This window comes from Loigolactobacillus iwatensis (assembly GCF_003950295.1).
In the GTDB taxonomy this organism is placed as follows: Bacteria; Bacillota; Bacilli; order Lactobacillales; family Lactobacillaceae; genus Loigolactobacillus; species Loigolactobacillus iwatensis.
On the sequence record NZ_RHNP01000021.1, the window covers coordinates 1 to 47827 of the forward strand.

Genomic DNA, 47827 nt, shown 5'->3' on the forward strand with positions numbered 1-47827 from the left:
AATTACTCGCATGACTAACACCTAGACCACTTATAAGTGAAAGCTGGCCGGTGTTGCACTTAGTTTGACAATTTAGGCAAAAAATTATTTTAAAGGTCATTTAAGCAGTTAATAGAGTTAAGGACGGATTATATATGAAAGCCAAAACATTCACGAAAGATTCCACTACGCAAACGACCGCCGAATCAGTTTCTTCGGCGGATGATTTCAGCACTAAAGACACTTCATTTTCTACACTATTCCTAACCAACAAGGATTTACGCATGTTACGGGTGTTTCACTATCTTAAAAGCAGCAAGGACGGTAGCACGGTAAATATTAGTAAGAAATGTGCCGATCTTTCCTACCAAACCGTGTACCAAGAAATTCGAAAAATCCATAAGAAGGCAAAGGCCGAATTTCCTAAAGAAGTCAGTGATAACGCCGAAAAGCGCTTAACAACTGGTGCGTTGAAGGCCAATTTAGTGCGCAATAGTTTAGTTTACCGGTGTTTGGAATATATTTTTTACGCGCCGGAAACACCAATTGAGTTACTGGAAAAAGTTATGGACGCCAGTATGTCAACCATTGTCCGCCACTTTCATTTAATTAGGCACGTTTTACGCGATTTTGGCATCTATATAAATATTAGCGATTTCAAAATCACAGGTGATGAACGGCAGCTGAGGATATTCTTTTATTTAATGTTTCAACTGGCCGAGGAGGACATTTTAGTTCCAATTTCACAGAAGAATGTTTTTAAAAAATTAATTGGTAAACTGCCCCACGGCGCGTTGTTTTTAGATAATAAAAAGCAAACTGATTTTCTAAAAATTTGTGCCATTAGAAATAAACAGGGTTTTCGTTTGCAGGATGATAATTTTGAGAATTATTCGAATATCGTTAGCAAAAAGCCAATATCGTTGACTAAGTATCCAGAGATAATGTGGGCGGAATATTTCTGTACGCAAAGCCCGTATTTTGCAACGCAAGACCATCATGTTAAGGATTATGCCTACTATTCGGAAATCATTTACCTAACCGATTTGATAATTGACCAATTAAAATTAACCCGTTCTTCGGCCTACGTTTTAGAACTAAAACCGTATTTAAGGTTGGTTATTGAATTTGTGCAAAAAATATCGTTACCATTTTTATCCCTAAATTACGTAGAAAGCTCAACTAATTATTACGTTATCGACCATGAATTGCAGCAATTATTTGCAAAACACGGTTCAAATTTTACTCACTTAAAAACTAATCAGGACGCAATCATCAAAAGTGTCATTCCAATTATTCAACCCTACTTTTCAACCAATCAGCAGCTGATTTTTGTTGACATCAGCACCAACTATCTAACCAAAAGTCGTTTGTTAAACACATTAAACATGCATTTACCCTTAAACTACACGGCGATTGTGACCAAATCTAATTCCAATATCAAAAAATATTTTTTGATTACCGATCAAAAGGTGCACCAAACCGATAATAACTACGTTTGGCACAGCAACCTTAGTTTTCATGAAAATGTGTTTGAGCTCTCGAATATGCTGGGAGTTAACTTGGGCCACGTTTGAAAATTGGTTTGTGTTTTCCTGCCTAATTTGTTCTGGGTATGCTTGGTTAATTTAGTCTAAATGGGCGTGGAAGGCTGATCTGCTGAGCTTGCTACGTTTTGGTTTGGTATATTTTCTAATCGTAAAAAGTCAGTCAATTTAATTACTATTTTTTGGAGTCAGGGATTAGTTTTCTGTTTAACAAAAAAAGGGGGCCTTTATTTTGGCCAATAGTGAAGGAAAAGGGTGGCTTAATGGTTCTTACCCAATTGGACAAGAGCTTGGTAGTCCAATGCATCAATTATTAGCAGAGAAATTAATTTCAGAAAACACGTTTAACGGTTATTTTAATAAGGACAACAAGTTGGCGCCAGCTACACGCAGGGCGCTATCAGTGCTAGAGGTGGCCAACGTTGCCGATGAACGTCTTTTATGTTCTTATGTAAAAGAATTCAAACTTAAGTTTAAAAATCGGCCACTACTTGCAATGACTCCGGAAAGTATCGCCCGGATTTATTGCGCTGAAAAATCTACTGACGCACACAATACTTATGAAACTACGAATTTCTTACTGATAATTAACTTGGATAAACTTAAATTATTAGAAGAAAATAGTGATGAGAATGAGAAGGGACAACAACGATTGCAGGATAATCAGGATATTACAGCGATTGAACTCGATCTAGCGCTTAAAAAGTTAACCATTAACGTTGCCTGGTCATCGGCCTCAATTGCTAAAGGCGTTAATTTAAGGCAACACTCTGCCATTATTGACCGAGCATTATTTGTTTACGCGCGGTAAATGGTTAACAGTTGATGGTCGTCCAGCCATAGCGGGTATAAAACATTAGGAGAATGGTAGGAGTGGGATTATTGCTTTACTCTAGGTCAATATTTCCAGTATCAGAGGTTGTGACAAAATTCAATTTTGTCACAACTTTTTTAATGTCTTGAATGGTGCAAAAGAGATTAATTAGTTAGGGAGCAATTTATTTACGAATTAATCGTTGCATTTTTTACGAGTGTTAAATATCATTTCTAGACGTTTTATTGGTAATTGAAAAAATAGGGTCGTTCCTTTATGCTAATTAGTATCGAAACCAAGATCCAAATGAATCGCGGCCAACTGTAAACAACTTTGTGCTTTAACCTGATGATCGTCTAAATTAATGGAGGCCCAAGATGAGTCTATTTGACGTTTTTAAGAAAAAGAAAACTAACCAGCAAGGAATCACCAAACCAATCACCAATTCACAACTAGAGCAGTATTTTCAATTATTAAGAAATAAACCACAAGACGAAGCTGAGCTGATCGAACAAATTTTTCGTTACATTGCGTTGAACGGACGTTTTTTATTGGTTATCGAGACGGAAGCCGAGATCAATGAACAAACAACGATGCTAACTATGAAAAAAGGTGGAAAATTTAGTTTCCCCATACTGACCAATACTGCTAATGAAACGATGTTACCGGTATTTTCGAATTGGGATGAATTGAGAAAGTGGCAAAAACGTCCTAGTGATAAAGCATTGGTCGTTGATTTTGAAGATATCGCCACTATGGTGCTTGAAAGCGCCGATGCTGGCTTCAGTCTTGATCCATTTTCGGAGAATTTTGTGGTTTATCGGCAACAGGTCAAGCACATGCATGATCAAAAAAACATTGAACAACATGGGCATATTACCGAGGTCATCAAAAAAGATGTAGCGGTCGAAATTGGCGAGCCGGCCGATTATCCAACTGAAATGGTGGCGGAACTTGCCGCTCAATTACCGGCAATAAAGGAAGTAAAGGCAGTTTGGCTGCGGTGGTGGGTACGCGATGATGAAGGCAGCTACCTATTATTGATCGATTATACGGGTAACCGCGCCCAGCTTTATCCAAAAATAGGTAGAACTGTCACACCTTATTTGCGCGGGCACTACATAGATATTATGGAAAGTCAGTCGTTCTCTGATGTAATCGAGAAAGTGGAACCGATTTATACGCGTGGCTAATTTTAGTGAATTGGAATTCATTGAATGGCAGCTTGTAATAATTAAGTGAACGTTGCTAAAGTTTCACATTAGGCCGTTAAAGGTATGTGCAGGCCGTGGCATTATGTTCATTAGCTTGGGTAAATAATAAACAATCCTTCTAGGGCTACTGGCGGTCCGATAATAAAGCCTTGGAGTGAGTGCTCATGAAAGTAATTTATGAAAATATTCAAGATCAGATCAAAATACTTAAGGCTGACGAGGCTTACTCTGTCCGTTTTATCGTTTGGCGAACGCCTGTTCATGAGGAGACTGTCCCGGTAGAAAAGCAGGCCGTGGATGCCTATCTACAAGGAAAACATACGGCGAATGAATTATTATATTATGCGGATTTTGGCATCTGGAAACCGGCTAAGAGTCCAAGACAGGCTAATCGTGATTTTCTTGAAAAATTTCCAGAATTTGTGTTAATTGCTCCGGAAAATGCGCAGAAGATCTTTTCCAAAGTAGAATACAAAAAACTGGTAAAAAGGGCACACAGAGAAAAAAGAAAAGAAAATTGGTTAAAAGTATTTCACTTACTGAAAAGAATAGTTGGGAAATAAAAATTGGGGAATTGAAGCAAGGGGACTCGTAGCAAATGAAGGAACAAATAAAATATAATAATAATGAATTAACGGTAAATGAACATAAATTGATTTTTGACTACGATGTTGCCCAATACCGATACGATGGCGAACAAGTCTATGTGCGCCTGGAAATTCCTACCGGGATAAAACTCACCAGCAGTGCTGTTCGAAATGTATTTGCTATTTCAAAGACTGGCCAAATAATTTGGCGACTTCCGATTCCAGTTTTGAAGGAGTTTCCCAAATTTAGTCCGTTACCCATAACCAGTATTTTTCTTAGGGATGGAGTACTTTTGGCAACCGATTTTATGGGCAGAATCTTTAAGCTTAATAAAAATACCGGTGAGGGGAAAATTGTGGGTGCCACAAAATAAGGTCCGCTTAATTTCATAAAATTAATGTAATTGGAGAGCAATATGACTAATATTGGGAAATTTAGAGCGATTTATGGGCTAACAATAATTTGTGCAGGATTAGCAGTAGCGCTGGGATTGCAAACTGAAGTTTCAAAAATATATCTGCCGCTGTGTGTGTTCTTTGCTAGTTGCACATTAGGGTTCGGCGGCCTCAGTTTTTATTTGCGACCGCGCCAGGGGACAAAGGAAACTCAAAGTCTACTAAAATGGTATTTGATTATCATTAATTGTGTCTTGCCCTGGCTTTTAGTTGCGCTAGTTCAAGTCCGGGCCTTAATGTTAAGTTTGCCCGCCGAAAATAGTACTACTTTGGGCATCGTTATGTGGTTGTTACAACCTTTCGATCCTATTGGCAGCACCTTTTTTTGTATTAGTGTTCAGGGTTTTACGTTTACGTTACTTTATCATATTATTTGGGCGACGAAAATTAGAAGAACGTGGTTGATTTTATTTAGTGGAATTGGAATTTTATTGCTTAGTATGGGCCTAATTTCGATAGTTGGATCGCCGAATGGGGCGCTAGAAATTTCAGTGTTGATGACCTTTATTAGTCTAATAGTGTCGTGCTTCATCATGCCAATTATGTCGGTTGTTCTACTAATTAAGGGGCCTGCACCTGCTATCAAGCAAGCCAATCGAAATAAATTAAAGCAACTAATTAGGATTTGTCGGCGTGCATTAGCTGGTATTCAGAAGGCCTATCCAGAAGGCTCTTCAGCCAGAGCGGATAATTTAGTGGCCGCCATAACAGCAACGATGAAGGCTGCACAGAGGGGATCGGTGGCCAATATTGATTTTGATTGGTTTGGTCTAGTTAGAATGTTCGTTGATGAAACCACGATTTCAAGTGCTGCTTATTTGACCGACATTGATGAAATGATTGACCAGATAAAAAGGTTACAAGACGACGATTACAAGATTACAATACCGCACTTTTACTGTCTTCAATACACTGAGGGCAATCGGGTGATGACCATCGACATTGATTTCAGAGACCCACAACTCAGTTTTGACAGTAGTATGATTACCCATTGGCAGCCGCCGTACGATCACGCAGTGTTAAGTCAGCGTGATAAAAATAGAATCTACAAAAATATTCGCCGGGAATTAATCTTAATGGCTCCAGAAAAGACTAAAAGGCTGGCGAAGGCTGATCAAACAATGTCAATTAAGGAAGCAAAGCAGATTATTAAAAAGGAAAAGCTTGATGCCACTGGATTCTTTCAAAGTACTGGTGTAATGCGTACTCCTGCAATTAAAAAGGAACCTGCCGGCTACGCTGTTTTTACAGTTGGTGATAGTAGTGTCTGTCATTATCTATCTAAAAGTAAGGCGCTGAAAGCCTATATCAACCGCTTGCGGATTTATAAGCAAGCAGAATATGGGCAGATAGTTGGCCTGAATGTCAGACTGATTAAAGAGCTTGGGCGGATTAAAACGGCATTGAAATTAGCAAAGTACAGAAAAGATGCCGAACAAATTTCAAAAATCCTAGCAGTACTGAGTGACGCTACTACCAGTAGAGATGAAAATATCGCTGCGCTGGAAGGCTTCATTATGATGGCAAATGTACGCTACTTAGGGGACATGCAGATTCCTGATTATGACGAGCCATATTCGTGGATGAACAGAGTGACAGGGGCAAGGCACTTTGCCGAAGAACTTGTGTTATTGATAAAAAAATAAGCCACGCCAAAACTTCTATTTGGTTGGCTTAATAAAGCGCATTGTTTAATTGAATAGAGAAAACTAACACGAGTACAATTACTTAACGATCAGGCAAAGCAGAACGGTTTACGCCGCAATGATTTTTGCTATTTCAAGGGCAGCAATTAATTTTGCCAAAGCCTACGAGATAATAAAAAAGGCTAACCGCAAAGGCTAGCCTACCCTAAACGCGTGCTATACTCACGCTTGGCGTCTGCTATCTGACTAGCAGGCGCTTTTATGTCTCTAATAATAGCAGAAATGGGTTAAAATACAACTAACGAGGCGGCCAGCTAAACGAACAGATACTACCACTTAAATTTTAAACGGTCGACTCAATGGTCAGAATAGTGATTGACGCTTAATGGCCTTAACCCATATACTGAATTTATGGCCGAGTTTAAGGATTGATCCCCTTTAATGAGGCCTAGTGAGCAGCACGAAAGGTCACATCATCCCACTAATACTATACAATCGGTGGTGATGGCTTGTGTGCTATTTAGTCACCGTGTTAGGAGGATCGGAACGGTTTACGCCGCAATGATTTTTGTTATTTCAAGGGCGGCAATTAATTTTGCCAAAGCCTACGAGATAATAAAAAAGGCTAACCGCAAAGGCTAGCCTACCCTAAACACGTGCTATACTCACGCTTGGCGTCTGCTATCTGACTAGCAGGCGCTTTTATGTCTCTAATAATAGCAGAGATAGGTTAAAATGCAACAAAAGAGGCGGCCAGCTAAACAAATAAATCACAGCGATTAAACTTAGTATTCAATTTGTTCGGTTGAAAAATAATTGAAGAAAAAACCCGCTATTATTTAATTATTGAGGTGACAGCACTATATGACTATTAAAAATAATGCCACTTGGCCGCTAAATTACATGTGAACAGATTTAGTTAGTTTCCATTCCAGCGCTGGCGGATGGAATGCGTGGCGGGTTGGCATATGATTTTTTTGACGTGCTTTTGACTCGTTTTTAGTGTGAATCAATATATTTGGATAAAAAAATAACCCTGCTAATTACTAATTTAGCAAGGTTATTTAACGCTATGAAAGCTATTAAACTTTAATTATGGAGACGGCGGGAGTCGAACCCGCGTCCAGGCGTACCGCCACTTAGAACTCTACGCTCATAGTCATCTCATTTAGAAGTTCACTAGTCAAAAACGCCAGATGACAAGGCAACCATTAACTAGCTAACCTGATAATCTCTTTACAATCTTTCAGGTGGGAAGATTGCACGTAGCCCACTTAATTTAAGACCCGTATCCACCACATGGGCGATGATAGGCGGATCTACGCAACGCTACGGTTAGGCAGCTAAGGCGTAAGAATTATTATTATTTTTTGCAGTTATAATTAACTGTAACGTTTTTACGTAGCCGTAACCTACGAAGCGCAATCCAAGCTCGACTACACCTGTCGAATCCATAACGTCCCCAAAAACATACTTAATGATAGCATAGTCACTCTAAAAGTAAAGCAATTTACTTGAGAGCGGGGGAGTTAGCGCAGTAAGTTGAAGTGCCGCAAGCCTTGAATAATGCCGCCTTCAGTATTTTTAGCGGTGATGTATTCAGCACGGTCCTTCACGGCCGTGATACCGTTACCCATTGCGATGGGGTGATCAACGGTGTTTAACATTGGAATATCATTAGTGCCATCACCGAAAGCGTAAGTTGGAACATCCTCCAGGCCCATTTTTTTAATTAAAGTATTAATTCCAAATTGTTTGGATTCACCTTTTAAAATGGTATCCATTGAGTAAGGAGAGTTGCGGTAAAAGGTCAATTGTTCACCGTAAGGGTAGATATAACGTTTATCATTATCTTTTGTAATGATGAGTAACATATAAACGGGATTAGATTTATAGAAATTAGGATCAACTTCAGGTTCAGGTGCGTTAACGTACTGATATTGTTTTTTGACCGTATCAGTCATTCGTGAAACGCGGTAACCTTTATCGTTATAATAAGCAACAGCATCGCCATGTTCTTCTGCAATTGTCGTTATTTTACCAACTAACGTTTGATCAATATTACCTTGGTAGATTGGTTGACCATTGTAAACAACGTAGGCACCATTAAGTGAAACAAAGGAGTTAATGCCCGTTTGCAAAAAGATATTAAGTACTTCCGATGGTGAACGGCCAGTTGAAATAATTGGAAGTACATTTTGAGCGCGTAAACTACGAACTGCGACTTGAACATCTAAATCAATTCTTGATTGGGCGTTCATAAGCGTTGCATCTAAATCGAAAAAAACTAATGCACGGTAGGCCAATTGAATCCTCTCCTTAGTTTGGCAAACTATTTAGATTTAATTCTAGTTTAACAAAGTTATTAAGGATAACAAAGCTTGTTTCTGAAAATTATGTGACGTTTTTGCGAATAAACTCTAAACTTTCAATAACATTAAAAAAAGCCAATTAAATTAAGGAAGATTATTGTATAATGTGAGTAGTTTCGAACTAAATTCTAATTAAAAAATAATTATTTTTAAAAACGCTGAAGGAGCGATTTTGCATGAAGTTACTAATGATTGAAGACAACAAATCCGTCTCCGAAATGATGAATATGTTTTTTACAAAAGAAAATTGGGACGTTGAATTTGCCTATGATGGCAATGAGGCAATCGATAAGTTTAAGCAATCACCTGATGACTGGGATATTATCACATTGGACCTTAATTTGCCAGGAATTGACGGGATGCAGGTTGCTCAAGAAATTCGCAAGGCTTCCCAGACGGTCCCGATAATTATGTTAACGGCCCGTGATTCCGAGTCCGACCAAGTTCTAGGGTTAGAAATGGGTGCGGATGATTATGTTACTAAGCCGTTTAGTCCAATGACCCTAATCGCTCGAATTAAAGCCTTGCATCGGCGGGCTGAGTTAGGTGAGCCGGCTAAGGCAGATGAAAATAAAGAAGCCACATCAGGGTTTGATGTTCAAACGGATCATTTCCGGCTGAATACAAAAACCCGTGAGGCTTATTTGTTGGATAAGCAAATTGAGGGCTTAACGCCAAAAGAATTTGATTTGTTATACACGCTAGCCAAAAATCCAAAGCAGGTTTTTTCCCGGGAACAACTATTGGAATTAGTCTGGGATTACCAGTACTACGGCGATGAACGGACAGTAGATGCTCATATCAAAAAATTACGGCAAAAAATTGAAAAAGTTGGTCCGCAAATCATTCAAACGGTTTGGGGTGTTGGGTATAAATTTGATGATTCGGGCGTGGTTGCCTCATGAAATTAATTTATCAGCAAATGTTGGCTTTTTTTGCGGTTATTATGACGACCCTCCTGATTGTGGGGGCCTTTTTCATCCAGTTTACTACGCGAATGGTTTACAGTAGCACTTGGGATCAGCTGGAAGGTTACGCTGATAGTTTGATGCAACAGGCAATGTCGGTTGATCAACGAACGAATTCATCCCACGGTTTTCAAATCAGTATGTTGAAAAACAGTGAGGCCGTTTTATCGCACCAGAAAGTTCATTTTGCGATTTTTAATCAGAATAACCAAATGATTTATCCAACACAAAATGATGGCATTGTGCGGCAACTGAGTAAACAAGATTGGAATAAGTTGCAGAAGGGGGAACGGATTCACCGGACCTCTGACCACGGCACAAATGTTTTAAACAGTCGGGCTGAAATGACGGATGTTTTGGTGCCTTACTTCTATAATGGTAAATTACGGGCGGTTATTTCGGTGGGTTCGTTAGTGTCAGATATTCGGGCTAATATCAGCAAAATTGAGCATAATTTATTTATTGCACTGTTAATTTCAAGTGTGGCCGCCATTATTTTGAGCTATGTGTTAGCCCGTTACCAAGTTTTACGAATCAACCGGGTTCGGGGAGCTGCGCACAAGGTTGCCCGGGGTGATTTTGATATTCACCTTGAAGAAAAAAATCGGGATGAGCTTGATGATTTGGCGCAGGACTTTAACAAAATGGCCGTTTCATTGCGCGGTTCAAATGAGGAAATTAAACGCCAGGAAGATCGGCGACGTCAATTTATGGCCGATGCAGCCCACGAAATGCGTACGCCGCTAACGACAATCAATGGCTTATTAGAAGGACTTCAGTACGACGCAATTCCAGAAGATATGCGGGGAAAGAGCATTGAATTAATGCAAAATGAAACCAAGCGTTTGATTCGAATTGTAAATGAAAATTTGGATTACGAAAAAATTCGGACTAACCAAATTACGTTGTCTCGTCGTAATTTTGATTCAACGGATGCACTAAATAATATTGTATTACAATTGACTAAAAAGGCGGAAGAGGCCGGTGATAAGTTGGTTCTTACCCCTGGTCCAGCGGTCACGATTTACGCTGATTATGATCGTTTTGTTCAGGTGATGTTTAATGTGGTTCAAAACGGAATTCAATTTACCCAAAATGGGACGATTACAATTACAGCAAAACGTGGGTACCATGAATCGATTTTCGCAGTAGCGGATACCGGAATTGGGATGACTAAGGCTCAACTTAAAAATATCTGGGAACGGTATTACAAGGCAGACCCATCACGTAAGAACACTAAGTACGGTGAATCAGGCCTAGGACTTGCAATTGTTCATCAACTTGTTCAATTACATGGTGGTCAGATAAAGGTTGAAAGTGAAAAGGATCAAGGAACAACCTTTACGTTGACCTTCCCTGATGAACAGACAAGTCAGGATAAAGAAACTAAAAAGATTGAATAGTAACCAAAAAAATAGTAAAAGGCCAGGACAAAAAGTCCTGGCCTTTTACTATTTCTGATCATTGCTCTAGAACGTGAACCAAAACTAACTTTTGCCCAGCTCCCCTTATTTTTGTACGAAAGGTGGTGTGTCCAGGCTAGCTTGGGGATTAGCCTGAATTAATTCTTGGTTAGCCGTTAAGATAATAATTGAAGTATCAATATCGTGGATGATGCTGTCGAATTCAGTCATAATTTGCCGAACCACCGTTACTGGCAATTGATCTAATAAAGTATCAATGATGATTACTTTTTTGCCAGCAAGCAGCTGCCGGTAAAATTGGACGTAAAAATGTTGGAGTGGCGTTAAATCCTTGCCTAATGTTTCAAAAAAGTCGCGATTGCTAATGAGATTAGTTTCAAAACGTTCCCAAAGTTTTGTGTGTTTAACTTGCGCATTATCAAAACTAATTAAAATATTTTCTTTCGCGGATAAATAGGGTAGAATCGAATTTTTTTCTTGAGTAATTAGGCCAATTCTTTTGAGTAGATGATTTTTGGCGAATAGACGGACGTAGCAACGGTAAATCTTTTTTGCCGTTGCAGGTGAAGGCGTATAAATTAAAAATAATTTATTTTTCGGAAAAGCTTGTTGCCATTCCTCAATGAAATTATTTTTTTGCTTTGTTGGTCTGAAATCAAACAAGTAAACACCTCTATTCAAAAATAGTGCGACTAATGTGCCAATTATAGAGTAAGGCAGGTAAGTAACTTGCGGTGAAAACGATTGAGCCACCGCGCCATAGGATACTAGCAAAGTATTGACTATAGTCAGTTAAGAAACTCGACGACAGATCTGCTCCCCCAAACAATAATAAGTGACCATTAAAGGGAGTTACTTGATTCGAAAAGATTCGATTCAGATTACCCCAACCAGCGGCCGTGGGAGAATTTTTTAAATTAGCTAAAGTAGCTGATAATGAATCAATGAATAGTCGTTGGTTTATTCGCTCTAAAAGCGCCATAAATGGTGCCTGGAGGCAAAGTAGCAATGTTACCACGACAAAGTAGATTAGTAGAAATAATGCAACGTTTTCAAGGGCAAATTGCCAACTGATGGTTGTAAAGTTTTTGCCAGCCAACCGGTAAGCAATTAATTCAGAACGGCGGTGAATCAGGCTAACTATACTAGCAATTAGGATGATCAAGGCCAAGGCCCAGAGTAAAACAACAAAAATTGTTTGTTCATTTTTCATTAATGTTTCGTGAACTAGAATAATCTGCCGTAACGCCGGAAATTTAGAAATATTAGCGGCGTGCTGGTCGATCATTCCGAGGCGAACCTGGAAAAGATTTAGAGCACTACGCTGAAAGTCCCTGATTATTAAACAACTTAAACCTAATACTAAAAAAAGTGCCGTAACAATCCCTAAAGTACCAGCATATTTGCGGTGGTACAGTAAACTAGCAAATACTCGTTGCACAATTCTCATCTTTTCACCTCATCACAAAAATAATTATAAAGGTATAGTTTGAAAAAAGTATGAACATCTGCTACAAATACTAGAAATTTAAAGGAAAAAATTAAGTTTTATTAGAAATTTGTGCGTAAAAAAGGGTAAAAGCAAATTTTGTTTTGCTTTTACCCCTTTTTTACGTGCTAGTTCAGTTAGTTTCCTGAACCAGAGAAGAAATCCTGGTAGGAGGAGCTATTTGCTGAATCAGATTGACTGTCGTTATCAGCGGACACATCGTGGTGATTAAGTTCAGGTGCGTCCGTCTTGTAGAGATCAGTGGTACTTTGATCGTTGTTCTTAGAAAAGAGACTGGTTGATTTATTTCCTAATTGATCACGAATTTTTTTAGCTTTTGCAAAGTCGTTGTGGTAATTATAATCTTCCGGATTAACTGGTGTGAATCCTGCTGGTGTGTAGAAGCGCAGCAAGTTTTTGTTGTTGACAGTATCAGAAAGTTGAAGTTCTTTTTGGACCTTAGTCGAATCCTTAGCGATTTGTTGTTTTAAGGTGGCACTTGGATGAGTGACTAGGGAACCATCGCTATTCTTATAAATATTATCATCAACAACCGTATATTCCGGCGTCACAAAGTTAGAATTGCGGAAAGGAACGACTTGATCATGTTTAGCGGAAAAAAGATCGGTTCCAAATTGAACGTAGCCGCGGTTATTAATGCCTAGTAAATGTTCTAAGGTTGGTAACACATCAATTTCACCGCCATATTGTGGTTGAATTCCGCCATTATGTTGACCAGGAATGTGGATCATAAATGGAACACGCTGTAGCTGAGCGTTATCGTAATCATTCCAAGTATCAGCCGATTTACCCAGCAATGGTGCAAGACTAAGGTTATCTGAATTAGAAATTCCATAGTGGTCACCATATAAAATAATAATCGATTTTTCATATAAACCGGAAGCCTTTAAGTAGTTAAAGAATTCGTGGACCGATTGATCCAAATAGTGGGCGGTAGCGAAGTAATTATCGACTGCCTTATCACCAGTGTTTGGAATTGGAAAATCGCCGTCTTCCTTGTCTAATGGGAATGGAAAATGATTAGTTACGGTAATAAATTTAGCGTAAAACGGTTGTTGCAATTGCTCAAGGTACTTGATTGAACCTTGGAAAAGTAGTTTATCCTTGAGGCCGTACTGTTCTGAACGATCACCAGTTGTATCAAAGTAGCTGGCATCGTAGAAATTATCGTAACCAAAGTTCTTATAAACGTTGTTTCGATTCCAAAAAGAGCCAACGTTACCGTGGAAAACGGCGGAGGTGTAGCCGGCCTGTTGCTTTAAAATGGCCGGTGCCGCTTGGAACGTGTTATCTGAACCTAAGGCAGTAAAAACGGAGCCTTGAGGTAATCCGTAGACCCCAGTTTCAAGCATATTCTCCGCGTCACTGGTTTTTCCTTGGCCAACTTGATGGAAAAAGTTACTAAAAGAGTAGGTTTGATTATCGTGATACAGGCTGTTTAAAAATGGTGTGACGGTTTCACCGTTAACTTTATCGTCAATTAAGAACTGTTGGAAACTTTCTAAGTGAATAACGATAACATTTTTACCTTTAGCGATATCGTACATTTTCGGGTTAGGTGCGGCGTAATGCTGATTGATAAAGTTCATAACGCTGTCAAGGTCCGCACTATCTGCGGAAGCACGAACTTGGTTGTTTTGTGCCGTTTTAACGGCGTCATAAACGGTAAAAGCATCTAAGCCTAAGTATTTGACAATGTAATTCCGATCAAAAGTACGTGAAAGTAACTGCGGGCGATCAGCCTCACCTAATGTTAAGTTAATCGAGAATAACAAAACTGCCACTGATGTAATTGCTAACGGTAGCCGTCGAGAAACTGGTCGTTTATCTGGCTTAATCAACCGAGCTAGCAATAAAACGGCAAGAATAATAATGTCAATCCAATAAATAAAGTCATGGGGACTAGCCAGGGCCAAGGAACTACCGCTTAAGCCCTCGGAAACCTTTGAATAGCCAAGCATGGTATTGATGGTCATAAAATCTGTAAATTGCCGGTAATAAATAATGTTGAAATAAAGTAGCGCCGTGTTGGCAGTATCAATCAGAAGTAGCGTGACGTAGCTTAGCCATGGGCGTTTGATATAAAGCGTCAAACCAAATAACAGCAAGGTAGTTGCAATTGGATTGATCCATAAAATAAGGTGTTGAAAAATGCCGCTAATTCCAAGAGAAAAATCTAAATAGTAGGCAATGATTGTTTTTAACCAAAAAAGTCCAACGACTAAGGCAAAAAAGCCACTACGTCGTTTCCAAAATTGGGATTTTAAGATTGATTTCAAGCTGAAAGCAGCTCCTCTGCTAAGATTCTTTCGCTATTCTACCTGTTATAGAAAACAAAAGTCAAACTTGTGTAAGTATCCCACAAATTAGTAAAGTTTTTACAAAGCTCATGCAAATTACTTATCTGAAAAAGAACTTCTGGTAGACTAAATGAGAAAGTTACAATTGGGCAGGTGATAGGATGATTTTTTTGGGGCCGTTATACCGGCTAGTGGTTGAACAATACGCAGCACATATTAACCACTTTCCGTTAATTCGTTTAATTTTTTACAGTGTTGATAAAACAATGTTATATTTTTTATTCTTTTTAATCATCCGTTGGTTATTTATCGTCCGGCGCCATTTGCAACTTCGTCGGTGGTCCTTTTGGCGTCATGAATTACTTCTTTACCTATTTGTTTTCTATTTAATGTTATTATACGCATTAACTGTCTTTCGTGGCATTTATTTTCCTAAACAATTAGTCGCTCACTTGGCCTTACCTCGGGGGGAGATCAACTTACGTCCTTTTGTAGAGACAATGAAACTTACTCAAGGACAGTCAATGGTTGACTTTATCTACAACTTATACGGCAACATTTTATGGTTTATTCCCTTTGGTTTGGGACTTGGGGTTATAACCCGGAAGAAAAATTGGTTGCTTAGTTTAATACCAGTTGTTTTATTCAGTGCCATTGTTTCGCTTTCAATTGAAACTTGTCAGTATTTTCTATCTACAGGAATTGCTGATATTGATGACCTAATATTTAATACCATTGGTGGTTTACTAGGCTTTTGCGTTTATGGCGTTTGGCGCCTAGTGAGAAGTATTTGGCGTTAAACATAAAATGGGGCGTAGCACTTTTTTGAAACGCTAATTTAGCCAACAATAAATAAGGATAGACCAAATCTTTTTGTGGTGTTGGCTGCGTTTTGTGTATAAAATCACACTTTCAATGAAAACGTGTGTGAATAGTCTATTTTTGAAATTAAGAACAAAAGCGGCGTTTAAAAAGCAATCTATACCATTTTTCGGACTGATTTAATTAAGGAAAAAAGGTTGCAAGTCGACTTTGTAAACGTTAAAATAACATTTCGTAAATAAAGAGAGAATAGAGGAAAAGTAGTGAATATTTTAATTGCATTAATTCCTGCAGTTGCTTGGGGGAGTATTGGGCTTGTTAGCGGCAAGCTTGGCGGTAACGCCTACCAGCAAACGTTAGGGATGACGATCGGCGCACTTATCTTTTCTTTGGGCGCGTATTTGGTTTATCAACCTGTTTTAGATGTGAAGGTTTTCGTCGTCGGAATTGCCTCTGGACTATTATGGAGTGTCGGTCAAGGTCAGCAATTTCAATCGATGCAGGTTATGGGTGTGTCGCGCACAGTACCAATGTCAACCGGGATGCAACTTGTTGGTAACACACTTGCTGGCGCTTTGTTATTTCATGAATGGCAGACCACGCGTGAAGTGACGCTTGGTTCAATTGCACTGGTTATTTTGATTATTGGTGCAACTTTAACTTCTCGTAAGGATCCTAGTAGTACAGCAGACGATTCGAGGGATTCCGAAGTCGGTAAAGGGATGCGCATCCTGTTAGTCTCAACAATTGGCTATATGGGTTATACGGTTATTGTTGATTGGGGCCAAGTTAACGCCATCGCGGTTATTTTACCGCAAGCAATTGGAATGTTGCTTGGTGCTTGTATCATGTCATACGGCAAAAAGGCATTGGGTAAGGCAACGGCCAAGAATATTTTAACCGGATTACTTTGGGGTGCCGGGAATATTTTCATGTTCCTTTCGATTCCTAAAGTTGGTTTAGCGGTTAGTTACTCACTGTCTCAGTGTGGGATCATTATTTCAACATTAGGTAGTATCTTCTTACTTGGTGAAAAGAAGACCAAGAAGGAAATGGTTTACGTTACCCTAGGTTGTTTATTCGTCATTGCGGGTGGCGTCTTACTAGGCTACATGAAAGCATAATTGATTTTAGAAATACGGACTAGGTAATTAGTTGAATCTAATACTTATTCCGTATTTTTATTTGACTAATATTTTATAACTGAAGAATTTTTCTTATAGAGTTTGTTTTAAATTATTCATTCTAAAAGGGACACTTGATCTTGCAATTTTGGTTTAAAGCGGCTAAAGTTATTGATGGTAGTTTACTATATTAAGGGGGCTATTTTTGATGGCACATATTTCTTTTGATGATTCTGCTTTAAAGACGTTTGTTCATGATAATGAACTTGGTCAGATTCAACCAATGATCACAGCCGCACATAACGAGGTAGTTAATGGCACCGGTGTTGAGTCACAGATGCTTGATTGGTTGCATTTACCACATGATTACGATAAGGACGAATTTGCTCGGATTAAGGCTGCGGCTAAAAAGATCCAGAGTAATTCTGAAGTTTTCGTTGCAATTGGTATTGGTGGCTCATACTTAGGTGCTCGCGCTTCAATCGACTTTTTGAGCAGCACTTTTTACAACATGGCACCAGATCGTAAAGCGCCACAAGTTTTCTTTGCTGGTAACTCAATTAGTTCAACTTACTTACAAGATCTTCTTGATTTAATTGGTGATCGTGACTTTTCGATTAACGTTATTTCTAAATCAGGAACAACAACTGAACCTTCAATTGCTTTCCGAATCTTCAAAGAAAAGTTAGTTGCTAAGTATGGTGCAGAGGGCGCTAAAGAACGTATTTACGCCACAACTGACAAGGCTAACGGCGCTTTGAAGAATGAGGCTGACGCTGAAGGCTACGAAAGCTTCGTTATTCCTGATGGTACTGGTGGTCGTTATACAGTCTTAACTGCTGTTGGTTTATTACCAATTGCTGTTGCTGGTGGCGACATTGACGGTATGATGGAAGGCGCTGCGGCTGCTGAAGATGCATACGCAGATCCTGATGTTACCAAGAATGATGCTTATAAATATGCTGCTTTACGCAATATTTTATACCGTAAAGGTTATACAACTGAATTACTTGAGAATTACGAACCAACCTTGCAGTACTTCTCCGAATGGTGGAAACAATTGATGGGTGAATCTGAAGGTAAGGATCAAAAGGGTATTTACCCATCTTCAGCTAACTTCACAACTGATTTACATTCATTAGGCCAGTACATTCAAGAAGGCCGTCGTAATTTGATGGAAACAGTTGTCAAGATTGACAAACCAACTCATGACTTAAAAGTACCTGAAGAAGAGGGTAACTTAGATGGTCTTGAATATCTACAGGGCAAATCAATCGACTTTGTTAACACTAAGGCTTATCAGGGTGTTGTTTTAGCACATACTGATGGCGGTGTTCCGGTTATGAGTGTTCACATTCCAGATCAAACTGCTTATACTTTAGGCTATTTAATCTACTTCTTTGAACGTGCCGTTGCTGTATCTGGCTATTTAAATGGCATTAATCCATTTAACCAACCAGGTGTTGAAGCTTACAAGAAGAACATGTTTGCACTTTTAGGCAAGCCAGGTTTTGAAAAATTAAGTAAAGAATTAAACGAACGTCTCTAATTGCTTAGAGATTTCTAATTAAATAAAAAGCTCCTAAGGTTATGAAATTTAAACCGTGATTACGGCCTACATTTCATGATCCTAGGGGCTTTTTATTCTTTATTTAGCAAGACTCATTTTTGTGTTTTGTGTATTTGATGTTGCCATAGTACTTTGGTTGGCAGTTTGAACAACGATACTTGGAGTTGTCCAGCCATAATGGCTAGCCTCTTTTTGAACGGCCGCTAAATAACTATCGGCCGCTTTTTGTTTGGCAAAGGTGGGTGCCGAATTAATTGAATCGCCAACGGTTATTACGACCTTGGTTGGTGTTTTACCATTGTTAGTCACCGCTAATTTGTCAACACCACTATGTAAATTATTTAGTGATTGTTGTAAGTTAGTTTTAAATGCTGTCAAATTGGATTTGGTTGTGGCCTGGGTCTTGTTGGTCACAGTATATTGAAGTGGTTTACTTTTGGCATCATGTTTCGCCTTAGCCGTTACTTTATAATTGGCTTCTTTGGTTTGAGCAGTAAGGGCTAATTGCTTTGAAAAATGGCCCTTTGAATTAGCTGTTACTTGATAGCTCTGATCCTTTGTCTTATTTTTAATTGTTACGGTTGCTTTATCATTAGTTTTGCCACTAATCGTGAATTTACCTTGGTCATCTGATGCGACTTTGGTATCCTTTGTAACAGGCTTTGTGCTATTTGGTACGTTTAGCTTCAGTGTTGTAGTATCTTTTGCGTTAACGCCAGAGCCTAATAGCAGCAAACTACTGCACCCCAATAGACTAAGTGTGATAAAGTGTTTTTTCATATTCAATTCCTCCAATGTGCTGCCAAATATATAAATGCCGAACGATCATTATTCTTTAAAATATTAAATTTTGCTAGCTCACCTTCCAATAGATTAAGAGAAATTACTGGAATAGGTCAATTGCTTCTTCGAGGTTGCTCACTTAGTTTTCCGAATAGGCCGGTTAGGGAGTGCTTTAAAAGGGTGTTCAGGTAAGTAAGTACGCCGGGGTGCGTCGACAGAGATCAGCCATGGCGTAAGTCATAGTAAAGGTACTAATAGGCATAATGTTGTGGTTAACGAAAAATACAGCTCCAGCGAATCGCGTAAGTCTAAGCATAATAAGTGCAAAAGCTTACCAAGTTAGTATGGTTTAATCCAACTTAATGACGGACTTGCTTACGAAAGGGTTAAGCCACTCCCTAGATATTTCAGTAATGTTCAAATAAAATTTTGTTTACAAGAATAATATTAGCTTTAACTTTTAATTAAAACAATAAGCGATCGTAATTTTATTACTTAATTGTTTCGCGAGGTGCGTTCTAAAGTAATGCACGGAAACAGTAAGTGGAGATCGTTTGTCCGAAACGCCTATGTTAGTCACGGCATCTACACAAAAATAATTTCAGGATTTTCTCTAAATAAATCGTAGCTTTAGGTAAGCCTTTGAGTTACTAGCGTGTGCGGATTAATTATTGTAATATTTGCTAATGATTAGTACGAGACAATGCTTTAATTTTCATGAGTTAGCGGTAATGGCAGCCTTTTCATAATTTTAGGCCGCAAAGTTACTTAATAAAATTAGGCATAAACGGTCCAACTATTTGTTCAAGTGTGCTAGAATAATGGTGCAAGAGCAAAAATTGTAATATATTTCTAGGAGGAATATTATTTATGTCATTAGTACATGGTACAGAGATTTTTCAAGCTGCCCGCGCAGGTCATTATGCCGTCGGTGCATTCAATACTAACAATTTGGAATGGACTCGTGCGATCCTTGCAGGTGCACAAGAAAAGAATGTTCCTGTCTTAATCCAAACTTCTATGGGTGCTGCAAAGTACATGGGTGGCTATGAACTTTGCCAACAACTTGTTGAAGCAACAATCAAGTCAATGGATATTACAGTTCCAGTTATTATGCATTTAGACCATGGTAACTACGAAGCTGCCAAGGCTGCAATTGCTGCTGGTTACAACTCAGTTATGTTTGATGGCCATGACTTACCATTTGACGAAAACTTAGCTAAGACTAAAGAAATCGTTGCTTTGGCACATCCAAAGGGCATTTCCGTTGAAGCCGAAGTTGGCTCAATTGGTGGCGAAGAAGACGGCGTTATTGGTGAAGGTGAATTAGCTAGTGTTGCTGAAGCTAAACAACTTGCTGCAACTGGTATCGACTTCTTGGCTGCTGGTATTGGTAATATTCATGGTGTTTACCCAGCTAACTGGAAAGGTTTGAACTTCAAACGTCTTCAGGAGATTGCTGACGCTGTTTCACTTCCATTAGTATTACATGGTGGTTCAGGCATCCCTCAAGACCAAGTTGAAAAGGCTATCTCAATGGGTATTGCTAAGTTGAACATCAACACTGAATGCCAGATTTCATTTGCTAAAGCAACGCGCAAATATATTGAAGAAGGTCATGATCAAAATGATGTTAAAGGTTTTGACCCTCGTAAATTATTGGCACCTGGTACAAAAGCTATCCAAGATACCGTTGAAGAAATCATCGGTTGGATGGGCACAAAGCCAGTTAAATTAGTTCCAGAAGAACTTTAATTCAAATTTTAAATAAGTAGTAAGCATATTCGTCTTTGGCGGATATGCTTTTTTATTTTAATGAGATTTTCAAGTTGTGCCATCCGTAAACAAAGAATAGGAAAGCGCTTAAAATGTCTTTGCTTTTTGTTGATTAAATATTTATAATGTGAGTGTTGACAGGTTTTTGCTAAACAAGCCATTAATGGCGAAAGGGGCAATTATAATGAGTAAAGAAGAAAACAACGTTGATCCTATAGATGAGAACCAAAAAGGTGCTGTTGAGGATTTATCCGCTAAGGGTAAAATTAATACAACAGTTGAAGGCGTGGACATGGCTGACGATAACTGGGTAGAAAAGGCCGCCGAAAAAGTTCATGCAGTTGATGGTGATACTTACGTTAAGTTAGATCGTGGCTTGTTAACGGTCAAACAATTGAACTATTTTTTGAATTCAATGCCAATTGAGTTAACCTATGCTGATAGTAATAATCAATTTATTTACTATAATAATTTACTTCCAACGGAGAAGATGCTTGCACCACGGCGGCCTGCTCAAGTGGGTGATCCATTATCTTTAGTTCATCCTAAGCGTGCAGTAAGCCATGTTGCTGAAGTTATTAATGCTTTGCGAACGGGGAAGGCAGACGAAATTAAGATGCCAGTACCTGGCAATGGTCCCGACAGATTTGTCATGCACTATTACCGCGCAATGCACGATGAAGATAAGAATTACGTTGGGATCAACGAATACGTAGCAGATCTGATGCCAACAATTAAGTGGTATCTAGAAAAGACTGGTCAAAAGCTAGTGGAAGATCCTGATGCTGTATCTGGGGCTTCTTTAAAGGATACTGTTGACGGTGCTGCCAGTGCATCAATTGATGATAATAAAAAAGAAGAAGAGAAACCAGTAGATGGTGGATCTAGCGCATCGATGAACGATTAATGATTTAAAATACTAGGGAGAACTCGTAAGAAGGTTGGTATGCCTTTTTATGAGTTTTTATTTTTTAATAAAAAGAGAACACCAAACTAATATTTTTAAATATTAGTTTGGTGTTCTCTTTTGTAAACCTCTGATTGGGTAACTAGGGATCGAACCTAGAAATTACGGATTCAGAGTCCGTTGCGTTACCATTTCGCTATTACCCAATAAATTGTATTAGATTAACTCAACGAATAATATTTTACCGGGTTTTAGGGTATCTGTCAATTAGTTATTTAAAAAAACGGCAAGGAATTTCATTGGTCGTTTTTAAAATAGTTTAACGTGTCAGGTTAAGACTTAGTAAAGTTGTAAATTAAGTCGTGTTTGGAAAATGATTTTACGAGTGTTTTCCTGACTAATCTAGGCCGTGTTTGGCAAATAGCTTTATTAGGATTTGTCCAACTAATTTGGTGTAAACGTGTTTGAAAATTTGGGCTCTTGTATTTGTCCTGTTTTAACTTGGCGAACTTTGTCACAGGAATAGCCAACCTTTGAACCATTAAAAGTTGTTTGCGATCTTTACTCTAGAACGTGAGCTCAGACTTTTTTCCCATTCCTTAATTGCGAAACAGTTGTGAACAATTGATAGAACATCAGAATTATTAGTAAGTTGTGCCGCGATTCAGGTTTTGATCTAGTTTAGTTCGATCGACATGGTCGGCAAGCTTATTAATTGCTGAGTAGAAACTAAACGCTTTCCAAGTACCTCCAGTTTTAATCAAAAAGTAATTGTGGTTTTAAGAAATCTGCCCTACAATATAATCTATGTGAATTTGATTGATATCTAGGATGATAATCAATCAGGAACTTTAGAGGGGGTTCATTATGGTGATAGTGACAGCGGGAATGATAGGTGTTGGTAAAACAACGTTAACGGGATTAATTTCAGAGCACCTTGGCACGAAAGCTTTCTTTGAGCCAGTAGGAGATAATCCAGTTTTACCACTATATTATTCTGATCCAAAGAAGTATGGTTTCTTGTTACAGATCTTCTTTTTGAATAAACGCTTTGCAATGATAAAAAAAGCACTTACTGATGACAATAATGTGTTGGACCGTTCAATTTATGAAGATGCGTTATTTACGCGTGAAAATAATAAAGAGGGCAATATCACCGATCAAGAATTCTCGATTTATTTAACTCTACTGGAAAATATGATGCAGGAGTTAAAAGATATTCCTAAGAAGGCGCCTGACCTTTTGGTTTATGCTTACGCCGACTTTGATACCATTCTTTACCGAATTAAAAAAAGAGGTCGTGATTACGAACAAGTTGATAACGATCAGAACCTGTATGATTATTATTATAAAATGTGGGCGGCCTATAAAGATTGGTTTGATGAGTACCAAGAAGGTCCTAAAATGAAGATTAATTTACAAAAGTATGATTTATCCGAACCGAAGCACGTTGCTGAGGTGTTAGCTAAGATTGATGATGAACTAGCGACCGTTCGAAAACAGAAGGTTATTGAGACTAACCAAAACTAGTATTAAAATTATTTTGGTTGCGTTTGCTTTTTAGTATGGTTCATGGTATATTCTAATCAAGTACTTCTTTGTTCGGAATATTTTGGTTTCAAGTTTCATCAGTAAACTTCTTCCAAATATACACCTTTCAAGATTTACCGAATAATTTGTGCCAATTGCACGTAGGAGGATTTTTATTTATGGAACACGGAACAGTTAAATGGTTTAATGCAGACAAAGGTTATGGCTTCATTACTCGCGACAATGGTAGCGATGTATTCGTACATTTCTCAGCTATCCAAGGCGACGGCTACAAGACTTTAGACGAAGGCCAAAGCGTAACATTTGATGTTGAAGACAGCGATCGTGGCCCACAAGCTACTAACGTTGTTAAAGACTAATTATTAGTTTTTAAAACACTCACTTGTGGTGAGTGTTTTTTTGTGGTCTAATTTGCGAGCTGACCTGCTGGGGTAGTTGGTATAAAGTCTAAATTAATGAATATTGATGAAATGTAATCAAGAAAGTCGCTAAACGCTGTTTTAATAGCGCCTGGCGACTTTCTTAAGTATCCAACAATATTTGGGCACATTTAAATAGTGTATTGTTGAAATACAGTTTAATAATTTGAATAATATAAATATGCGCGGAGAAAAAATGAATCACATTTTAATATTTGATTAAATATTAAAATGTGATAGAGTTATAGCAAGATCATTTCAATAAAGATAGGTGATTATTAAAATGAGTTATATTACTTTGCATCAATTTAAATATAATGGTTCGGGCCCATCTTTAACTAAGACGGAAGTTAAAGCGGAATATTTTAAGCGCATGGAAAGCGATAGTGTTTGGAAAACCAACCTTTATCCTTTACTGACAGATAGTAACGGCGGACAGTCTGATGATTTGCCTATCTTTTTTGAAAATACGACAAAAATGTATTCTAAAATTCAGAAAATAACTAATAATTCGAGGCAAATTAGGCGACTGGTTAATACGTTACCGGGTATAGCCGGCAGAACATATACAAATGAAGTTTTAGCAAATGAAATTTTTTTTACCAACGAAATCGAAGGGGTTAAAACAAATAGAGAAGATATTAAGACAATGGTTGATGAGCAAGAAAACGATCAAACGCTTACCAAGAAAAGGCTGCAGTCAACAGTTCACATGTATAGAGATATCTTTAACCAAAAAATTATTAAAATTTATTCACTAGAAGATATCAGACGAATTTATGATTCTTTATTACAAGGTGAGATTCCTGACAAAAAACTACCAGATGGAAAATATTTTAGAAATAAAGAGGTATGGATTGGATCAGCAATGAAAAAAGTTCATCGTCCTCCAAAAAATGAAAGCGAGATATCCGATAAATTAAAGCAATTAATTCATTTTATGAATGATGCGGATGTCCCTGAAATTCCTAAAGCTATTGTAACGCATTTTATGTTTGAGAATACTCACCCATTTTATGACGGTAATGGAAGAACTGGGAGGTATCTATTATCAGAATATCTTTCTTCAAAAATCGATCCCTATACAGGATTAATTATTTCTACTTCTATTCATAATGAACAATCAAAGTATTACAAAATTTTCAAAGAAGCGGAACGTAGGGATAATTTTGGAGACCTTACCGTATTTATTGAACAGATTTTAAGCATAATAATTGATGGACAGTTAGATGTGCGAACAAGTTTAGTGGATAAATTAGAGGCATTTAATAAATCGGCCAAAATCCTAAATAAAGTGTTCGCTCATACTGAGGAATATGAAGAGGCAAATTTAAAAAAGTGGAGAATATTCAGTGTGCTTTTTATTTTATTACAGTCTTATCTTTTCAATATGGACGATAATGGTATTACTGATACACAACTTATAAGTTTTTGGTATAGTACCGATACAAGGGTATTTAAAAAAAATAAAATGCCAGAGATAATCGGATGGTTGGAAGAAAATAATTGGATATACCGTGCTAAGTCCAATCCTATTATTCATAAATTCACGGATAGCACAAAGGTCACATTAAATTTGGCTGAAAAAGATTAAATGAAATATTGTCTTGCGCACTAAAACGCTGCTTCCATCTGGGAAGTGGCGTTATTTTTTCCCATAAACTATCACCTGTTACCTTTAAGATACAAAGAATAATGGTGATAAGTTGCTAGTGGTTTCACTAATAGTTGACATTATAGTAACGGCTATTGAATGGTTCATAAAATCGCGAGCCAATAAATAATGATAGCCGGGTTTTCAAATGTCGTATTATTACTTGTGCATTAAGAAAAGTTAGAATTATGGATTGGTATTTCAAAGAAAAGCAACACTAAGTAGTTTTCAGGGTTCTCTAAAAGCACAAAAAAATCCTCTAACTACCTAGATAAAGGCAATTAGAGGATTAATGGAATCTACCGGAAGCTTTAAATATCACCCGCACGGGGATCGAACCCGTAACCCCGCCTTGAGAGGGCGATGTCTTAACCAATTTGACCAGCGGGCAATGCTGGAAACAGGAACAATAATCATTTTACATAAAAACTAACTATCCGTCAAGTAACACGTAAAAATAAACGTAATCTTTATAAAAATAAAGTCAACGTGTTATTTAGAATATGCAATAAGATTGGAATCTTCAGATTTTTGGTTCGATTATAAACGAGGGCAAGGATTAGACCTAAAAGTACTTTAGAAAGCCAATAAATGAGGTCTACGTGGCCGAATAGATCCACGTGAACACTACCAAAGACTAATGAGCTAAGCAGGATACTAATCAAACGAGAATCTTTAAAGAACCAATTGATAAATAGGCCGCGAAAGATGATTTCTTCTAGGATTGGGCCGAAGAAGGCGGTAAATACAAACATAAAAAGTCCAAATGATTTAACAAGTGTGGCCAGGCTGTTAACATTTTCATTCCCACTAGTTTGCATAAACGGAACGGTTATGGCGTTAACCGCAAACATTGCAATGAAACCAAGGATGAGTGGCAGCCAGGTACTGGAATTTAATTTTTGATCAAATTCGGCACCGTTTTTAAGCACTGTTTGGCGGTAAAGATGCCCGTATAGGTAGGTCATTAGGCCAACGATGATTAAAAAGCTGATGCCTAAAATTATAATTAAATTTTGCTGATTGGTTTTAACAACTGCGGTGGCAATACTGAGGCCAGTGAGGGGCAGTTGTTCAACGAAGAAGAGAAGGAAAAATAAAAAAATATGTTTGACTGTTCGCATAGATTACACCAACTTAGATTAAGAATGTTTTTATCATAGCATGAAAGTTAATAGAAAAGCACTAATACGTATTAGCAGTAGTCTATATTTAACGCAAATGACTTGCTTTTAAGGTCAAAATTATCTATAATGACAAGTCGTCACATCTAAAATAAGTTTGATCATATAGAAGGGAGTTTGCGTGTGCCAACGAGTACTTTTTTTAACCTTGCAGAAGCAAAAAAACAGCGACTGTTGACGGCAGCGCACGCGGAGTTTTCGCGTGTACCGCTTCATGAGGCTTCAATTAATCGGATTATTCAACAAGCCAAAATTTCGCGGGGAAGCTTTTATCAATATTTTACCGATAAGATGGATTTATTCGGCTATGATTTTATTCAAGTACATAAACGACAACAAGATGATTTTTACCAAACTTTAATTGCGGTTAAGGGCGATTTATTTCTAGCTATTCGGACATTTATTGATAAAAACTTGATTGATTTTACTTCAGGGTCAGAAAATGCTTATTTTCGGAATGTTTTTCTTTCGCTGAGTTTTACGGAAAGTCAGCGTCTAAGAAAGCTAATCCGAAATAAACATCCTCATGAGCAGATTAACGAACTTATTGATCGAACCAAGATAAGAGTAACGGATGATGAATCCTTACAACAATTAGTACATTTAATTACGTCGGCCTGTTTTCAAACTATTGGTCGTTATTGTCAAAAAAACGCGCAAAAAGAGCAATTTGACTTGAAGACCTTACGTCAAGATTTGCTACGTGTTCTTGACTGGCTAGAAAATGGTATTGTACGTAAAACGGAAGGAGCTTAACCTATGTTAAAAATTGCGCGTGGGCGTATGTCAGTCTGGGCAGTCACTGGAGCTTTTCTTTTTATGATTGTTCAGGTAGTCAGCAGCTTAAACCTACCGAGCTTGACCGCCAATATTGTTAATAACGGGGTCGCTAAGGGCGACATTAACTATATTTGGAAGATTGGGTTTGAAATGATTGGCTTTGCCTTATTGAGTATCTTAGCCGCGTTAGGGAATGTCTTTTTAGCGTCCCGAACGTCACAAATGCTTGGTAAAAAGTTAAGAACTGATATTTACCATAAAGTAATTAACTTTTCTAATGATGAATTTGATCAGGTTGAGACCTCTTCATTAATCACACGAACAACCAATGACGTTGTTCAGATTCAAAATGTGGCAATGATGGCACTGCGAATGATGATTATGGCTCCAATTATGCTAGTTGGTGCTAGTTTTTTGGCCTATTCTAAAGATCACACGTTAACTTTGATTTTTATTATTATTTTACCGTTAATGGCAATTTTTATTGGAATTGTAATGCGCTTTGCCGTTCCTTTATTTCGGGCAATGCAGACTAAGACTGATAATATTAACTTGATTTTTCGAGAAGGATTGACTGGAGTTCGAGTTATTCGGGCTTTTCGGCAAGATCATTTTGAGCAAAAACGGTTTGAAGGCGCTAACCAGGACTATACGCATAATGCAGTCAAGGTCTATAGTCTCATGGCATTAATGTCCCCAATTATGACATTAATGATGAGTGCCACCAACGTTGGGATTACTTGGTTTGGTGCGGACCTTATTGCGAGTCAGTCGATGCCAGTAGGAAACATGATTGCGTTTATGACTTACGCCATGCAAATCTTGATGAGCTTTATGATGTTATCAATGGTTTTCGTTCTTATTCCCCGGGCACAGGCTTCAGCAAAACGAATTCAACAAGTCTTGGATTTGGATACAACAATTACGGATCCGAAAGAACCGCTTAAGCTAACTACTGAACCAGGTCGTAACAGTTTAGATTTTGACCAAGTTGATTATCGGTATCATGGTGCTGAAAAATTGGCCCTAAGTGGTATTGATTTCAAGGCCAAGAGTGGCCAAACGGTCGCAATTATCGGTGGGACTGGTTCCGGTAAAACAACGCTAGTTAATTTATTTCCGCGTTTTTATGATGTTGAAAAGGGCGCCATTAAATTAGATGGAATTGATATTCGAAACCTAACTTTGCACGATTTACACGCGGCAATCTCATTTGTACCGCAACAAGCCGTCTTATTTACTGGGACAATTCGCGATAACATGAAGTACGGGAATAAAGATGCCACGGATGACCAAATTTGGCGTGCATTAACGATTGCCCGTTCGGCTGATTTTGTTAAAGCAATGCCAGGTGGGCTTGATGCGCACGTTGAACAAGGCGGGGGTAACTTCTCTGGTGGTCAACGGCAGCGATTAGCAATTGCTAGGGCCTTAGTGAAGGACGCATCGGTTTATGTCTTTGATGATTCCTTCTCTGCGCTTGATTTTAAAACGGATTCAGAGTTACGTGGTGAACTACGGCAGGATCCACGAATCCAAAAGAGTATTGTCGTTATTGTTGCCCAACGAATTTCTACTGTCGCTGATGCTGATCTCATTTTAGTTTTGGATAACGGTAAGTTGGTCGGAAAAGGAACACATGAGGAATTAAAGGCTAACAATGAGGTTTATCAAGAAATAATGGACTCACAGTTGCGAAAGGGGGACCAAGTATGAGCGAGAAAGAGCAAGTAACGACAAAGCAACCTGTAAGTCACGGTCCTGGTCATGGACATGGTGGCGGACACGGCGGCGGGCTAGTTGAAAAGCCGAAAAATTTTTGGCAGACAACAGGCCGGTTAATGCGTTACATGTCTGATCGGTTAGTTGCGGTTTCCTTTGTACTTATTTTGGCAATTGCCTCGGTTATTTTTCAGATCCGCACACCAAAAATTTTGGGTGAAGCAACAACCGAAATTTTTAAGGGTGTTATGAAGGGAACTGCCGAGCAAAAAGCGGGTATCCCAATTTCGCGCTTTCCAATTAATTTTGGAAAAATCGAGCAGATTATTATTGTTGTTATTTTAATGTACTTAGCGGCGGCTGTTTTTAGCTTTTTACAGCAATTTATTATGACACGAGTTTCACAGCAAACCGTTTATAAGCTTCGTCGCGAATTAAAGGCGAAGATGGAGCGTGTTCCGATTAATTATTATGATACCCATACTAATGGTGATATTATGAGTCGGGCCATTAATGATATGGATAATATTGCTAGTACTTTGCAGCAGAGTCTGACGCAGGCGGTCACAAGTGCGGTGACCTTTTTAGGTACTTTGTGGATGATGTTGACGATTAGTTGGAAGTTAACTCTGATTGCGTTGATAACAATTCCGTTAAGCTTGATAATTGTCGGGGTTGTAGCGCCACGTTCACAACGTTTCTTTGCTGCCCAGCAGGATAGTTTGGGCTTGTTAAATAACCAAGTCGAAGAAAATTATTCGGGACACGTGGTTATTAAAAGCTTTAATAAGGAACAGGATGCAATCGAAAATTTTGAAACGCAAAATGACCGGTACTATCAGGCTGCCTGGAAGGCCCAATTTATTTCCGGTATTATCATGCCGTTGATGATTTTTCTGAATAACATTGGTTATGTATTTGTTGCTATTGTTGGGGGAATTCAGGTTTCCCACGGAACGGTTACTTTAGGTAACGTTCAGGCCTTTTTACAGTATACAAACCAATTTTCACAACCGATTTCACAGTTGGCCAATTTAATGAACACAATTCAATCGACAATTGCATCTGCCGAACGAATTTTCCAAGTGATTGATGAGCCTGAAATGACCGATACTGCTTCTGGCTTGCCAGAAATCAAAGATGATCCCAATTTTATTACCTTGGATCACGTTCAATTTGGTTACAACGATGAATTATTGATGCAGGACTTTAATTTAGAAGTTCAAAAAGGTGAAACGGTTGCAATTGTTGGACCTACTGGGGCCGGTAAAACGACAATCATTAATTTGTTAGAACGTTTTTATGATATTAAAGGCGGCTCAATTCGATTAATGGGGACTGATACGCGTGATATCAAGCGAGAAGCATTACGCTCGCACTTTGCGATGGTTCTTCAGGATACTTGGCTCTTTACCGGAACAATTTATGATAACCTTAAATATGGTAATGAAAAGGCAACGCGGGATGATATCGTTAAGGCTGCCAAGGCGGCCCACGTTGATGATTTTGTACGTAAACTTCCTGATGGCTACGAGACGATCTTAAATGAAGAGGCGTCAAACATTTCCCAAGGGCAGCGTCAATTAATAACGATTGCCCGGGCGTTTGTTGCGGATCCGGAAATCTTAATTTTAGATGAAGCAACAAGTTCAGTGGATACGCGAACCGAAGTTCATATTCAGCACGCTATGGCCCGGTTATTAGTTAATCGAACAAGTTTTGTTGTTGCACATCGTCTGTCAACAATTCGTGACGCGGATAATATTATTGTGATGAATGAGGGCTCAGTTGTTGAAACTGGGACACACGATCAGCTAATGTCTAAGAATGGTTTTTACGCTGATCTTTACAATAGCCAATTCTCTGGTAACGTTGCAATGTAATTGAGGCACGTTCTAGAGCAATGTACGGAAACAATGAGAGGCTGGGACTTTTGGTTCCAGCCTCTTTTTGGATAGATCGAGTTGTCTGTGGGAAAGTAAACTATGCTATGCTTTAGCTATTAAATACGGAAAAGAGTCGGGATAAATGTACGATAAAACACAGGCAGAATTGGCGGCGTTAGTTACGGATGGTGTTGTTCCAGGTGTTCATTATGCTTTTATTAACGGACAAACAACTGAAGAACATTATTTTGGTTACAGTGAACTAAAACCAGATAAAAAATTATTAAAGGCCAATCAACTCTATGATTTGGCCTCTTTAACCAAAGTGATTGCAACGACAACGTTAATATTGGAATTGCAAGAAGCCGGGCGTCTATCCGTTAATGATCCGTTACAGTGGTATCTACCTAGCTTTCAAGATAGTCGCGTAACCTTGCGCCATTTTTTGACCCATACTTCTGGAATTAGCGGCTATATTCCCCACCGAAATTCACTGAGCGCGGCCAAATTAATCTACTCCTTGTTAGGCCTGACCACTAGTGCAGGTTTTGGACGTGAAGTTAAGTATAGCGATACTGGTCTAATTTATTGTGGCTGGGTTATCGAACGCTTACTTCATTTGCCGGTTCAGGATGCATTAACGCGGTATGTATTGCGGCCACTGGGTATGTTAAACAGTACGTTTACGCCAGAAAAGAAATTGTGTGTGCCGGCAAGTTATGAGCCAGGTGGGCGCGGGCTAATTCAGGGGGTAGTCCATGATCCTAAGGCCCATATTTTAGGCAAACACTGTGGTTCCGCCGGATTATTTGCACCAATGAGTGATCTACTCTTGTTTGCTCGTTTTATGTTAGGCGATGCAGTCGTTTCGCGGCCGCCAATTAGTCGGACAACCATCAACAGTCTTTACCATGACTACACGGGCTTTTCTGGTGGTCGTAGTCTAGGTTGGGATTTGAAAATTTCACCAGAGGCTGATCAACATAAGCTTTTATTTCACACTGGCTACGTTGGCAGTTTTATTCTGCTTGATGGGAAAAAGGACACGGCTTTTATCTTCTTATCAAATCGAATTCATCCGGTAGCACCGAATGAAGCCTATTTAGCCAAACGTGATCACTTGATTGCGACCTATTTAGCCGAAAAAGCGCAAGAATGATGGAATTTAATTAATAAGAATGTAAGCGATATGGTAAACTTAACAATGAGGCAGTTAATTTATATTGAGGTGATTTTCTTTGGCAGAACCATTTTTCTTAAAACCCTATTTTCAGGAAAAAATTTGGGGAGGTACTAAGCTACACGATGTTTTTGGTTATGAATTATCCAGTGATAAAACCGGTGAATGCTGGGCAATTTCGGCGCACCCACATGGTCCCAGCACAGTAGCCAATGGACCTTATGCTGGTGAAACGTTAGACGAAGTATGGGCAAAGCACCGGGATGTTTTTGGTAACGCAAAGGGAGATGTTTTCCCGTTGCTAACTAAAATTTTAGATGCGGAAGCTGATTTATCAGTTCAGGTTCACCCGGATGATCCTTATGCAGCCGAACATGAACACGAATTAGGGAAGACGGAATGTTGGTACATTATTGCAGCAGATCCCGGCGCCGAATTAGTTTATGGTCATACAGCCAAAACACGTGAACAGTTGGCCGATATGATTCATCAAGAAGATTGGCAGGACTTATTTGTTCACGTGCCGGTTAAACCTGGTGAATTCTATTACGTTCCAAGTGGGACTATTCACGCTTTAGGTAAAGGCATTATGGCGTTAGAAACGCAACAAAGTAGTGACACGACTTACCGGTTGTATGATTATGACCGGGTCGATGCCAAAACTGGTAAAAAGCGTGAACTCCACATTCAACCATCGATTGATGTCACCAATGTTCCCTTTGTTGCCCCTAAGTTAGACGTTCAGACAAAACAAGTTGGAACCTCCACACTGACAACTTACGTTAAGGCACCTTACTTTAGTGTCTATCAATGGCGAGTTCAAGGTGAGTTAGCTTTAGAGCGGCAAACTACACCTTATACGTTGGCTTCTGTGATTGACGGACAAGGACAGTTAACGGTTGACGGGCAAACTTACCCGTTAAGTAAGGGTCAACACTTCATTTTACCGTTTGCAGTTAAACAGTGGCAACTTAGCGGTGATTTGCAAATCATTGCTTCGGAACCCGGCGTTAAGGCCTAAATAAAAAAACTGATGTTGTTTGCCACTAATTACTCTGGCGAACAACATCAGTTTTTTATTTTGCCATGGGGGCCGTTTGGTAACCCTTTTCGTCTAATTTTTTTCTTAATTGCAAAACAGCGGTATAAGTTGCTAGTACATAAACGTGTTTAGTAGGTAAGGCTTTGATCTCAGTAATAACGTCATCTAATTCCGGTTTTTTCACTAACTTATCTTCTGGAACACCAGCAATTTTTAAACGGAAAGCGATGTCCTTTTCGCGTTCACCACCAGCAATAAATCGGGGAATAGGAAGGTGAGTTAAGCTTTCAAAGTCAGCGTCCCAAATCCAACTGGTATCAATACCATCGGCGTAATTAGCGTTTAAAAGGGTCACTAGTGAGAAAGGTTCTTGGTCTAAAGCAATCATATCTAAAACTTGGTTAAGGCCAACCGGATTTTTGACTAAAATTAAAGTTACGGCCTTGTCTTCCACCTGAATGATTTCTTGGCGCCCGAATACTTTTTGATCAGCATCAATGGCATGTTGAATTTGGGGTTGCGTGATACCAAAGTAACGACCAACTGCATAGGCGGCCAATGCGTTGTAAATATTGTAGGTACCACCAATTTGAATTTTAAAGGGGTGACCATCAATTTCAAAGCTAGAGGAAGTTGGTGTCTGCTGAGTTAATTGAGTTAAACGGTAAGTTAGTTCAGGCCGCTTAAAGCCGCAGTTAGGACAGTAATATTTACCAAGGTTACTGTAAACCAAGGCTTTATAATGTAGAATATGGTGACAAACCGGGCATAAAACCCCATCAGTGTTATAAGGGGCCATTAATTCGCCATCTGGTTCGTGATCAAAGCCGTAAAAGATAAATGGATTTGGCAACTCGCGGGAATGAAAGATTGGTGCGTCACCGTTAGCAATAATTGTTGCTTCAGGCGCATTCGCGATGCCATCAAGGATTTTTTGGTAAGTCGTGTAAAGCTCACCGTAGCGATCCATTTGATCACGGAAAATATTGGTCAGAACAAAAGCTGTGGGTTTAATGTATTTTGTAATTAAAACAACATTTGCTTCATCTACTTCAAGGACAGCCAATTTCTTACCTGATCTGGTTCGCTGGTGCGTTAGAAAAGCAGTAGTGATTCCCTGTACCATGTTGGAGCCAGTTGGGTTGGTTAAGATATCGGGATACTGTTCGCGAAGTACCTTAACGGTCAGTGCGGTGGTCAGAGTCTTACCATTGGTTCCCGTAATGATGACAACTTCGTAATCCCGCGCTAAGGTCGTTAAAATTGTTGGATCAATTTTGTTTGTAATAATGCCAGGTAAGGAACTACCACCTTTCAAAAAAGTGTGGAGAAACCAGTAAGATGATTTACCAGCGGCAATTGCTAAGGAACTTTTTAATGACATTTTAGATACTCCTCAAGATTAATAATTTCACACATGAATGTAGCATACCATAATTAATAGTGGCTACGGCAAAATGATGATTTAGAAGGTGAATTTTCTTCTAAAATCGATTATACTGAATAAGAATGTTTATGAAAAGGGGTTTGAAAAAGGATGGCCCAATTGTTTTTTCATTACGGTGCAATGAATAGCGGGAAGACAATCGATATTTTAAAGGTTGCGCATAATTACGAGGAGCAGAATAAATCAGTGATTATCATGACTTCTGGGATTGATGACCGCGATGATGTAGGCGTTATTTCTAGTCGAATTGGTTTGCGCCGAAATGCAATTCCAATTTTTGCTGAGACTAACCTTGAAAAAGTTGTTGCGCAAGAGGACCCAAAGGCAGCCTGTATCTTAATTGATGAGGCTCAGTTTTTAAAAAAGCATCACGTTTTAGAACTGGCAACGATTGTTGATGATTGGAATATTCCAGTGATGACGTATGGTTTAAAAAATGACTTTCAAAATGAATTGTTTGAAGGCTCAAAATATTTATTACTTTATGCTGATAAAATTGTTGAGATTAAGACAATTTGTTGGTTTTGTAATAAAAAAGCGTTGATGAACATGCGTGTTACTAATGGTAAGCCAGTCTATCAAGGTCAACAGATTGAGATCGGTGGTAACGAGGCATACTACCCCGTTTGTCGACACCACTATTTTCATCCCGATTTAGCAAAAATTGCGGCGGATAACTAGCGCGTGCATCGTAGCGACCTTATTTAAAACTATTAGCTAGTTTTCAGAACGCCAAAACTCAACTGGAACAATGCAGAACAGATTAGATTCCATTCCGGTGCGCGTTCCATACGCCAGCGCCGGAATGAAACCTAATTAAATCTGAGCACGTGTAATTCAGTGACCAAACGACATAAGCATTATTTTTAGTAGCGATATAATTTAATTTAAATATAGTGTTTGACAAAAAATAGAAGGCTGCTTTTCCAAACACTCTCTAGCCAGACTTAATTCAAAATTGTGAGGTAAATAAATTATGGACGAAATGTTTGATCAGCTCCAATCAGTTGCTGATCGTTATGAAGAATTAGAAGGATTGCTATCTGATCCTGAAGTCATTAACGATACGCAACGATTTATGAAGTTGTCGAAAGAAGAAGGCGAAATCCGCGAAACAACGGATAAATATAACCACTATAAAGATATTAATAATCAGATTACGGAAAATCAGGCGATGCTTCGCGAAAAACTAGATCCAGAAATGGATACGATGGTTAAACAGGATTTAAATACATTAGAGACTGAAAAGGCCAAGCTTGAAGAAGAAATGACCGTTTTAATGTTACCCAAGGATCCTAATGATGATAAAAACATTATTATGGAAATTCGGGGTGCTGCTGGTGGTGATGAAGCCAGCCTTTTTGCGGGTGATCTTCTTGATATGTACATGCGTTATTCCGAAAAACAAGGTTGGAAAACTGAAGTTGTTGATCAAACGCCAACTGAAGTGGGCGGTTTTAAAGAGGTTGTCATTATGATTACCGGTGATAACGTCTATTCTAAGCTTAAGTTTGAAAATGGTGCGCACCGTGTGCAACGAGTCCCACAAACGGAATCACAGGGACGTGTTCACACATCAACCGCAACTGTTGCAGTAATGCCAGAGTATGATTCCGTTGACATTGATATTGATGCGAAGGATATCCGAACCGATGTTTATCGTTCATCTGGTGCTGGTGGTCAACATATTAATAAGACATCTTCAGCCGTCCGAATGACCCATCTACCAACTGGGATTGTTGTTGCCATGCAGGATGAACGTTCGCAGCAACAAAACCGGGAAAAAGCAATGAAGATTTTGCGAGCACGAGTTTATGATTATTATGAGGGTCAAAATCAGAGTGAATATGATGAAAACCGAAAGAGTGCTGTAGGAACCGGGGATCGTTCTGAGCGGATTCGAACTTATAATTATCCACAAAATCGGGTTACTGACCACCGAATTGGCTTAACGCTGAATAAGTTAGACAAAATTATGAATGGTGATCTAGAGGAAATTATTGATGCATTGATTTTACATGATCAGACAGAAAAACTGGAGCAGCTACAAAATGGTTAATCCAACGTATTTTGAGGCCATTAAATGGGCCTCTTCTTTTTTAACTAAAAATAAAAAAGAAGACGCTGGTTCATTTTTGTTGCAGGAACGTTTTAATTTGGACCAAACCGATCTTTTGCTAAATTATCAGCACGCCATGTCTGCCGCCGATTGGCACCAATTTCAAGCAGACGTTCATCAATTTGCTTCAGACGTACCAGCGCAGTATATTGTTGGCCACGCCCATTTTTATGGGCATAGATTTCGTGTAACGAATGCGACATTAATTCCGCGTCCGGAAACTGAAGAATTGGTGGAGTGGGCGCTGGCGCTAGGGGAGCAACCACTAAATGTTTTAGATCTGGGTACAGGTAGTGGTGCGATTGGCATCAGTTTAAAATTGGCCCGGCCAAATTGGCAAGTTACAGCATCGGATATTTCGGCGGCCGCCTTAACAGTTGCCAAACAAAATGCCCAAGAATTAGGGGCAAAGATAACGTTTCAGCAAAGTGATATGTTTAAATCTTTGACCCAGCAAAAGTTTGATTTAATTGTGAGTAATCCACCGTACATTGCCAATTCCGAAACTTTGGTGATGGACGCGAGTGTTTTAAAATTTGAGCCTAAGACAGCATTATTTTCCGGAACGGATGGTTTAAATTTTTACCGGCAGTTGCTTGGGCAGTTACCGCTACATTTAAATACCAACGGTCACTTTTTTGGTGAATTTGGTTTTAAACAAAAAGAAGCGCTTGGTCAAATTGTGCAGCAACAATCAGTATTAGTGGCGCAGTTTAAAAAAGATATTACCGGGCATGATCGAATGGTGCGCATTCAATACAAAGAAGTTTGAAGGGATTGATTATTATATGGAAACAAAAATTTTTTCACCTGAACAAATAAAGGCGGCCGCAATTGATTTAGCAGCCGGTGAGCTAGTCGCTTTTCCAACTGAAACAGTTTATGGGTTAGGTGCCGATGCGACGAATGAGTTAGCAGTTAAGAAAGTATACGCCGCTAAAGGACGTCCCAGTGACAATCCGTTAATTGTTCATGTTGCTGACGTTGCGACCGTAAAAAAATATGTGGCAGATTTTCCGGAAAAGGCCCAAAAATTAACGGACGCGTTTTGGCCAGGCTCGTTAACCTTAATTTTAAATTTAAAACCGAATGCTTTTTCTAAAACTGTTACTGGTGGTTTAACGACGGCCGCCTTTCGTAATCCTAAAAATCAAGTGACGTTAGATTTGATTAAGACATTAGGACGGCCAATTGTTGGTCCATCAGCTAATACTTCGGGCAAACCCAGTCCAACAACGGCCCAACACGTAAACCATGATTTAAATGGAAAGATTGCCGGAATTATTGATGACGGCCCAACTGGTGTGGGTCTAGAATCGACGGTGTTAGATTTATCCGGGACAACGCCGACGATCTTACGGCCAGGTGCAGTGACAAAAGAGGCAATTGAACAAGTGATTGGTTCGATTGAAAATAATCACCATCATGTATCTGCAGAAGAAATTCCTAAGGCACCAGGAATGAAGTATAAACACTACGCGCCTAATGCTCAGGTTCTGGTGGTCAAAGAACCTAGTGAGTTTCGTGCGGCCATTGCGTGGGCGGCAAAGCAGGAACTTCCCTTTGGCGTTTTGGCAACTGATGATATTTTAGGTCAGAGTAGTGACGTGCGTTTTAAATATCAGTTTTCACTGGGTGATTCATTAACTACCGCTAGTCAGCATTTATTTGATGGTTTGCGTTACTTTGATTTATTACCTGAGGTGAAATTAATTCTGGCACAGGGCTTCTCTAAAGAAGGCCTAGGTGTGGCCTATATGAACCGACTAGAAAAATCGGCTGGCCAACAATATTTTACTGAAACTAACTAAGATTATGCTATAATTAATTTATTGCCATTTTAATTTAATTGTTTTATCATTTAGATAATGGGACCAGATTGGTCAGTAAATAACTTACGTTAATTATTTTGGAGGGAAAGCCATTGAACTATCATCTTAATGACCCAGAACTTTGGAACGCGATTCACCAAGAGGAACAACGTCAGGAACACAACATTGAACTAATTGCATCAGAAAATATCGTTTCTGATGCAGTTCGCGCGGCTCAAGGAAGTGTTTTGACCAATAAATACGCTGAAGGTTATCCGGGCCACCGTTTTTACGGTGGTTGCGAGTACATCGATGTCGTCGAGCAATTGGCCATTGACCGGGCTAAAAAATTATTTGGCGCGGAATACGCCAATGTACAACCACATTCCGGATCAGGAGCTAACATGGCCGCGTACCGTGCCTTCTTAGAACCTGGTGACCGAGTTTTAGGAATGAGTTTAACTGAGGGCGGTCATTTAACTCATGGTGCACCAGTTAGTTTTAGTGGTCAAACTTATTCATTTAAGAGCTACGGCATTGATGAGACGACTGGCCGAATTGATTATCCGGCGTTACAAAAACTTGCTCATGAGTTCAAGCCCAAAATGATTGTGGCAGGAGCTTCCGCTTATAGCCGGATAATTGATTTTAAGGCTTTTCGGGATATTGCCGATGAGGTTGGCGCCTATTTAATGGTAGATATGGCGCACATTGCTGGTTTAGTTGCTGCTGGACTGCACCCAAGCCCAGTACCTTATGCGGATGTTGTCACGACAACAACACATAAAACGTTGCGGGGACCACGAGGTGGACTAATCTTAGCGAAAGAGCAATACGCCAAGGCAATTAACTCCGCCGTTTTTCCTGGTATTCAAGGCGGACCATTGGAACACGTTATTGCAGGTAAGGCGGTTGCGTTAAACGAGGCCTTACAGCCAGAGTTTAAAACGTACGCTGCACAAATTTTAAAAAATGCGCAGGCTATGGCAGAAGTTTTCAACGCTGATCCACGGATTAAGGTTATCTCTGGTGGAACGGATAATCATTTATTATTACTTGATGTTACTCCGTTTGATTTAACGGGACGAGACGTTCAAGATCTATTAGATATGGTTAGTATTACCGTAAATAAAAACACAATTCCTGGTGAAAAGAATGGTTCGTTTAGAACTAGTGGTGTTCGTCTAGGAACACCAGCAATCACCACACGTGGTTTTAAAGAGGCCGAATCTAAACAGGTTGCCCAGCTTATTTTAGCAACGTTAGAACAACGAAGTGACCAAACGGCGTTAAGTCGTATTCGGCAACAGGTTTTTGATTTGACCGAACAATTTCCAATCAATGCAAAAAAATTTGATTTTGACTAGTTTTTCCTAGTTAAGTTCGCTAAACTATAGGTAATCATGTGTAAAATTAAATACGCAAGCCATGATGTTTTTTGTGTGTCATTTATACAGAAGTACTTATTTTAAATTGTGAAAGAGGAGCTTATAAATGGGAGAATTACATGTCATTGACCATCCACTAGTGCAGCATAAGTTAACAATCATTCGGAATAAGGACGTTGGAACTCAACAATTCCGGCAGGTTGTCAATGAAATTGCAACATTAATGGCCTATGAAGTAACCCGCGATATGCCAACGGAAGACACGGTTGTTGAAACGCCAATTGCAAAGACAACTAAGAAGACACTTGCGGGTAAAAAAGTGGCAATTGTGCCAATTTTGCGTGCAGGTCTCGGAATGGTTGACGGCTTTTTGGAATTGATTCCCGCTGCAAAAGTCGGCCACATTGGTATGTATCGTGATCATAAAACATTAAAGCCAATTGAGTATTTTGTTAAGATGCCTTCTGACATTGACCAACGTGAATTATTTGTCGTTGATCCAATGTTGGCAACTGGTGGTTCAGCAATTATGGCGATTGATGCGTTGAAGAAGCGTGGTGCTAAGCAAATTAAGTTTGTTGGTTTAGTTGCGGCTCCAGAAGGCGTTAAAGCACTCCAAGAGGCACATCCCGACGTTGACATTTACATTGCCGGTTTGGATGATCGCTTAAACGAAGATGGTTACATTATCCCTGGTTTAGGGGATGCTGGTGACCGCTTATTTGGAACTAAATAAAATGCTTTAAATGATGACCAAGGCGATTTAGGTAATGCGCATTAGAAAAAATGATTTGTTAATCTATCATTGGCTATTCGATGCTCATTACGTGAAGTAACCTTGGTCTATTTTTAATCTGTTTTAGAAAGCGCATTCTCTTGCTGATTGGACAAATACTTCTAAAACTTTTTCTGAAAATAATCCTGTAACTGGGAGTAAAAAGCCATTTATAGGCCTTGGAAACGGTTTTTAACCCATGTTAGTTTTTTTGTATTTTTTGTTTATTGGTGGTATTATAACGATTGTATTTTGAACGTTACATTATTTAACAATCGTTCAAATTCTTTTCTGCCGGTGTCGCTTTCGTGCCGATTCGTTCTGTGTTACACTTTGGATTACAGTGACTATGTACATAACGAATTGCGCAACACTGTCAAAAATCTGGTTGTGGAAAAGAGGTGAGATTCTGTGAATGAAGAGACTTACGTTGTAAAGTTTTTAGGGATTCCCTTTAACATTACAAATGTGATCTCAGGATTAGCTGCTTTTGCAATCGTCTTTTGCCTAGTTTATTTTCTATCGCGTAATTTAGCTATGAAACCAACCGGTAAACAGAACGTGCTTGAGTGGATTATTGATTTTACCAACGGGATTGTTTCAAGCAATATTCCCGGCGAACAAGGGAAAAGATTCAATTTATTCGCTTTTGTTTTGTTCCTGTTTATCTTTGTTTCTAACCAAATGGGGTTAGCGATCCAAATAATTGTTGGAGGAACGACTTACCTTAAGAGTCCAACTTCTGACCCAATGGTGACTATGTCATTGGCATTGATGGTTTTGTTATTAGCACACTTTTTCGGGGTACAACGATTTGGCGTAAAAGGCTATTTAGTAAATTCCTATTTACGCCCCGTAAGTTTCATGCTGCCAATTGAACTATTGGAAGAATTTACGAATTTCCTAACGCTATCATTCCGTCTGTATGGTAATATTTTTGCGGGCGAAGTCTTACTTACACTTGTTGGAAGTGTCGCAAAGTCTCACGGGCTGATTACTACGGTAGTTGCGTTACCGCTCGAGATGGTCTGGCAAGGGTTCTCTGTCTTTATCGGCAGTATCCAAGCTTACGTTTTTGTTACCTTATCAATGGTTTATATTTCTCAAAAAGTTGAGAAAGAATAAACCAAACAATTCTAGGGAGGAAAGTATATTATGAATTTTATCGCCGCATCTATTGCAGCCGCAGGGGCAGCTATTGCCGCTGGTATCGGTAATGGTCAAGTCATCTCAAAAACAATTGAAGGAATGTCACGTCAGCCTGAACTATCTGGTAAATTACAATCAACTATGTTTATTGGTGTAGGTTTGATCGAAGCCGTTCCAATCATCGCGATCGTTGTTTCATTCATTCTGTTATCGCGTTAGGCTACACGAGGCAGATTACTGCCTTTTTTGATTGTCAATTAAATATAAAAGGAGGTGTCAATAGATGCTTTCACATTTCGTCGTTGGTGCAGCAAGTGGCTTATATATAGGTGATTTACTTTTTTACCTAGTATCTTTTATCTTGTTGTTACTATTAATTAAGCATTTTGCATGGGGACCGGTTACGAAAATGATGGAAAACCGTGCAACAAAAATCTCTAATGATTTAGATTATGCTGAGGATTCACGTACGAAAGCTTCAAGTTTACAAGCTCAAAGACAAAAAGAATTAGATAATTCACAGCAAGAAGCGACTGGCATTGTGAATGATGCTCGTCAAAATGGCGAAAAGCAACGGCAAACAATTCTTTCTACAGCACAAGATGAAGCAGGTACATTAAAGTCAAATGCTCAGAAAGATATTGCGCAGGAACGCGAAGACGCGTTAAAGAGTGCGCAAAATGATGTGGCTGCTTTATCTATTGAGATTGCTTCTAAAATCATTCAAAAAGAATTAAAGGCTGATGATCAAAAAGCACTCATTGATTCTTATATCGAAGGGTTGGGGAAGCAAAATGGCGCTAGATAGAGAAACAGTTGGTACACGTTACGCTACGGCGCTATTTGATCTTGCAACGGAACAGAAGACACTGGATAGCATTTATGAAGAAGTTGTTGCATTGCAACGAGTTTTTTCCACAAATGATGGATTAGGTGAGGTACTTTCTGGTGCAATTTTAACGTCAGACCAAAAAAAGCCACTTTTAGCTGCCTTAAAAAAAGACGCATCAAAAACAGTTGCGAATCTATTACAAATGGTTTTTGATTATGGTCGAATGGCTGAAATGCCCTATATTTTAGCTGATTACATTCAATTATATGATCAAAAACGCGGATTGGTACACGCTAAGGTAACCTCAGCAGTACCATTATCTACTGATCAAAAGGACGCGTTGGCGCAACAATTTGCTACGCGGATTGGTGCTAACAATGTTGAACTGGATAATGTTGTTGATGATAGCATTATTGGCGGTGTCATTGTTAAATCAAATGATTTGATTATTGATGGTAGTATTCGAACACGTTTAATGCACGTTCGACAGTTATTGTTGGGCTAAAAATAATAAACGGATTTTATTTTAAAAGAGGTGAACCCTATGAGCATCAAAGCTGAGGAAATCAGCTCTTTGATTAAACAGCAATTAGATAACTATTCTAATGATCTATCTGTTGAAGAAGTTGGTACTGTTACTTATGTTGGTGATGGTATTGCAAGAGCAACCGGCCTCGATAACGCAATGGCCAATGAATTGTTGGAATTTCAAAATGGTTCATATGGTATGGTACAAAACTTAGAAACAAATGATGTTGGTATTATGATTATGGGTTCATTTGACGATATTCGTGAAGGCGATACTGTAAAACGAACTGGTCGAATTATGGAAGTACCAGTTGGTGAAGGTATGATTGGCCGGGTTGTCAATGCTTTAGGACAGCCAGTTGATGGCCAGGGCGAAATTAAGTCGGACCATACACGTCCCGTTGAGTTTAAGGCGCCAGGTGTTATGGATCGACAATCAGTCAGTGAACCATTACAAACTGGACTAAAGGCAATTGATTCCCTTGTTCCAATTGGTCGTGGCCAGCGGGAACTAATCATTGGTGACCGTAAGACAGGTAAGACATCGGTTGCCATTGATACAATTATTAATCAAAAAGATCAAAATATGATTTGTATCTACGTTGCGATTGGCCAAAAGGAATCAACTGTCCGTAGCCAAGTTGAATCATTACGTCGATTTGGTGCAATGGATTACACCATTGTTTTGATGGCCGGTCCTTCTGAACCCGCACCAATGTTGTATTTGGCACCATATGCCGGTGCAGCAATGGGTGAAGATTTCATGTATAATGGCAAACACGTTTTAATCATTTATGATGATTTAACTAAGCAGGCTGCCGCTTATCGTGAAATTTCCTTACTATTACGTCGTCCACCAGGTCGTGAAGCTTATCCTGGTGACATTTTCTATACACATTCTCGTTTACTAGAACGTGCCGCTAAGTTAAGTGATAAATTAGGTGGTGGTTCAATGACCGCCCTACCAGTTATTGAGACACAGGCTGGTGATATTTCGGCTTATATTCCAACTAACGTTATTTCTATCACTGATGGTCAAATTTTCTTGGATAGTGATTTGTTCTATTCAGGCACTCGACCATCAATCGACGCTGGTGCATCCGTTTCTCGTGTTGGTGGGGATGCCCAAATCAAGGCCATGAAGAAGGTTGCCGGTACTTTACGTGTGGATCTAGCTTCTTACCGTGAATTGGAAAGTTTCTCACAATTTGGTTCCGATCTTGATGCAGCCACACAAGCTAAGTTAAATCGTGGTCGACGAACGGTTGAAGTACTTAAACAGCCAGTTCACCAACCGCTTCCAGTTGAAAAACAGGTTTTAATTTTATATGCTTTGCGTGAAGGCTATCTAGATAGTGTTCCCGTTGATGACATTTTACGTTTCCAAGACGAACTGTTTGATTATTTCGATAGTAATAAAGCAGATGTTTTGAAACAAATTGTCGAGACAGGTAAATTGCCTGAAGGCAGCGAGCTAGCTGATGGACTTAAAGCTTTTTCCAAAATCTTTAAACCTGGAGTGACACCTGTTGAAACGGCTACTAACTAAGAGGAGATGAGTACATGGCTGAATCTTTAACTGAGATTAAACGTCGAATTGATTCGACAAAGAGTACCGAGAAAATTACCCAAGCCATGCAGATGGTCTCAGCCTCGAAGTTGAATCAAATTGAAAAAAAGTCGTCCAATTATTTGTTATATTCAAGCAAAATTCGCGAAATTGTAACGCATATGGCCGCTGCGCAATTATTGGCTATTAGTAATTTTAATGATAAAAGTTCTACCAAGGACGGAAAAGATAAGATCCGCGTTAGTAGTATGTTGCAGGAACGACCAGTTAAAAAGACTGGTTACCTTGTGATTACCTCAGATCGTGGACTTGTTGGTAGTTATAATAGTAATGTTATTAAGGCTGTTACTGATATGATTACAAAGGATCATAAAACTTCTGATGAGTATGTCTTTATGGCAGTGGGCGGAACTGGCGCAGACTTTTTTAAAAATCGAGGCATGAACATTGCCTATGAATATCGTGGTGTAAGTGATGTTCCAACTTTTAACGAAGTTCGGGAGATCGTCACGACAGCAGTTTCAATGTTTGATTCTGGTGTTTTTGATGAACTTTACGTTTGTTATAATCACCACGTTAATACATTACGTTCAGAATTTCGGGCTGAAAAGATGTTACCAATTACTGATTTAGATATTTCTGAAGTGAAGGATAAGCACGTTTCTTATATTGCCGATCCTTCACAGGAGGAAGTACTAGATGCAATCTTGCCCCAATATGCTGCAAGTTTGATTTTTGGTGCATTAATGGATGCTAAGGCCGCCGAACATTCGGCTGGTATGAACGCAATGCGTAGTGCAACCGATAATGCCAAAGATTTAATCGATCATTTGACCTTGACTTATAATCGGGCACGACAAGGGGCCATTACCCAAGAAATTACTGAAATCATTGCAGGTGCTAGTGCGCTTGAATAAGCTGCTGTACCTAGTAAAATGATGGGAGGAACAAAATAATATGAGTGCTGGTAAAATTACCCAAGTAACGGGTCCAGTTGTCGATGTTGCGTTTCCTTTAGACGGTTCACTCCCTGAAATTAATAACGCACTGATTGTTCAAAAGAGCAAAGATGAAACAGTGACGTTAGAAGTTGCCCTGGAATTAGGCGATGGTGTCATGCGTACGATCGCTATGGATTCAACGGATGGTTTGCAGCGTGGAATGAACGTTACAGACACTGAAGGAGCCATTACAGTTCCAGTTGGTGAAGATACTTTAGGGCGTGTATTTAATGTTTTAGGTGAACCAATCGACTTCGGGGATAAATTTCCTGCCGATCACGAACGTAGTAGTATTCACAAGGAAGCACCTAAGTTTGAAGATTTAAGTACCTCCTCTGAAATTTTGGAAACCGGAATTAAAGTTATTGATTTACTTGAACCTTACCTTCGTGGTGGGAAAATCGGCCTGTTTGGTGGTGCCGGTGTTGGTAAAACAGTTTTAATTCAGGAACTAATCCATAACATTGCTAAAGAGCATGGTGGTATTTCAGTCTTCACTGGTGTTGGTGAACGTACTCGTGAAGGTAACGATTTGTATTATGAAATGAAGGGTTCAGGCGTTTTGAGTCATACGGCCATGGTCTTTGGTCAGATGAATGAGCCGCCTGGCGCCCGGATGCGGGTTGCCATGACTGGTGTTACCCTAGCTGAATATTTCCGTGACGTTGCTGGCCAAGATGTTTTACTCTTTATTGATAACATCTTCCGTTTCACGCAAGCTGGTTCTGAAGTTTCGGCCTTACTTGGTCGTTTACCTTCAGCCGTTGGTTATCAGCCAACGTTAGCTACTGAAATGGGCCAATTACAGGAACGAATTACTTCAACTAAAAAGGGTTCAATCACGTCAATCCAGGCCGTTTATGTACCTGCCGATGACTATACCGATCCTGCACCTGCGACTGAATTTGCGCATTTGGATGCAACAACTAACTTGGAACGTTCTTTGACTGAACAAGGTATTTACCCGGCCGTTGATCCACTTGCTTCAACTTCAAGTGCCCTTGACCCAGAAATTGTTGGTCAAGAACATTATGACGTTGCCATGCAAGTTCAGCAGGTATTACAACGTTACCATGAATTACAAGATATTATCTCTATTTTAGGGATGGATGAATTGTCCGATGACGAAAAAATCATTGTTGCACGTGCACGGAGAATTCAATTCTTCTTATCGCAAAACTTTAGTGTTGCCGAACAATTTACTGGCCAACCTGGTTCATATGTATCAGTTGCTGATACCGTTAAGGGCTTCAAAGGTATTTTAGCCGGTAAATATGATGATCTACCAGAAGATGCTTTCCGTGGTGTTGGTCCAATCGAAGAAGTTGTCGAAAAGGCTAAAAAAATGGGTTACGGTAGCAATACCGATGCATCTACTGATCAAGATCAAAAAGCTGCAGCTAACTAGGAGGTGTGCATATGGCTGACAAGCCCGTTTTGACAGTTAATATTGTCACACCCGATGGTATTATTTATAATCATCACGCTACGATGATCATTGTTAATGCATTAGATGGTCAGTTAGGAATTATGCCTAATCATGAACCAATTGTGGCACCATTACAGATTGATGAAGTTCGCGTTAAGCGTGTTGATCAATCTGATCGTGAAGACGCAATTGCCGTTAATGGTGGTTTTATGGAGGTCTCCGGTAACGTTGCTTCAATTATTGCCGATTCTGCGGAACGTGAACGTGATATTGATGTTTCCCGTGCGCAATTGGCAGAGCATCGTGCCGAAGAAAACATTAAAAAGGCACAAGAAAAAGAAGATACTGATGAATTACAACGTGCTCAAATTAAGCTTAAACGTGCGATGAACCGAATTAACGTTTCAAAGCATTAATTTAAGTTAACCAAAAAGTATGTCGAAGAGCATCTGTTTGTGACGGTGATTTAGTCATAAGAAGGTGCTTTTTCTACGATTAGTCAAGAGAAACCTCTATTTTATGGGGTTCTCTTTTTTTTGAGCAGTACTTTAAGATTTTTTC

42 protein-coding genes, 2 tRNA genes and 1 other RNA gene are annotated in these 47827 nt (G+C 39.2%); 35 read left to right on the plus strand and 10 right to left on the minus strand.

The genetic code is table 11. The features are described from left to right. Positions 1-134 precede the first annotated feature (134 nt). The 6 genes from EKM98_RS06685 (at position 135) to EKM98_RS06710 (ending at position 6243) form a co-directional block, all read left to right on the plus strand. Positions 135-1556, plus strand: a complete 1422-nt coding sequence (locus EKM98_RS06685; RefSeq protein ID WP_125981474.1) for a helix-turn-helix domain-containing protein — start codon at positions 135-137, stop codon at positions 1554-1556. 202 nt (positions 1557-1758) lie between these two features. Next, entirely contained in the window at positions 1759-2337 is a 579-nt protein-coding gene (locus EKM98_RS06690) for a hypothetical protein (protein WP_125981476.1), read from the plus strand. 380 nt (positions 2338-2717) lie between these two features. After that, the gene (locus EKM98_RS06695; RefSeq protein WP_125981477.1) at positions 2718-3533 is read left to right on the plus strand and encodes an enhanced serine sensitivity protein SseB C-terminal domain-containing protein; all 816 of its coding nucleotides are present in this window, start codon (positions 2718-2720) and stop codon (positions 3531-3533) included. Positions 3534-3718: 185 nt separating this feature from the next. Further along, positions 3719-4117 (plus strand): hypothetical protein, encoded by a 399-nt coding sequence (locus tag EKM98_RS06700; RefSeq protein WP_125981479.1) that lies wholly within the window; start codon positions 3719-3721, stop codon positions 4115-4117. 35 nt (positions 4118-4152) lie between these two features. After that, positions 4153-4515 (plus strand): PQQ-binding-like beta-propeller repeat protein, encoded by a 363-nt coding sequence (locus EKM98_RS06705; RefSeq protein ID WP_125981481.1) that lies wholly within the window; start codon positions 4153-4155, stop codon positions 4513-4515. 42 nt (positions 4516-4557) lie between these two features. Beyond that, positions 4558-6243: a hypothetical protein gene (locus tag EKM98_RS06710; RefSeq protein ID WP_125981482.1), complete on the plus strand. Its 1686-nt coding sequence runs from the start codon at positions 4558-4560 to the stop codon at positions 6241-6243. Positions 6244-7336: 1093 nt separating this feature from the next. Here EKM98_RS06710 and ssrA read toward each other — a convergent pair. Further along, positions 7337-7707: a transfer-messenger RNA gene (gene ssrA, locus EKM98_RS06715) on the minus strand. A gap of 65 nt (positions 7708-7772) precedes the next feature. Continuing rightward, a complete protein-coding gene (locus EKM98_RS06720) occupies positions 7773-8549 on the minus strand; it encodes a Cof-type HAD-IIB family hydrolase (protein ID WP_125981484.1) in 777 nt (258 codons plus the stop codon). Between the two features lie 242 nt (positions 8550-8791). Between EKM98_RS06720 and EKM98_RS06725 the strand changes: the two genes are divergently transcribed. Continuing rightward, on the plus strand, positions 8792-9520 hold the full coding sequence (locus EKM98_RS06725) for a response regulator transcription factor (RefSeq protein WP_125981486.1): 729 nt from the start codon (positions 8792-8794) through the stop codon (positions 9518-9520). Continuing rightward, positions 9517-10986 carry a sensor histidine kinase gene (locus tag EKM98_RS06730; protein ID WP_125981488.1) on the plus strand — a complete coding sequence of 490 codons (1470 nt, stop codon included), beginning with the start codon at positions 9517-9519 and terminating at the stop codon, positions 10984-10986. Before EKM98_RS06725 ends, EKM98_RS06730 begins: the two co-directional genes overlap by 4 nt. 105 nt (positions 10987-11091) lie before the next feature. Here EKM98_RS06730 and EKM98_RS06735 read toward each other — a convergent pair whose 3' ends face one another. The 3 genes from EKM98_RS06735 to EKM98_RS06745 all read right to left on the minus strand — a co-directional run bounded on the left by EKM98_RS06735 (position 11092) and on the right by EKM98_RS06745 (position 14796). After that, the gene (locus EKM98_RS06735; protein WP_125981490.1) at positions 11092-11670 is read right to left on the minus strand and encodes a hypothetical protein; all 579 of its coding nucleotides are present in this window, start codon (positions 11668-11670) and stop codon (positions 11092-11094) included. Positions 11671-11680: 10 nt separating this feature from the next. Next, positions 11681-12457, minus strand: a complete 777-nt coding sequence (locus tag EKM98_RS06740) for a hypothetical protein (RefSeq protein ID WP_125981492.1) — start codon at positions 12455-12457, stop codon at positions 11681-11683. A 176-nt stretch (positions 12458-12633) separates the two neighbouring features. Then, entirely contained in the window at positions 12634-14796 is a 2163-nt protein-coding gene (locus EKM98_RS06745; protein WP_125981494.1) for an LTA synthase family protein, read from the minus strand. Between the two features lie 182 nt (positions 14797-14978). Here EKM98_RS06745 and EKM98_RS06750 point away from each other — a divergent pair, with 182 nt between their 5' ends. From EKM98_RS06750 to EKM98_RS06760, 3 genes are all read left to right on the plus strand, one after another. Further along, on the plus strand, positions 14979-15617 hold the full coding sequence (locus tag EKM98_RS06750; RefSeq protein ID WP_125981496.1) for a VanZ family protein: 639 nt from the start codon (positions 14979-14981) through the stop codon (positions 15615-15617). 285 nt (positions 15618-15902) lie between these two features. Next, the gene (locus tag EKM98_RS06755; RefSeq protein WP_125981498.1) at positions 15903-16763 is read left to right on the plus strand and encodes a GRP family sugar transporter; all 861 of its coding nucleotides are present in this window, start codon (positions 15903-15905) and stop codon (positions 16761-16763) included. Between the two features lie 208 nt (positions 16764-16971). Next, positions 16972-18312, plus strand: a complete 1341-nt coding sequence (locus tag EKM98_RS06760) for a glucose-6-phosphate isomerase (protein WP_125981500.1) — start codon at positions 16972-16974, stop codon at positions 18310-18312. Positions 18313-18411: 99 nt separating this feature from the next. On the opposite strand, the gene EKM98_RS06765 is transcribed toward EKM98_RS06760, so the two are convergent. Beyond that, positions 18412-19113 carry an Ig-like domain-containing protein gene (locus EKM98_RS06765; RefSeq protein WP_125981502.1) on the minus strand — a complete coding sequence of 234 codons (702 nt, stop codon included), beginning with the start codon at positions 19111-19113 and terminating at the stop codon, positions 18412-18414. 873 nt (positions 19114-19986) lie between these two features. On the opposite strand from EKM98_RS06765, the gene fba reads away from it, so the two are divergent. Both fba and EKM98_RS06775 read left to right on the plus strand, forming a co-directional pair. After that, positions 19987-20871 (plus strand): class II fructose-1,6-bisphosphate aldolase, encoded by an 885-nt coding sequence (gene fba, locus EKM98_RS06770; protein ID WP_068225152.1) that lies wholly within the window; start codon positions 19987-19989, stop codon positions 20869-20871. A gap of 205 nt (positions 20872-21076) precedes the next feature. Continuing rightward, entirely contained in the window at positions 21077-21799 is a 723-nt protein-coding gene (locus tag EKM98_RS06775) for a PAS domain-containing protein (protein WP_125981504.1), read from the plus strand. 134 nt (positions 21800-21933) lie between these two features. On the opposite strand, the gene EKM98_RS06780 is transcribed toward EKM98_RS06775, so the two are convergent. Then, a tRNA-Gln gene (locus EKM98_RS06780) sits at positions 21934-22005 on the minus strand. Between the two features lie 661 nt (positions 22006-22666). Here EKM98_RS06780 and EKM98_RS06785 point away from each other — a divergent pair. From EKM98_RS06785 to EKM98_RS06795, 3 genes are all read left to right on the plus strand, one after another. After that, positions 22667-23329: a deoxynucleoside kinase gene (locus EKM98_RS06785; RefSeq protein WP_125981506.1), complete on the plus strand. Its 663-nt coding sequence runs from the start codon at positions 22667-22669 to the stop codon at positions 23327-23329. Positions 23330-23508: 179 nt separating this feature from the next. Then, positions 23509-23709, plus strand: a complete 201-nt coding sequence (locus EKM98_RS06790; protein ID WP_068280304.1) for a cold-shock protein — start codon at positions 23509-23511, stop codon at positions 23707-23709. 343 nt (positions 23710-24052) lie between these two features. Then, positions 24053-25363: a Fic family protein gene (locus tag EKM98_RS06795; protein ID WP_125981508.1), complete on the plus strand. Its 1311-nt coding sequence runs from the start codon at positions 24053-24055 to the stop codon at positions 25361-25363. Positions 25364-25741: 378 nt separating this feature from the next. Here the strand turns inward: EKM98_RS06795 and EKM98_RS06800 are convergent. Then, a tRNA-Glu gene (locus EKM98_RS06800) sits at positions 25742-25814 on the minus strand. Positions 25815-25893: 79 nt separating this feature from the next. Continuing rightward, positions 25894-26547 (minus strand): CPBP family intramembrane glutamic endopeptidase, encoded by a 654-nt coding sequence (locus tag EKM98_RS06805; RefSeq protein WP_125981510.1) that lies wholly within the window; start codon positions 26545-26547, stop codon positions 25894-25896. A 183-nt stretch (positions 26548-26730) separates the two neighbouring features. On the opposite strand from EKM98_RS06805, the gene EKM98_RS06810 reads away from it, so the two are divergent. From EKM98_RS06810 to manA, 5 genes are all read left to right on the plus strand, one after another. Continuing rightward, positions 26731-27363 carry a TetR family transcriptional regulator gene (locus tag EKM98_RS06810; protein WP_125981512.1) on the plus strand — a complete coding sequence of 211 codons (633 nt, stop codon included), beginning with the start codon at positions 26731-26733 and terminating at the stop codon, positions 27361-27363. 3 nt (positions 27364-27366) lie between these two features. Further along, positions 27367-29103: an ABC transporter ATP-binding protein gene (locus EKM98_RS06815; protein WP_125981514.1), complete on the plus strand. Its 1737-nt coding sequence runs from the start codon at positions 27367-27369 to the stop codon at positions 29101-29103. Continuing rightward, on the plus strand, positions 29100-30992 hold the full coding sequence (locus tag EKM98_RS06820; protein ID WP_125981516.1) for an ABC transporter ATP-binding protein: 1893 nt from the start codon (positions 29100-29102) through the stop codon (positions 30990-30992). Before EKM98_RS06815 ends, EKM98_RS06820 begins: the two co-directional genes overlap by 4 nt. A 145-nt stretch (positions 30993-31137) precedes the next feature. Next, positions 31138-32154: a serine hydrolase domain-containing protein gene (locus EKM98_RS06825; protein WP_125981518.1), complete on the plus strand. Its 1017-nt coding sequence runs from the start codon at positions 31138-31140 to the stop codon at positions 32152-32154. A gap of 79 nt (positions 32155-32233) precedes the next feature. After that, a complete protein-coding gene (manA, locus tag EKM98_RS06830) occupies positions 32234-33196 on the plus strand; it encodes a mannose-6-phosphate isomerase, class I (RefSeq protein WP_125981520.1) in 963 nt (320 codons plus the stop codon). Between the two features lie 55 nt (positions 33197-33251). Here the strand turns inward: manA and EKM98_RS06835 are convergent, their stop codons facing one another. After that, positions 33252-34601, minus strand: coding sequence for a Mur ligase family protein (locus tag EKM98_RS06835; RefSeq protein ID WP_125981522.1), 1350 nt, complete (start codon positions 34599-34601; stop codon positions 33252-33254). A gap of 153 nt (positions 34602-34754) precedes the next feature. Here EKM98_RS06835 and EKM98_RS06840 point away from each other — a divergent pair, with 153 nt between their 5' ends. The 14 genes from EKM98_RS06840 to EKM98_RS06905 all read left to right on the plus strand — a co-directional run bounded on the left by EKM98_RS06840 (position 34755) and on the right by EKM98_RS06905 (position 47682). Beyond that, complete coding sequence (locus EKM98_RS06840; protein ID WP_068225128.1) at positions 34755-35345, plus strand: thymidine kinase; 591 nt, start codon at positions 34755-34757, stop codon at positions 35343-35345. Between the two features lie 295 nt (positions 35346-35640). Continuing rightward, complete coding sequence (gene prfA / locus EKM98_RS06845; RefSeq protein ID WP_125981524.1) at positions 35641-36723, plus strand: peptide chain release factor 1; 1083 nt, start codon at positions 35641-35643, stop codon at positions 36721-36723. Next, a complete protein-coding gene (prmC, locus tag EKM98_RS06850; protein WP_125981526.1) occupies positions 36716-37555 on the plus strand; it encodes a peptide chain release factor N(5)-glutamine methyltransferase in 840 nt (279 codons plus the stop codon). The genes prfA and prmC overlap by 8 nt, the downstream gene beginning before the upstream one ends. Positions 37556-37571: 16 nt before the next feature. Further along, positions 37572-38594, plus strand: coding sequence for an L-threonylcarbamoyladenylate synthase (locus EKM98_RS06855; RefSeq protein ID WP_125981528.1), 1023 nt, complete (start codon positions 37572-37574; stop codon positions 38592-38594). A gap of 113 nt (positions 38595-38707) precedes the next feature. Next, entirely contained in the window at positions 38708-39961 is a 1254-nt protein-coding gene (gene glyA, locus EKM98_RS06860) for a serine hydroxymethyltransferase (RefSeq protein WP_125981530.1), read from the plus strand. Between the two features lie 127 nt (positions 39962-40088). Then, entirely contained in the window at positions 40089-40718 is a 630-nt protein-coding gene (gene upp, locus EKM98_RS06865; protein ID WP_068225114.1) for a uracil phosphoribosyltransferase, read from the plus strand. A gap of 450 nt (positions 40719-41168) precedes the next feature. Beyond that, positions 41169-41882, plus strand: a complete 714-nt coding sequence (atpB, locus tag EKM98_RS06870) for a F0F1 ATP synthase subunit A (protein WP_125981532.1) — start codon at positions 41169-41171, stop codon at positions 41880-41882. Between the two features lie 30 nt (positions 41883-41912). Continuing rightward, complete coding sequence (gene atpE, locus EKM98_RS06875; protein ID WP_068225110.1) at positions 41913-42125, plus strand: F0F1 ATP synthase subunit C; 213 nt, start codon at positions 41913-41915, stop codon at positions 42123-42125. Between the two features lie 64 nt (positions 42126-42189). Further along, positions 42190-42714, plus strand: coding sequence for a F0F1 ATP synthase subunit B (atpF, locus tag EKM98_RS06880; RefSeq protein WP_125981534.1), 525 nt, complete (start codon positions 42190-42192; stop codon positions 42712-42714). Next, entirely contained in the window at positions 42701-43243 is a 543-nt protein-coding gene (gene atpH / locus EKM98_RS06885) for an ATP synthase F1 subunit delta (RefSeq protein WP_125981536.1), read from the plus strand. Before atpF ends, atpH begins: the two co-directional genes overlap by 14 nt. A 39-nt stretch (positions 43244-43282) precedes the next feature. Continuing rightward, positions 43283-44815, plus strand: coding sequence for a F0F1 ATP synthase subunit alpha (gene atpA / locus EKM98_RS06890; protein ID WP_125981538.1), 1533 nt, complete (start codon positions 43283-43285; stop codon positions 44813-44815). Positions 44816-44829: 14 nt separating this feature from the next. Further along, positions 44830-45753 (plus strand): F0F1 ATP synthase subunit gamma, encoded by a 924-nt coding sequence (locus tag EKM98_RS06895; RefSeq protein ID WP_125981540.1) that lies wholly within the window; start codon positions 44830-44832, stop codon positions 45751-45753. A gap of 40 nt (positions 45754-45793) precedes the next feature. Beyond that, positions 45794-47245, plus strand: a complete 1452-nt coding sequence (atpD, locus tag EKM98_RS06900) for a F0F1 ATP synthase subunit beta (RefSeq protein ID WP_125981542.1) — start codon at positions 45794-45796, stop codon at positions 47243-47245. Positions 47246-47256: 11 nt separating this feature from the next. Further along, complete coding sequence (locus EKM98_RS06905; RefSeq protein ID WP_125981544.1) at positions 47257-47682, plus strand: F0F1 ATP synthase subunit epsilon; 426 nt, start codon at positions 47257-47259, stop codon at positions 47680-47682. The last annotated feature ends 145 nt before the right edge of the window (positions 47683-47827 follow it).

Excerpts from the sequence above, each read along its gene's own strand:
- EKM98_RS06685 (WP_125981474.1), top strand. The coding sequence starts at position 135 with ATGAAAGCCAAAACATTCACGAAAGATTCCACTACGCAAACGACCGCC.
- EKM98_RS06695 (WP_125981477.1), top strand. The coding sequence starts at position 2,718 with ATGAGTCTATTTGACGTTTTTAAGAAAAAGAAAACTAACCAGCAAGGA.
- EKM98_RS06700 (WP_125981479.1), top strand. The coding sequence starts at position 3,719 with ATGAAAGTAATTTATGAAAATATTCAAGATCAGATCAAAATACTTAAG.
- EKM98_RS06705 (WP_125981481.1), top strand. The coding sequence starts at position 4,153 with ATGAAGGAACAAATAAAATATAATAATAATGAATTAACGGTAAATGAA.
- EKM98_RS06710 (WP_125981482.1), top strand. The coding sequence starts at position 4,558 with ATGACTAATATTGGGAAATTTAGAGCGATTTATGGGCTAACAATAATT.
- EKM98_RS06725 (WP_125981486.1), top strand. The coding sequence starts at position 8,792 with ATGAAGTTACTAATGATTGAAGACAACAAATCCGTCTCCGAAATGATG.
- EKM98_RS06730 (WP_125981488.1), top strand. The coding sequence starts at position 9,517 with ATGAAATTAATTTATCAGCAAATGTTGGCTTTTTTTGCGGTTATTATG.
- EKM98_RS06740 (WP_125981492.1), bottom strand. The coding sequence starts at position 12,457 with ATGAGAATTGTGCAACGAGTATTTGCTAGTTTACTGTACCACCGCAAA.
- EKM98_RS06750 (WP_125981496.1), top strand. The coding sequence starts at position 14,979 with ATGATTTTTTTGGGGCCGTTATACCGGCTAGTGGTTGAACAATACGCA.
- EKM98_RS06760 (WP_125981500.1), top strand. The coding sequence starts at position 16,972 with ATGGCACATATTTCTTTTGATGATTCTGCTTTAAAGACGTTTGTTCAT.
- EKM98_RS06765 (WP_125981502.1), bottom strand. The coding sequence starts at position 19,113 with ATGAAAAAACACTTTATCACACTTAGTCTATTGGGGTGCAGTAGTTTG.
- fba (WP_068225152.1), top strand. The coding sequence starts at position 19,987 with ATGTCATTAGTACATGGTACAGAGATTTTTCAAGCTGCCCGCGCAGGT.
- EKM98_RS06775 (WP_125981504.1), top strand. The coding sequence starts at position 21,077 with ATGAGTAAAGAAGAAAACAACGTTGATCCTATAGATGAGAACCAAAAA.
- EKM98_RS06785 (WP_125981506.1), top strand. The coding sequence starts at position 22,667 with ATGGTGATAGTGACAGCGGGAATGATAGGTGTTGGTAAAACAACGTTA.
- EKM98_RS06790 (WP_068280304.1), top strand. The coding sequence starts at position 23,509 with ATGGAACACGGAACAGTTAAATGGTTTAATGCAGACAAAGGTTATGGC.
- EKM98_RS06795 (WP_125981508.1), top strand. The coding sequence starts at position 24,053 with ATGAGTTATATTACTTTGCATCAATTTAAATATAATGGTTCGGGCCCA.
- EKM98_RS06805 (WP_125981510.1), bottom strand. The coding sequence starts at position 26,547 with ATGCGAACAGTCAAACATATTTTTTTATTTTTCCTTCTCTTCTTCGTT.
- EKM98_RS06815 (WP_125981514.1), top strand. The coding sequence starts at position 27,367 with ATGTTAAAAATTGCGCGTGGGCGTATGTCAGTCTGGGCAGTCACTGGA.
- EKM98_RS06820 (WP_125981516.1), top strand. The coding sequence starts at position 29,100 with ATGAGCGAGAAAGAGCAAGTAACGACAAAGCAACCTGTAAGTCACGGT.
- EKM98_RS06825 (WP_125981518.1), top strand. The coding sequence starts at position 31,138 with ATGTACGATAAAACACAGGCAGAATTGGCGGCGTTAGTTACGGATGGT.
- EKM98_RS06835 (WP_125981522.1), bottom strand. The coding sequence starts at position 34,601 with ATGTCATTAAAAAGTTCCTTAGCAATTGCCGCTGGTAAATCATCTTAC.
- EKM98_RS06840 (WP_068225128.1), top strand. The coding sequence starts at position 34,755 with ATGGCCCAATTGTTTTTTCATTACGGTGCAATGAATAGCGGGAAGACA.
- prfA (WP_125981524.1), top strand. The coding sequence starts at position 35,641 with ATGGACGAAATGTTTGATCAGCTCCAATCAGTTGCTGATCGTTATGAA.
- prmC (WP_125981526.1), top strand. The coding sequence starts at position 36,716 with ATGGTTAATCCAACGTATTTTGAGGCCATTAAATGGGCCTCTTCTTTT.
- EKM98_RS06855 (WP_125981528.1), top strand. The coding sequence starts at position 37,572 with ATGGAAACAAAAATTTTTTCACCTGAACAAATAAAGGCGGCCGCAATT.
- upp (WP_068225114.1), top strand. The coding sequence starts at position 40,089 with ATGGGAGAATTACATGTCATTGACCATCCACTAGTGCAGCATAAGTTA.
- atpE (WP_068225110.1), top strand. The coding sequence starts at position 41,913 with ATGAATTTTATCGCCGCATCTATTGCAGCCGCAGGGGCAGCTATTGCC.
- atpF (WP_125981534.1), top strand. The coding sequence starts at position 42,190 with ATGCTTTCACATTTCGTCGTTGGTGCAGCAAGTGGCTTATATATAGGT.
- atpH (WP_125981536.1), top strand. The coding sequence starts at position 42,701 with ATGGCGCTAGATAGAGAAACAGTTGGTACACGTTACGCTACGGCGCTA.
- atpA (WP_125981538.1), top strand. The coding sequence starts at position 43,283 with ATGAGCATCAAAGCTGAGGAAATCAGCTCTTTGATTAAACAGCAATTA.
- EKM98_RS06895 (WP_125981540.1), top strand. The coding sequence starts at position 44,830 with ATGGCTGAATCTTTAACTGAGATTAAACGTCGAATTGATTCGACAAAG.
- atpD (WP_125981542.1), top strand. The coding sequence starts at position 45,794 with ATGAGTGCTGGTAAAATTACCCAAGTAACGGGTCCAGTTGTCGATGTT.
- EKM98_RS06905 (WP_125981544.1), top strand. The coding sequence starts at position 47,257 with ATGGCTGACAAGCCCGTTTTGACAGTTAATATTGTCACACCCGATGGT.